This is a genomic window from Shewanella sp. SM23, from assembly GCF_025654295.1.
GTDB classification, from domain to species: Bacteria; Pseudomonadota; Gammaproteobacteria; order Enterobacterales; family Shewanellaceae; genus Shewanella; species Shewanella oncorhynchi.
This window is the reverse complement of record NZ_JAKKRM010000014.1, coordinates 57,672-112,962: the sequence shown is the minus strand read 5'-3', so window position 1 is coordinate 112,962 and position 55,291 is coordinate 57,672. Positions and strand designations below refer to the sequence as shown.

At 43.3% G+C, this 55,291-nt stretch carries 63 protein-coding genes and 4 tRNA genes (2 of these 67 only partly in view); 35 read left to right on the top strand and 32 right to left on the bottom strand.

Annotation, left to right across the window (positions count from 1 at the left end; translation table 11 throughout):
- The 3 genes in view from L5L98_RS16460 to L5L98_RS16450 are tightly spaced (at most 44 nt apart) and all read right to left on the bottom strand, a layout consistent with a single transcriptional unit that may run on beyond the window.
- On the bottom strand, positions 1 to 993 hold the 5' portion of the coding sequence (locus L5L98_RS16460; RefSeq protein WP_263142410.1) for a methyl-accepting chemotaxis protein. 627 nt of this gene lie to the left of the window's left edge; only the first 993 of its 1,620 coding nucleotides appear in the window; it begins with the start codon at positions 991 to 993; its stop codon lies beyond the left edge, outside the window.
- 44 nt (positions 994 to 1,037) lie between these two features.
- Positions 1,038 to 1,448 (bottom strand): phosphate ABC transporter substrate-binding protein, encoded by a 411-nt coding sequence (locus L5L98_RS16455; protein WP_105251847.1) that lies wholly within the window; start codon positions 1,446 to 1,448, stop codon positions 1,038 to 1,040.
- A gap of 9 nt (positions 1,449 to 1,457) precedes the next feature.
- The gene (locus tag L5L98_RS16450; RefSeq protein ID WP_168823015.1) at positions 1,458 to 2,534 is read right to left on the bottom strand and encodes a porin; all 1,077 of its coding nucleotides are present in this window, start codon (positions 2,532 to 2,534) and stop codon (positions 1,458 to 1,460) included.
- Positions 2,535 to 3,222: 688 nt separating this feature from the next.
- Here L5L98_RS16450 and L5L98_RS16445 point away from each other — a divergent pair.
- The 3 genes from L5L98_RS16445 to L5L98_RS16435 are packed head-to-tail and all read left to right on the top strand — an operon-like array spanning position 3,223 to position 4,980.
- Complete coding sequence (locus L5L98_RS16445) at positions 3,223 to 4,365, top strand: transglutaminase-like domain-containing protein (protein ID WP_263142407.1); 1,143 nt, start codon at positions 3,223 to 3,225, stop codon at positions 4,363 to 4,365.
- 16 nt (positions 4,366 to 4,381) lie between these two features.
- Positions 4,382 to 4,699, top strand: a complete 318-nt coding sequence (locus tag L5L98_RS16440; protein WP_309247085.1) for a hypothetical protein — start codon at positions 4,382 to 4,384, stop codon at positions 4,697 to 4,699.
- Positions 4,696 to 4,980: a heavy-metal-associated domain-containing protein gene (locus tag L5L98_RS16435; RefSeq protein ID WP_028761311.1), complete on the top strand. Its 285-nt coding sequence runs from the start codon at positions 4,696 to 4,698 to the stop codon at positions 4,978 to 4,980. The genes L5L98_RS16440 and L5L98_RS16435 overlap by 4 nt, the downstream gene beginning before the upstream one ends.
- Before the next feature lie 152 nt (positions 4,981 to 5,132).
- Here the strand turns inward: L5L98_RS16435 and L5L98_RS16430 are convergent, their stop codons facing one another.
- Complete coding sequence (locus L5L98_RS16430; protein ID WP_263142403.1) at positions 5,133 to 5,657, bottom strand: hypothetical protein; 525 nt, start codon at positions 5,655 to 5,657, stop codon at positions 5,133 to 5,135.
- Positions 5,658 to 5,931: 274 nt separating this feature from the next.
- Here L5L98_RS16430 and L5L98_RS16425 point away from each other — a divergent pair, with 274 nt between their 5' ends.
- From L5L98_RS16425 to L5L98_RS16370, 12 genes are all read left to right on the top strand, one after another.
- Complete coding sequence (locus L5L98_RS16425) at positions 5,932 to 6,885, top strand: YbgA family protein (RefSeq protein WP_107946875.1); 954 nt, start codon at positions 5,932 to 5,934, stop codon at positions 6,883 to 6,885.
- A 60-nt stretch (positions 6,886 to 6,945) separates the two neighbouring features.
- A complete protein-coding gene (locus L5L98_RS16420; protein WP_263142399.1) occupies positions 6,946 to 7,977 on the top strand; it encodes a MerR family transcriptional regulator in 1,032 nt (343 codons plus the stop codon).
- On the top strand, positions 7,964 to 9,466 hold the full coding sequence (phrB, locus tag L5L98_RS16415; RefSeq protein ID WP_263142398.1) for a deoxyribodipyrimidine photo-lyase: 1,503 nt from the start codon (positions 7,964 to 7,966) through the stop codon (positions 9,464 to 9,466). The genes L5L98_RS16420 and phrB overlap by 14 nt, the downstream gene beginning before the upstream one ends.
- Before the next feature lie 23 nt (positions 9,467 to 9,489).
- Positions 9,490 to 9,936, top strand: coding sequence for a nuclear transport factor 2 family protein (locus tag L5L98_RS16410; RefSeq protein WP_219251282.1), 447 nt, complete (start codon positions 9,490 to 9,492; stop codon positions 9,934 to 9,936).
- Positions 9,936 to 10,736, top strand: coding sequence for an SDR family NAD(P)-dependent oxidoreductase (locus L5L98_RS16405; RefSeq protein ID WP_263142397.1), 801 nt, complete (start codon positions 9,936 to 9,938; stop codon positions 10,734 to 10,736). The genes L5L98_RS16410 and L5L98_RS16405 overlap by 1 nt, the downstream gene beginning before the upstream one ends.
- Positions 10,733 to 11,983: an NAD(P)/FAD-dependent oxidoreductase gene (locus tag L5L98_RS16400; RefSeq protein ID WP_263142396.1), complete on the top strand. Its 1,251-nt coding sequence runs from the start codon at positions 10,733 to 10,735 to the stop codon at positions 11,981 to 11,983. The genes L5L98_RS16405 and L5L98_RS16400 overlap by 4 nt, the downstream gene beginning before the upstream one ends.
- Complete coding sequence (locus L5L98_RS16395; protein ID WP_263142395.1) at positions 11,980 to 12,789, top strand: DUF1365 domain-containing protein; 810 nt, start codon at positions 11,980 to 11,982, stop codon at positions 12,787 to 12,789. Before L5L98_RS16400 ends, L5L98_RS16395 begins: the two co-directional genes overlap by 4 nt.
- Position 12,790: 1 nt before the next feature.
- A complete protein-coding gene (locus L5L98_RS16390) occupies positions 12,791 to 14,065 on the top strand; it encodes an SAM-dependent methyltransferase (RefSeq protein WP_263142393.1) in 1,275 nt (424 codons plus the stop codon).
- A gap of 91 nt (positions 14,066 to 14,156) precedes the next feature.
- On the top strand, positions 14,157 to 14,738 hold the full coding sequence (locus L5L98_RS16385) for a DUF2878 domain-containing protein (RefSeq protein ID WP_219233928.1): 582 nt from the start codon (positions 14,157 to 14,159) through the stop codon (positions 14,736 to 14,738).
- Positions 14,739 to 14,832: 94 nt separating this feature from the next.
- Positions 14,833 to 15,447: a chalcone isomerase family protein gene (locus L5L98_RS16380; protein WP_263142392.1), complete on the top strand. Its 615-nt coding sequence runs from the start codon at positions 14,833 to 14,835 to the stop codon at positions 15,445 to 15,447.
- Positions 15,435 to 15,980 carry a DUF3833 domain-containing protein gene (locus L5L98_RS16375; protein ID WP_263142391.1) on the top strand — a complete coding sequence of 182 codons (546 nt, stop codon included), beginning with the start codon at positions 15,435 to 15,437 and terminating at the stop codon, positions 15,978 to 15,980. The genes L5L98_RS16380 and L5L98_RS16375 overlap by 13 nt, the downstream gene beginning before the upstream one ends.
- Positions 15,981 to 16,268: 288 nt before the next feature.
- On the top strand, positions 16,269 to 16,496 hold the full coding sequence (locus tag L5L98_RS16370) for a hypothetical protein (RefSeq protein ID WP_113939410.1): 228 nt from the start codon (positions 16,269 to 16,271) through the stop codon (positions 16,494 to 16,496).
- An 83-nt stretch (positions 16,497 to 16,579) separates the two neighbouring features.
- Here L5L98_RS16370 and L5L98_RS16365 read toward each other — a convergent pair whose 3' ends face one another.
- Positions 16,580 to 16,924, bottom strand: coding sequence for a DUF3634 family protein (locus L5L98_RS16365; RefSeq protein ID WP_105251862.1), 345 nt, complete (start codon positions 16,922 to 16,924; stop codon positions 16,580 to 16,582).
- Positions 16,925 to 17,077: 153 nt separating this feature from the next.
- On the opposite strand from L5L98_RS16365, the gene L5L98_RS16360 reads away from it, so the two are divergent.
- Complete coding sequence (locus tag L5L98_RS16360; protein WP_105251863.1) at positions 17,078 to 17,263, top strand: hypothetical protein; 186 nt, start codon at positions 17,078 to 17,080, stop codon at positions 17,261 to 17,263.
- A 424-nt stretch (positions 17,264 to 17,687) separates the two neighbouring features.
- Here L5L98_RS16360 and L5L98_RS16355 read toward each other — a convergent pair.
- The 4 genes from L5L98_RS16355 to L5L98_RS16340 all read right to left on the bottom strand — a co-directional run bounded on the left by L5L98_RS16355 (position 17,688) and on the right by L5L98_RS16340 (position 18,605).
- Positions 17,688 to 17,763: transfer RNA gene (locus L5L98_RS16355), tRNA-Thr, on the bottom strand.
- 44 nt (positions 17,764 to 17,807) lie between these two features.
- Positions 17,808 to 17,883, bottom strand: a tRNA-Phe gene (locus L5L98_RS16350).
- Between the two features lie 536 nt (positions 17,884 to 18,419).
- Positions 18,420 to 18,495: transfer RNA gene (locus tag L5L98_RS16345), tRNA-Thr, on the bottom strand.
- Positions 18,496 to 18,529: 34 nt separating this feature from the next.
- Positions 18,530 to 18,605, bottom strand: a tRNA-Phe gene (locus L5L98_RS16340).
- Positions 18,606 to 18,994: 389 nt separating this feature from the next.
- Between L5L98_RS16340 and L5L98_RS16335 the strand changes: the two genes are divergently transcribed.
- Entirely contained in the window at positions 18,995 to 19,546 is a 552-nt protein-coding gene (locus L5L98_RS16335) for a cytochrome b (RefSeq protein ID WP_263142388.1), read from the top strand.
- 4 nt (positions 19,547 to 19,550) lie between these two features.
- A complete protein-coding gene (locus L5L98_RS16330; protein ID WP_028761297.1) occupies positions 19,551 to 20,126 on the top strand; it encodes a YceI family protein in 576 nt (191 codons plus the stop codon).
- Positions 20,127 to 20,208: 82 nt separating this feature from the next.
- Here the strand turns inward: L5L98_RS16330 and L5L98_RS16325 are convergent, their stop codons facing one another.
- A complete protein-coding gene (locus L5L98_RS16325) occupies positions 20,209 to 20,487 on the bottom strand; it encodes an oxidative damage protection protein (protein WP_263142386.1) in 279 nt (92 codons plus the stop codon).
- Between the two features lie 2 nt (positions 20,488 to 20,489).
- On the bottom strand, positions 20,490 to 21,581 hold the full coding sequence (gene mutY, locus L5L98_RS16320; protein WP_263142384.1) for an A/G-specific adenine glycosylase: 1,092 nt from the start codon (positions 21,579 to 21,581) through the stop codon (positions 20,490 to 20,492).
- 200 nt (positions 21,582 to 21,781) lie between these two features.
- Here mutY and trmB point away from each other — a divergent pair, with 200 nt between their 5' ends.
- From trmB to L5L98_RS16295, 5 genes are all read left to right on the top strand, one after another.
- A complete protein-coding gene (gene trmB / locus L5L98_RS16315) occupies positions 21,782 to 22,498 on the top strand; it encodes a tRNA (guanosine(46)-N7)-methyltransferase TrmB (RefSeq protein WP_105251866.1) in 717 nt (238 codons plus the stop codon).
- A gap of 48 nt (positions 22,499 to 22,546) precedes the next feature.
- The gene (locus L5L98_RS16310; RefSeq protein ID WP_028761293.1) at positions 22,547 to 22,873 is read left to right on the top strand and encodes a YggL family protein; all 327 of its coding nucleotides are present in this window, start codon (positions 22,547 to 22,549) and stop codon (positions 22,871 to 22,873) included.
- The gene (glsB, locus tag L5L98_RS16305) at positions 22,873 to 23,787 is read left to right on the top strand and encodes a glutaminase B (protein ID WP_028761292.1); all 915 of its coding nucleotides are present in this window, start codon (positions 22,873 to 22,875) and stop codon (positions 23,785 to 23,787) included. The genes L5L98_RS16310 and glsB overlap by 1 nt, the downstream gene beginning before the upstream one ends.
- 183 nt (positions 23,788 to 23,970) lie before the next feature.
- Positions 23,971 to 24,792, top strand: a complete 822-nt coding sequence (locus L5L98_RS16300) for a YggN family protein (RefSeq protein ID WP_263142379.1) — start codon at positions 23,971 to 23,973, stop codon at positions 24,790 to 24,792.
- A 439-nt stretch (positions 24,793 to 25,231) separates the two neighbouring features.
- The gene (locus L5L98_RS16295) at positions 25,232 to 26,173 is read left to right on the top strand and encodes a LysR family transcriptional regulator (protein WP_006082526.1); all 942 of its coding nucleotides are present in this window, start codon (positions 25,232 to 25,234) and stop codon (positions 26,171 to 26,173) included.
- 672 nt (positions 26,174 to 26,845) lie between these two features.
- Here L5L98_RS16295 and L5L98_RS16290 read toward each other — a convergent pair.
- From L5L98_RS16290 to L5L98_RS16255, 8 genes are all read right to left on the bottom strand, one after another.
- Positions 26,846 to 28,696: a DUF885 domain-containing protein gene (locus tag L5L98_RS16290; protein ID WP_263142376.1), complete on the bottom strand. Its 1,851-nt coding sequence runs from the start codon at positions 28,694 to 28,696 to the stop codon at positions 26,846 to 26,848.
- A 152-nt stretch (positions 28,697 to 28,848) separates the two neighbouring features.
- The gene (hemW, locus tag L5L98_RS16285; protein ID WP_263142375.1) at positions 28,849 to 30,015 is read right to left on the bottom strand and encodes a radical SAM family heme chaperone HemW; all 1,167 of its coding nucleotides are present in this window, start codon (positions 30,013 to 30,015) and stop codon (positions 28,849 to 28,851) included.
- Positions 30,015 to 30,632 (bottom strand): RdgB/HAM1 family non-canonical purine NTP pyrophosphatase, encoded by a 618-nt coding sequence (gene rdgB / locus L5L98_RS16280; RefSeq protein WP_131523655.1) that lies wholly within the window; start codon positions 30,630 to 30,632, stop codon positions 30,015 to 30,017. The genes hemW and rdgB overlap by 1 nt, the downstream gene beginning before the upstream one ends.
- 122 nt (positions 30,633 to 30,754) lie before the next feature.
- On the bottom strand, positions 30,755 to 31,189 hold the full coding sequence (locus L5L98_RS16275; RefSeq protein ID WP_105251872.1) for a DUF4426 domain-containing protein: 435 nt from the start codon (positions 31,187 to 31,189) through the stop codon (positions 30,755 to 30,757).
- Positions 31,190 to 31,324: 135 nt separating this feature from the next.
- A complete protein-coding gene (gene yggU, locus L5L98_RS16270) occupies positions 31,325 to 31,630 on the bottom strand; it encodes a DUF167 family protein YggU (RefSeq protein WP_028761286.1) in 306 nt (101 codons plus the stop codon).
- Complete coding sequence (locus L5L98_RS16265; protein WP_105251874.1) at positions 31,630 to 32,178, bottom strand: YggT family protein; 549 nt, start codon at positions 32,176 to 32,178, stop codon at positions 31,630 to 31,632. The genes yggU and L5L98_RS16265 overlap by 1 nt, the downstream gene beginning before the upstream one ends.
- A 46-nt stretch (positions 32,179 to 32,224) precedes the next feature.
- A complete protein-coding gene (proC, locus tag L5L98_RS16260; RefSeq protein ID WP_173497619.1) occupies positions 32,225 to 33,043 on the bottom strand; it encodes a pyrroline-5-carboxylate reductase in 819 nt (272 codons plus the stop codon).
- A 216-nt stretch (positions 33,044 to 33,259) separates the two neighbouring features.
- Positions 33,260 to 33,958, bottom strand: coding sequence for a YggS family pyridoxal phosphate-dependent enzyme (locus L5L98_RS16255; protein ID WP_028761283.1), 699 nt, complete (start codon positions 33,956 to 33,958; stop codon positions 33,260 to 33,262).
- Positions 33,959 to 33,993: 35 nt separating this feature from the next.
- Here L5L98_RS16255 and L5L98_RS16250 point away from each other — a divergent pair, with 35 nt between their 5' ends.
- The 4 genes from L5L98_RS16250 to hemH all read left to right on the top strand — a co-directional run bounded on the left by L5L98_RS16250 (position 33,994) and on the right by hemH (position 37,925).
- On the top strand, positions 33,994 to 35,031 hold the full coding sequence (locus L5L98_RS16250) for a type IV pilus twitching motility protein PilT (RefSeq protein WP_006082517.1): 1,038 nt from the start codon (positions 33,994 to 33,996) through the stop codon (positions 35,029 to 35,031).
- A 9-nt stretch (positions 35,032 to 35,040) separates the two neighbouring features.
- The gene (locus L5L98_RS16245; RefSeq protein WP_028761282.1) at positions 35,041 to 36,153 is read left to right on the top strand and encodes a PilT/PilU family type 4a pilus ATPase; all 1,113 of its coding nucleotides are present in this window, start codon (positions 35,041 to 35,043) and stop codon (positions 36,151 to 36,153) included.
- A 186-nt stretch (positions 36,154 to 36,339) separates the two neighbouring features.
- Positions 36,340 to 36,879 (top strand): glutathione peroxidase, encoded by a 540-nt coding sequence (locus L5L98_RS16240; RefSeq protein ID WP_263142372.1) that lies wholly within the window; start codon positions 36,340 to 36,342, stop codon positions 36,877 to 36,879.
- A 32-nt stretch (positions 36,880 to 36,911) separates the two neighbouring features.
- Positions 36,912 to 37,925, top strand: a complete 1,014-nt coding sequence (gene hemH / locus L5L98_RS16235; RefSeq protein WP_263142371.1) for a ferrochelatase — start codon at positions 36,912 to 36,914, stop codon at positions 37,923 to 37,925.
- Positions 37,926 to 38,012: 87 nt separating this feature from the next.
- Here hemH and ruvX read toward each other — a convergent pair whose 3' ends face one another.
- The 4 genes from ruvX to L5L98_RS16215 all read right to left on the bottom strand — a co-directional run bounded on the left by ruvX (position 38,013) and on the right by L5L98_RS16215 (position 39,922).
- Positions 38,013 to 38,438: a Holliday junction resolvase RuvX gene (gene ruvX, locus L5L98_RS16230; protein WP_006082513.1), complete on the bottom strand. Its 426-nt coding sequence runs from the start codon at positions 38,436 to 38,438 to the stop codon at positions 38,013 to 38,015.
- Between the two features lie 29 nt (positions 38,439 to 38,467).
- Positions 38,468 to 39,031: a YqgE/AlgH family protein gene (locus L5L98_RS16225; RefSeq protein WP_263142369.1), complete on the bottom strand. Its 564-nt coding sequence runs from the start codon at positions 39,029 to 39,031 to the stop codon at positions 38,468 to 38,470.
- Between the two features lie 66 nt (positions 39,032 to 39,097).
- Complete coding sequence (gene yciH, locus L5L98_RS16220; RefSeq protein WP_263142367.1) at positions 39,098 to 39,427, bottom strand: stress response translation initiation inhibitor YciH; 330 nt, start codon at positions 39,425 to 39,427, stop codon at positions 39,098 to 39,100.
- 177 nt (positions 39,428 to 39,604) lie between these two features.
- Positions 39,605 to 39,922, bottom strand: a complete 318-nt coding sequence (locus L5L98_RS16215; RefSeq protein ID WP_263142365.1) for a hypothetical protein — start codon at positions 39,920 to 39,922, stop codon at positions 39,605 to 39,607.
- 180 nt (positions 39,923 to 40,102) lie between these two features.
- Here L5L98_RS16215 and L5L98_RS16210 point away from each other — a divergent pair, with 180 nt between their 5' ends.
- Both L5L98_RS16210 and L5L98_RS16205 read left to right on the top strand, forming a co-directional pair.
- Positions 40,103 to 40,663, top strand: coding sequence for a DUF4136 domain-containing protein (locus L5L98_RS16210; RefSeq protein WP_028761276.1), 561 nt, complete (start codon positions 40,103 to 40,105; stop codon positions 40,661 to 40,663).
- Positions 40,664 to 41,022: 359 nt separating this feature from the next.
- Positions 41,023 to 41,664, top strand: a complete 642-nt coding sequence (locus L5L98_RS16205; protein WP_028761275.1) for a trimeric intracellular cation channel family protein — start codon at positions 41,023 to 41,025, stop codon at positions 41,662 to 41,664.
- Positions 41,665 to 41,739: 75 nt separating this feature from the next.
- Here L5L98_RS16205 and tpx read toward each other — a convergent pair whose 3' ends face one another.
- The 3 genes from tpx to L5L98_RS16190 all read right to left on the bottom strand — a co-directional run bounded on the left by tpx (position 41,740) and on the right by L5L98_RS16190 (position 43,907).
- Positions 41,740 to 42,333: a thiol peroxidase gene (tpx, locus tag L5L98_RS16200; protein WP_105251878.1), complete on the bottom strand. Its 594-nt coding sequence runs from the start codon at positions 42,331 to 42,333 to the stop codon at positions 41,740 to 41,742.
- A 123-nt stretch (positions 42,334 to 42,456) separates the two neighbouring features.
- Positions 42,457 to 43,284, bottom strand: coding sequence for a mechanosensitive ion channel family protein (locus L5L98_RS16195; RefSeq protein ID WP_028761273.1), 828 nt, complete (start codon positions 43,282 to 43,284; stop codon positions 42,457 to 42,459).
- Between the two features lie 32 nt (positions 43,285 to 43,316).
- Positions 43,317 to 43,907: an OmpA family protein gene (locus L5L98_RS16190; protein ID WP_263142360.1), complete on the bottom strand. Its 591-nt coding sequence runs from the start codon at positions 43,905 to 43,907 to the stop codon at positions 43,317 to 43,319.
- Positions 43,908 to 44,250: 343 nt separating this feature from the next.
- Here L5L98_RS16190 and ltaE point away from each other — a divergent pair, with 343 nt between their 5' ends.
- Positions 44,251 to 45,264 carry a low-specificity L-threonine aldolase gene (ltaE, locus tag L5L98_RS16185; protein ID WP_263142358.1) on the top strand — a complete coding sequence of 338 codons (1,014 nt, stop codon included), beginning with the start codon at positions 44,251 to 44,253 and terminating at the stop codon, positions 45,262 to 45,264.
- Positions 45,265 to 45,458: 194 nt separating this feature from the next.
- Positions 45,459 to 46,934: an HDOD domain-containing protein gene (locus L5L98_RS16180; protein ID WP_113939427.1), complete on the top strand. Its 1,476-nt coding sequence runs from the start codon at positions 45,459 to 45,461 to the stop codon at positions 46,932 to 46,934.
- Between the two features lie 95 nt (positions 46,935 to 47,029).
- On the opposite strand, the gene L5L98_RS16175 is transcribed toward L5L98_RS16180, so the two are convergent.
- From L5L98_RS16175 to L5L98_RS16150, 6 genes are all read right to left on the bottom strand, one after another.
- Positions 47,030 to 47,578 (bottom strand): nuclear transport factor 2 family protein, encoded by a 549-nt coding sequence (locus tag L5L98_RS16175; RefSeq protein ID WP_219250972.1) that lies wholly within the window; start codon positions 47,576 to 47,578, stop codon positions 47,030 to 47,032.
- Positions 47,579 to 47,602: 24 nt separating this feature from the next.
- Complete coding sequence (locus L5L98_RS16170) at positions 47,603 to 48,427, bottom strand: zinc-dependent peptidase (RefSeq protein WP_263142356.1); 825 nt, start codon at positions 48,425 to 48,427, stop codon at positions 47,603 to 47,605.
- Between the two features lie 109 nt (positions 48,428 to 48,536).
- Positions 48,537 to 50,276, bottom strand: a complete 1,740-nt coding sequence (locus L5L98_RS16165) for a GGDEF domain-containing protein (protein ID WP_263142355.1) — start codon at positions 50,274 to 50,276, stop codon at positions 48,537 to 48,539.
- Complete coding sequence (locus tag L5L98_RS16160; protein ID WP_263142430.1) at positions 50,263 to 51,666, bottom strand: ABC transporter substrate-binding protein; 1,404 nt, start codon at positions 51,664 to 51,666, stop codon at positions 50,263 to 50,265. The genes L5L98_RS16165 and L5L98_RS16160 overlap by 14 nt, the downstream gene beginning before the upstream one ends.
- A 250-nt stretch (positions 51,667 to 51,916) precedes the next feature.
- The gene (locus tag L5L98_RS16155; protein WP_212601115.1) at positions 51,917 to 52,363 is read right to left on the bottom strand and encodes a CopG family transcriptional regulator; all 447 of its coding nucleotides are present in this window, start codon (positions 52,361 to 52,363) and stop codon (positions 51,917 to 51,919) included.
- Positions 52,323 to 53,129, bottom strand: a complete 807-nt coding sequence (locus L5L98_RS16150; protein WP_263142353.1) for an AAA family ATPase — start codon at positions 53,127 to 53,129, stop codon at positions 52,323 to 52,325. The genes L5L98_RS16155 and L5L98_RS16150 overlap by 41 nt, the downstream gene beginning before the upstream one ends.
- Before the next feature lie 525 nt (positions 53,130 to 53,654).
- Between L5L98_RS16150 and L5L98_RS16145 the strand changes: the two genes are divergently transcribed.
- The 4 genes from L5L98_RS16145 to L5L98_RS16130 form a co-directional block, all read left to right on the top strand.
- Entirely contained in the window at positions 53,655 to 54,125 is a 471-nt protein-coding gene (locus L5L98_RS16145; protein WP_105251887.1) for a GNAT family N-acetyltransferase, read from the top strand.
- A gap of 152 nt (positions 54,126 to 54,277) precedes the next feature.
- Complete coding sequence (locus L5L98_RS16140; RefSeq protein WP_006082494.1) at positions 54,278 to 54,487, top strand: DUF3820 family protein; 210 nt, start codon at positions 54,278 to 54,280, stop codon at positions 54,485 to 54,487.
- 126 nt (positions 54,488 to 54,613) lie between these two features.
- Entirely contained in the window at positions 54,614 to 54,916 is a 303-nt protein-coding gene (locus L5L98_RS16135) for a hypothetical protein (protein WP_006082493.1), read from the top strand.
- A 189-nt stretch (positions 54,917 to 55,105) separates the two neighbouring features.
- A protein-coding gene (locus L5L98_RS16130; RefSeq protein WP_263142351.1) for a GNAT family N-acetyltransferase crosses the window boundary here: on the top strand, positions 55,106 to 55,291 show its 5' end (the start). Its footprint extends 333 nt past the window's final position; only the first 186 of its 519 coding nucleotides appear in the window; its start codon is at positions 55,106 to 55,108; its stop codon lies off the right edge, out of view.

Sequence of the window (55,291 nt, the reverse complement as noted above, 5' to 3'; positions counted from 1 at the left end):
CGCTTCTTTCTCCGCGACCTGTGCTGCACTGGCGGCTTGGCGGGCATTTTGTGAGATTTCGATGACAGAGTGACGCATGTCTTCCATTGAGACTTGTACTGCGCTGGCATCATGGCTTTGCCGCTGGGTGGCATGCGTCGCATCTTCCATGCGCTGTTTCAGTGAGCGCGAGCTATCAAGCAAGGGATCGGTAACATTCACCACCCTTCGAATAGAATCTCCGAGCAAGCGAAGAAATCGATTGAAGTTACTTGATACTTGGCCGAGTTCATCACTACCAGATACTTTGAGCTGATGACTAAGATCGCCTTTTCCATCGGCCAGCTCACTCAGTGACTGGGCGACATTACGCGCAGATGAGCTGATAGCACGTGCAATGGCAATAGTGACAATCAACATCACGATCAGCAAAGCGATGCCGATGGAGAGGGTGAGCCACAAACTTTGCGCAGATCTGTCGCCAGCTTCTTTTATCGATTGTTTAAATTCGAGTACTTTGCTTTGTTTGTAATCTTGTATTTCATTAAGTACAGCTTCATAGGCTTGGGATTTTTCTTGGCTGATCTGGCCAATGTTTGCCATATCAATCGTACCCGCCAACATGCCTTTAGCCAGCTTAATCGTCATGTCGTTATAGCGGGTTAATTTAGCGGATAGATTACTGAGTTTATTGGCTTGCGAGGGATCGACACTATCTAATTGTTGTAGGTTTTTACGTAGAGATTCATACATAGTACCTGCATTCGTTAACAGGTCTTCGTCGGCAAAAGAAACCGATTGAGTGTAAAGTTCATCGAGTCGTTGGATAAAAAACACGTTTTGATTGGCGAGTTCAACTCTTTGGTAAACTTGCTGTTCCATATAATTAAGTGTGGTGCGATTTTTATTTATGGAGATGACACTAATGCTTAAGTTTAAAGCGAAAATGATGACAGCTAAAATAAATATCGCGATAACTTTTTTAAAAATAGAAATATCATTAAAGAAATTCATCCCTTGCCCCCAAGTTGTGCCGAGCTTGAGCTCGGCACTCCAATCTAAAACTCGGCAATAACTTTTACCGAATCATTGGCCTCACTACTATCAATATAGCCAATAATATTGGGGTTCGATGCAACTAATTTTATCATCTCCGCCCCACTAGTGACTTCCTTGGGTGGCGTTCCTTTGCCTGTAAATACTTTTTGTGACCAATATGACTTAAGTTGGCTGGATGACTTGCCCAGCACTTTAGTATCAAAGGTTTCCCTTAAGGGCATAGCACTGTCAAGATTGACCGGCACGGCTTGCGCTCCACCAGGAAAGGTCTTTGTTTTCCCTAGAAAAATATTTTCAATAACCTTTTGGTCGACAGTGTCTGCATTACTGGGATGAACGATGACAACCACACCCGCAAATAGTGGCATTGAGACTAAGCTGAGTAGGATTAAGCAAAGTAACTTATTCATTTCTCTCTCCTAAAATACTAAGTCAATGCCAAGACTGATGGATTTCGAATCCCCTGCGACTTTCATACCTGGGCCACCGTCATCTTTAACGTCATCATACTGAATTTTAAAGGCCGCCGAAGGATGGAAATCCCAACGTATACCTGCAGAACTTGTATGGTGAACTTCACCGCCTTCACCATCATTGAAGTCTGAATAGGAAATGTAAGGCATCACTGAATCGATACGATAGCCGAACGAGAGAAGATAAGTATCTAGATTACTCCCATCGAGATCTAAGCGGTTAAGCTCAGATAAAAAAAGGAAATTCTCATAATCTATATTAACGGATAGGCCATAAAACTTACCCGTACGTTGGTTGCTACCATTCCATTCCTGCTGAATACCACCAATATAACGTTCGTTAGTGTATTGCATATGCGTGAGGCGAATATCTAACCAATCTTTGTTGAATTGAACAACAATACCGCCTATATCCTTCCATACTTCTCGGGTATTTTCGAGGAAGAAAAAATCAGATAAAAGCTTATTAGGTTCGCTATCTTCGCTACCGTAATAGACTTGTCCAGACATAGTCCAGTCGCCAATTAAATAGTTATATAAGGCGCTGACACCTGTGTAGTTAAATATTTGCCATGTGTAATTATCTGCGGGTGGACGTATCCAAGGATAAGCATATCCAACATCAAAAAAGTCACTGTAATAGTAGAGCGGTAAGCGTTTTTTACCTCCTTGTACTGTCCAATGATCATTGATCTCATAGGACAGATAAGCCCATTCAAAACTTGCCGAAAAGTCATCAGCCCCGCGGGAAACAACCTGTGCAGTGGCAGATAAACCTTCGAGTAAATCCGCTGAGAATTGAATACCAAATAAGGTATCGGGTTTGAAACTAATATCTTCATCATAGGCGCCAACGAGTGGATAATCGGCGAGAAAGGTGGGGCCTAAATCAAACTCTGCAACGCCCGAACCTTCGAGAACTTGACCAGCAACAACTGAGGCAAAACCTGAAATGTTGACTTCTGCATAAGCGGTAGAACTGAGCAAAAGTGAGCAAAGACCTAATGAAAGCTTATGTTTCATAAAAAAGCCCTTTAAGTGAGTATATTCGTTTTTAAGCCTAGAACAGGCACAAACATACGCAAACTTTTATTAAACATTTTTGCAACATGGTGGTCTGGCTCCCATTTTGAAAGATAAGTTTGATATTTTATGAGTAAAAAGCGTTAGGTAATTCGAGCTAACTTAAGTCAAAACTGTAAGTTCAATATTCTAAATTTGGAATGATTACTCAGCCATACCATTAAACTGTTCAGGTGAGACTGTGATCTCCCTGAAAACTGTTTCGAAAATTTGCCAAAGAATATTACTGATTTTGCTAAATGAGAGACTCAAAGCTTGAGTGAAAAGTGGTGAGATAATTATCTTTATTAACAACATTAGTCAAAGCTAAATATGGTTGTTATTTAGCCTTTAGATTATAAAAATAACGTAATTGATACTTTTTTATTAAACTAAAATTTTTTTTACATAAAAATGCTCTAAGTCTATCATTGATTATGCTTGTTAAGTCAACGTCGATATTTATTCCATTTTCATGTGTATGCCAGCGCTGTAGCATATTTTACTGAGTCTTTTTCTCCGATGTCGTGGTTTTATACTGTATGGTTAGCGGCTTGATTGCTGCACAGTGCTGTAGCACCTATAATCTTGCTCTCTTATGTTGAGTTTCTCTTCTTCCTAAATATGATCCAATAAAAGGAATTTCATAATGCAAAGACGCAATTTTTTAAAAAGTGCGGCTATTTTGTCGACTGCGGGTTTTATCACGCCAGTACTAGCATCTTCCTCTAAATCGAGTGTCGTTGAACATGGCTCAAGCGATGGACGCCGCCGTTTTACCTTAATCAATACTTACCATCTTATTGCCCCAGAAGGGTCTGAGGGTGTGGTTAAGTTGTGGATCCCTTTGCCCGAAGACACGCAATTCCAATTGGTGAGTCAGCTGAATTTTACGGGTAGTTTTAAAGACGCCTATATCAGCTCAAACAACAGTTATGGCGCCAAAACCCTGTTTGCGACTTGGCCCGATGCCAAAGCGAACATGACAATAACGGTTGAGCTTGATATTGAAACGATAGATTGGGAACCCGTTAAAAGCGGCGCCTTAACCCATTACCGCACCCCAGAGCAGATACATTATCCTGCAGATGTTGAACGTTATTTGCTGCCGACTAAACACATGCCGATTAATGGTATTGTGAAGCAAACAGCAGATAAGATCGTTGGCAGCGAGACTGAACCACTGAAGCAAGCACGACTGATTTATCTTTGGGTTAGCGCTAATATGTTTCGCGATAATAGCGTGATTGGCTGTGGTACGGGTGATGTAGCAAGTATCCTCGAAAGTGGCAAGTTAGGCGGTAAGTGTACCGATATTAACTCAGTATTTGTGGCGCTAATGCGCGCAGTGGGGATCCCTGCCCGTGAGATGTTTGGGATTCGCTTAGGTCAGGCGATCAAGATGGGCGAATACTCTAAAAAGGCCTTTGGTAGTGCCGATGACAAAGGGGTTGCCGATGTCAGTGGTGGTCAACATTGTCGCGCTATGTTCTATTTAGCGGGTTATGGTTGGTTGCCAGCCGATCCCGCCGATGTGACAAAAATGCGTTTGACGGAGAAAAAAGAACACAGCGATCCCGCAGTTCAGGCCGTGAATGATTACCTCTTTGGTAATTGGGAAATGAACTGGGTTGGCTTTAACTATGGCCGCGACTTTGATTTATTCCCTGAAGCCGAGCAGACACCACTGAATAACTTTGGCTACCCTTATGCCGAAGTTGATGGCGATCCCGTGAACTATTATGAGCCTAAAGTGTTTGCCTATGACTACCAGTCAACCGAACAACGCTAAGGGCATCTTAGCGACTATGGCCGCCGCAGTGGTTGCTGCGGTTGCTTCAAGCCTATGCTGTATTGCACCGCTTATTTATCTGGTGTTCGGGGTGTCGGCCGCAAGTCTATCGGGGATTGAGCAACTTAGCTGGCTGCAAGTACCCATGTTGATACTGTCGTCTGGGCTGATTCTGATGGGATTTTGGCGGCTCTATTTTGCTAAAAAGCCACTGTGTACCGCGACGTTGAGTCGTACTCAGATGCTGTGGCTGTACTGGTTAACTGTACCTGTTGTGCTGGCATTTCAGTCATATCCTTTTGTATTACCTTGGTTATTAGAGGTGCTTGAATGAAGTTAGTGTTATTTCTCGCCTTAAGTCTGTGTTCAGCGTCGAGCTGGGCGGCAAACGTGCTGGTCACCTTAGATGTTAAGGGCATGACTTGTCCGCTGTGTGTCACTGTCGTGAATAAAGCGCTGCGTAAAACCGATGGGGTGATTAAGGCCAAGGCTTCGTTAAAAACAGAGCAAGCCTTAGTGACAGTGCCAGAGGATTTTAATCTAGATAGTTTGCTTAAGGCCGTCGACGAAACTGGGTATAAGGGCAGTATTAATAAGGTAGAAAAACAATCCTAAGCGTTGGTGTCTTTAGTAACGGATTGAGCGACATTATAAAATATCAGTCTAGTTTTAAATGATTAGACTGATATTTCACCGAGAAAATACACTCTGTATCCCACCTGTTACTTCCTTCACTGCCTATTTTTCCTTTGCGGGTCATTTCTTCGTTAGCTGTAATACACCTCGGGCTCGATACGACGTTGCCGCTCTTCATTTTTCTCCGATGATTCCTTAATCAGATCCAATTTTTGCGCTTGCAGTAATTCTAGTTGCTTGGCTTTTTGTTCTTCAGATAGATTTTCATCGGCGGCAACCTTCGCCATTTCTTCATCTATCTTATTAATTTTATCCCTATCGACTCCTGTACGGTTATCTAAAATAGCCTGCATGGCTTTGTCCAACCTGTTGATGCTTTTGTCTGGTTCAGGCGTGCCTGCAATGGCTTGCACATTACCCGTGTAGCCTTGTTTGGCGTTAGGGGCCAGATGGCTATAGGTATCGGCAGTCGTTACCGATGCTGCAGAGGAGAGCGTTACAGTATCTTGGCTTATTGATGAAGTTAGATTCGCCGCCGTCATTGAATTTGCACGAGTTCCTAGGCCATTTGTGCTCGGCTCGACTTGCTTGAGTGGCACATTGGCATAACTTTTCGCAAAGGTATTGGTATAACTATTGGGGTTAATTGTGCTCATATTCGACTCCTTTATATATGAATCTGTCCCTTGGCCACCTGCGGTTTAAAATGTTGAGCGGTTAACTAATGGGTGTTGCTGGACGTTTCAATATTATTTGATGACAACTTTGCAATTTGAATTAGCAAGTTATAGGCCAAGTTAGGTTTATTTGTGGTTGATTTATCAGGAGTCACTGTTAAACGATACTTTAAAAAAAATATTTATACAAAAACTTGATCCTTGTACAACTATGGTCCGTAATTAAAGGCATAGTGATACAAGGAGTCGACTTATGTACAAGTTTAACCCGCAGCGAATTCAGATTGGGATCAGCGCTTGTCTATTGGGGGAGAAGGTTCGTTTTGATGGCGGACATAAAAATTCGACCTATTGTAATCAAGAGATTAAGCAATTTTTCGATTATGTGCCCATTTGTCCTGAAATGGCGATTGGCTTAGGTGCACCCCGGAAAAGTATCCGACTAGTCCGTGATGGGGAAACCATCTTAGTTCAGAGTGGTGACGGTAGCTTAGATGTGACCGATAAGCTCAATGAATACAGCGAAAACAAGGTTGAAGAGCTCGATTTCCTCGGCGGATACTTACTTTGCGCTAAGTCGCCAACCTGCGGCATGGAGCGGGTAACAGAGTATAAAATTGGCACTAACAATGGTTCTAAGTCTGGCATTGGTGTATTTGCTCGCAAGTTGATGGAACGATATCCACTATTGCCCGTGGAAGAAGAAGGCCGCTTGCATGACATGGTGCTGCGGGAGAACTTTTTCACCCGCGTTTATGCCTATCACGATTGGCACCTGATGAAACATGAAGGGCTGACTAAGCATAAGTTAGTGAAGTTTCATTCCCGCTATAAATACCTGTTAATGGCACACAGCCCGACATGGTATCGCGAGCTTGGGCCGATAGTGGCCAATATTGAGGATCTTGAGCAAAGCGCGACCCGCTACTTTGAAGGTTTTATGACGGCGCTGAAAATTAATGCGACCCGTAAAAATCATACCAGTACGCTGCAGCATATTCAGGGGTACTTTAAAAAGCATTTGAGCAAAGAGCAAAAGACAGAACTGTCTGAAGCGATTATGAAATATCGCCAAGGTCTATTGCCGTTATTAGTACCTATCACGCTCATTAACCATTATTTACGCGAATTTCCAACACCTTATATTGAAGAGCAAGTGTACTTAAACCCTCATCCTGAGGCGTTAAAGCTGCGCTATGCCTATTAACGTTTATCTAATCGCATTCAGTTGATTTTAGCTTTTGATTTAGTGAGTTATTACTGAAATATGAAACAAACTATAGAGAACACGGCCCACACAGAACCCAATGGTGAGATATTACTCCCCATCGGTGAAGTGTCGGCCTTAACGGGCGTGAATGCCGTGACCTTAAGGGCATGGCAGCGCCGTTTTGGCTTAGTGATCCCTGCACGTACACCCAAGGGACACAGATTATATACGAGCGAAAATATCCAAGAAATCCATGAGATTAATGCATGGCTGGCTAAAGGTGTTGCGATTAGTAAGGTTAAACCTTTGCTGATGAGTGCTGCTAAATCTTCATTTACAGAAATAGTTCAAACTCAAGCCATTGATTTATGGTGCGAGCAAGTCACTGCGCTTAATACGGCATTATTCGACTTCAATCAGCACAAATTACAGCAGATTTTAGATGATGCATTTGGCTTATATCCTTTCCAATTGGTGAAAGAAAAGTTGCTACAACCTTGGCTTAATCAACTCGAGGACTTAGTGAATGAGCGGCTCGATGCCGAGTTGATTATTGCTTGGTTAAAGAGCGAGTTACTTAACCGAGTGGGTGGACGTCATGCCTTTAATGGACAGGCAGTGACGGCGAGAATCGCTGTGGTGAGTCTATCCCGTGGAGCACATACCTCGCTTAATTCCACCCGCACTAACATTTTGTTTTCTCTACTTCTATCGCTTGAGTTAGCGTCGCTGCGGGTATCGGTTATTGATCTTGGCGAGCAAGCCATGGGCAGTTTACCTTTGCTGCGAGGCAGGCTTAACGTCGATGCACTTTTGCTTATTCCCGACTCAAATCATTCGGGTTCTGAACAGACTGAAATGCTGACTGTATTGGAACAAATGACTTTCCCATGCTGGTTTATGGGGCCTTTTGCGCCAACGTTAAGCTTTTTATCTGCTTTTTTGGCGTCTTCGACGACGGACTTGATTGGGAAAATGCCATCTCGTTTAGCGGGGAAGGTGAATAGAAGTCGTAAGCACAGTGGAAAGATGAATACCGTGAATCAAAGCGAGCAGATAAATAGCGAGAAAAACAATGACATTAGCTAACGATTCAATGCAAATAGATTCAATTCCAATAAAAGTGCAGGGCAATAATGCACTGATGTGGTTTCGCCAAGATTTACGCCTTGCCGATAATCAGGCATTAACCGCTGCTTGCGATTGGGCGCGGGAGAATGGCGTGGCACTTAAGGCCATTTATATTGCTACGCCAACCCAGTGGCAGCGCCATGACGTTGCGCCAATTCAGTTGGATTTTATCGAACGTCATATCAATTTACTTGCCCAAGGACTGGCGAGTCTTGGTATTGGATTCGAGTTAATTCAGTTAGATACCTTTGCTGATGTGCCAGCGTTTATCACTCATTACTGCCAGCAACAGGGTATTGGCCGTGTGTTTGCTGGCAGTGAGCCTGAGATTAACGAGCAACAGCGCGACCAAGCCTGTATTCAATCGGGTATTCCTCTAGTGTTAACCGAAGAACACTGTTTGCTTAAGCCGGGCACTGTGCTGAATTTATCCGGCGACATGTACAAGGTTTTCACTCCTTTTAGCCGTAAGTGGCGAGAAATTGCCGCCCGCCATGCCATTTTGCCGCTTCCAGTTCCGGCGCCACTTGGACCTGTGTTGGCCGAGCCAAAGCCGCTTTTGTTTAACAATGTCACTAAAGTGTCGAGTGAACTTTGGGCTGCGGGAGAAGGGCAGGCGAAGCGTTTACTCTCAGCATTTATTCTGCAAAAAGTGCAGGATTATAAGCAAGATAGGGATTTCCCCGCCATTGATGGTACTAGTTCAATTTCACCCTATCTGGCCATTGGTGTCGTAAGTCCAAGACAATGCGTTGCCACGCTGTTGCATCAATTCCCTGAGGTGATTGTCGACGACACTAGCCCTGCTCGTACTTGGTTAAATGAGCTTACTTGGCGTGAGTTTTACCGTCATTTGCTGGTGGCATTTCCCGATTTATCTAAGAATCACAATTTCAATCGTCAAGCCGACCATGTGCAGTGGCGCAATAACCCGCAGGAGTTTGCTGCTTGGTGTGAAGGTCGTACTGGCTATCCGATTGTGGATGCCGCAATGCGCCAACTCAATCAAACGGGTTGGATGCACAATCGGCTGCGTATGGTGGTGGCGAGTTTCCTGACTAAACATCTGCTGATTGACTGGCGCTGGGGGGAGCGTTATTTCCGCCAAAAACTGATTGATGGTGACTTAGCCGCGAATAATGGCGGCTGGCAGTGGTCTGCGGGTTGTGGCTGCGATGCTCAGCCTTATTTCCGTATTTTTAATCCTATAAGCCAGAGTGAAAAATTTGATCCAGATGGCAGCTTTATCCGTAAGTATTTACCAGAGCTCGCATCTTGGGGAATTAAGCAATTACATCAACCCAGTACAGCGCATACACCGTCCTTGTTTGAACAGCCGTTATTCAACACTAAAACGGCTTATCCAAGTGCGATTGTCGAGCACAGTGCAGCAAGAGCAAGGGCATTAACAGTATTAGGCGTATTGAAAAAGGCCACGGCCCAATAAATAGGATCAGGAGCAATAACAAGATGATAAACCAAGCGACGACTGAGACTAATACGCTTGTTGATGATTTTATTCAGCTTTATCAAGCTTTAAATAAAGATAACTTGCATCTGTTAGGTCGGGTTTACGACGACAGTATTAGTTTTACCGATCCTATGCATCAAATCACAGGGCTAGCGTCGTTAACTCAGTACTTCGCGAAGTTATATAAGAATGTTAAGCATATTCAGTTTGAGATCAAAGAAGTACAGCAGGATGCGAATCAAGCCGCGCTGTTCTGGCAGATGGAATATAGCCACCCTAAGTTGAATAAAGGCGGACTTATCCGTGTTGATGGCATGAGCCAACTTAAATTCAACGACAAGATTTATTTTCACAGGGATTACTTCGACTTAGGGCAAATGTTGTATGAGCATTTGCCTTGCATGGGCGGCCTTATCCGCTTGCTCAAAGACAGGGCGGCAAAGTAATGGACGCTGTTAAGCCGATGAAAATAAATACAGTGCTGATTACAGGTGCAAGCTCAGGCATTGGGTTGCAACTGGCGCAGGATTATTTGTCCTTAGGTTGGCACGTCATTGCCTGTGGCCGCTCCCAAGAAAGGTTAGAGGCGTTAGCCTTGAATGAACTAGTCGGTGCTACGTTGTTAATTTTTGATATATCCCAGCGCGACCAAGTTCAACAAGCTGGCCAAAATGTAGCTGAGCTATTGGCGAAAACAGATTCTCAGCTCGATTTGGTCATTTTGAATGCGGGCAGTTGTGAATATATTGATGATGCTAAGGCTTTCGATGATGTGTTGTTCGAGCGCGTTATCCATACCAATCTAATTGCAATGGGATATTGCCTCGGGGCATTTTTACCTTTAATGCCTAGGGGGTCACGTATTGGCTTAATGAGTTCCAGCGCTATTTATTTACCTTTCCCTCGCGCTGAAGCTTACGGCGCCTCTAAAGCCGGCGTGCAGTATTTAGCCTCGAGTCTTGCGCTCGATCTTGCCAAGAACGACATAGGCGTGAGCTTGATTTGCCCTGGTTTTGTGGCGACACCACTGACCGCAAAAAATGATTTTTCTATGCCAATGCAAGTGAGTGTACAAACCGCTTCTAAGGCGATACGTAATGGGCTGAAAGGTGACAAGCGCGAGATCCATTTTCCGCGACGCTTTACTTATCTATTGAAGTTGATGTCGTTTTTACCTGCCTTTGTGTGGCAAAAAATGATTGCAAACGATACTCAAGCCAAGCCGCTAAAGGACAAGAGTTTATGAAGAATATCGCCATCGTCGGCACCGGCATTTCTGGATTAACCTGTGGCCATCTATTAAGTGAGTCGCACAGGGTTACAGTGTTTGAGGCCAATGACTATATCGGCGGCCACACGGCGACAGTCGATGTGGAGCATCAAGGGCAAACCTACGCTATAGACACAGGTTTCATCGTGTTTAATGACAGAACGTATCCACGATTTGAACGTTTATTGGCTCGCCTTAATGTCACCATATTACCGACTGAGATGAGTTTTAGCGTGCACAATGCTCTGACTGGGCTTGAATACAACGGCCACAATTTAGGCAGTTTGTTTGCCCAAAAGCGTAACCTCCTGAATCCACGCTTTTGGGCCTTTTTAAAAGAAATATTGCGCTTCAATAAAGGCTGTAAGGCACTCTATCAACAGGATATTTACCCTGAAGGCAACTTAGGTGATTATTTAGACAGTGAAAACTTTTCGCGCTTTTTTGCCGAGCACTATATTTTGCCCATGGGCGCGGCAATTTGGTCTTCGAGCATAGAAGATATGCGTGCGTTTTCGTTGAAGTTTTTTATTCGCTTCTTCCAACACCACGGTTTATTAAATGTCAGTGATAGGCCCCAGTGGTATGTGCTAAAAGGCGGCTCGCGTAGCTATATTCCTGATCTTATTGCGCCCTTTAAAGACAATATCCACCTTAACTCACCCGTGACAGGTATTGAGCGCCATGGCAATGGGGTGAAGTTACAAGTTCACGGTGAATGGTTGGAATTCGATGAGGTGATTTTAGCCTGTCATAGCGACCAAGCACTGCGTATGTTAAACGATCCTACGCCAACAGAACGCGCCATTTTAGGCGACCTCAGCTACCAGAATAACGATGTGGTGCTGCATATGGATACGCGTATTTTACCGAAGCGAAAAGCCGCTTGGGCGAGTTGGAACTATCGATTAGATGGTAACCTAAAACGTCCAGCGTCAGTGACTTACAACATGAACATACTGCAACAGTTGCCAGCCAATGCGCCGACATTTTGTGTCACCTTGAATCAGTCTGAGTTGATTGATGAGGCGAAAGTGATACGCCGCTTCAATTATGCCCACCCAGTGTTTAACGAAGCCAGTCTTAGGGCTCAGGGCCGCCGTGAGGAAATATCCGGGCAAAATCATACCCATTTTGCTGGCGCCTATTGGCACAATGGTTTCCATGAAGATGGCGTTCGCAGTGCACTTGATGTGTGTGCCCATTTTGGTGTCAGCCTATGACAGGTTTAAATGTGACAGAGCTCAATAGCGGTATTTATTACGGCACTGTATCCCACAGCCGTTTTACGCCGATTAAACATAGTTTTAGTTATGCCATGGTGCTGTTGGCGATTGATTTAGATGAAGTCGATAAGATCAGTGCCATGGGGCTAGTTTTTGCCAGCCAGCGCCACGCTTTACTGAGATTCAATCCTAAAGACTATTTAACTTCTTTTACGACTACATCCAATGACAGCGGTGAAGTGGCTGTTGTCGATCCGAGCGCAGCTGCACTCAAGAGTCGCGTATTGACTCAAGTGGCAGCGTTAGGCGCAGATAAACTGTGCGATCGAGTTTTGTTTGTGGGTCAGATCCGTCATTTTGGCGTGTATTTTAGCCCAGTAAATTTCTACTTTTGTTATCAAGATCAAACGCCTTTATACATGTTGGCCGAGGTGAGTAACACGCCTTGGGATCAGCGCCATTGCTATTTAGTCGATTTAGCCGCGCCCAAACCTTCTGACAAAGTGTTTCACGTGTCTCCCTTTATGACCCTCGATATGCGTTATATCTGGCATGTGTCTGCGCCGAGTGAAGACTTAAACATCGGTATTGAAAACAAGTCGATGCAAGAGAATGGCAAAAAACTGTTTAATGCCAATTTAGTGATGAAACGTCAACCGATCACGGCGGCCAATTTACGGACGCTTTTGTTTCGCTTCCCTTTTATGACTCTCAAGATCTTCTTCGGGATTTATTGGCAAGCGCTAAAACTCTTTTTTAAACGTGTGCCCTTTGTGCCGCATCCAGCTCAGATGGAGAAATAACATGGAAAATACGGCTTCGCAAACCTCAGTCACCACAGGGAAACTGCCCGACAGTATTGCGCGTAAAGTCTTGCTTAAGGCGCTGGAAAGTCTCCCATATGGCTGCTTGACCTTGGTTGAGGGCGACAAGAGTTATCGTTTTGGTGAGAGTCATACCGATTTACACGCCACGCTTGTGGTTAAACACCCGAGTTTTTATCGTCAAATCATGCTTTCAGGCTCCATTGGCGCGGGTGAAGGTTATATTCAAGGCCATTGGACGAGCCCAGATCTCACCAAAGTCGTACAACTGTTTGCCCGTAATTTAGCCTTACTCGATAAGATTGAAGCCAAATTCTCTTGGTTAACTGGCACGATAAACCGTGTGAAGCATGTGCTGAATCGCAATTCTCAAGAGGGCTCAAAGCGGAATATTCTCGCCCACTATGATTTGGGTAATGCTATGTATGAGCAATTCCTCGACCGTGAAATGTTGTATTCGAGCGCGCTTTATCCCCATGAGGAAGCCAGTTTGCAGGAAGCGCAGTTGTTTAAGCTGATGACTATTTGTGAGCGGCTTGATTTACAGCCAGGTCAAACCTTGCTTGAGATTGGTACAGGCTGGGGCGCGCTGGCTATTTATGCGGCTAAGCATTATGGCGTACACGTGACAACAACAACGATTTCAGATGCGCAATATGCCTATACCAAAGCCCGTGTCGAACGCGAAGGGCTAAGCGATAAAGTGACGCTGTTGACAGAGGACTATCGCAATCTCACTGGAGAATACGACAGGGTTGTTTCTATCGAGATGATTGAAGCGGTAGGGCATGAGTATTTGCCAGGCTTCTTTAAAAAGCTGGAATCATTATTAAAACCCAATGGGCGCATGCTGCTACAGGCGATAACGATTGCCGATCAACGTTACGACAGCTATCGCAAAAGTGTGGATTTTATTCAGCGTTATATTTTCCCCGGTGGCTGCTTACCCTCAGTGAGCCAAATGGTCGGTCACATTGCCAAACAGACGGACATGGTGGTCTGGTCGCTCAATGATATGGGGCTCGATTACGCTAAAACCTTAAAACATTGGCATGAGAATTTTGATCATGCGATAGGCGAAATCCAAGCTTTAGGTTATGGCGATGATTTTATTCGGATGTGGAAATTTTACCTAAGTTATTGTGAAGGTGGATTTTTAGAACGTACCACAAGCACTGTGCATTTAGTGGCTGTGCGTCCGGATTATCACATTGCTAGCCATCATCTCCCAAGCCATAGCACTAATGCGACGTAATTTGTTTTGATTAAGCAGTCACTTTAGTGGAAATAACCATTTTCGTTGGAATGAGCCGCTTTGTTTGCAGCAAGATAAAAGTGAGGCAAAGATGAAGTCCATGTTAGCTAACTCTCGGGTTCCTTTTAAACATCAGGGCTTTATTCTCTATAACGCCTTGAGTTTTCAGGCTGTGTGGTGGTCTAGCGTACTTTGGCTTAACACCTCACTGTTGTTAACTATCCCTTTGTTATTATTTCACTTTATCCTGCTATCTTCCTTAAGTAAGCCCGAGTATCGCAAAGTGGATTTGTTATTGATGCTAAAGGTTGCAGCCTTAGGAATAGGCGTAGATACCGTACTCTCTGTTTTAGGGGTGTTTGAGTTTGCTCTTTTCCCTTGGTGGCTTTGTTGCCTGTGGCTGCATTTTGCTTTGACTCTGAATCATAGTTTGGCCTTTATGCGACCTTTACCGCTGATATTTCAGGCGTTACTCGGGGGCATATTTGGTGGGTTAAGCTATTTGACTGGCGCACAATTTAATGCCGTGAGTTTGCCCTATGGCAATGTTATTTCTGCTGTGGTGTTATTTTTGGTTTGGCTAGTCTTACTGCCATTTTTAATCCAACTTGCTAATCCCTATGGATTTAATCGAAGCACTAAAGCGCGTTCTTTTACTGTGTTTGGGCGTTAATTATTGAGTTGTAAAAATTGATCGCGGTTAAGTCATTATGCCGTTTTTAGTTAAGTACCTGTTGTAAGACATCATGCAGTAAAAGGGGGATCCCATGTCGTCAGTTCGTAATCGTAGCCCAAATCTTGGTTTTTCATTTTTGAATTCAAGCTGCTTAAGTCTATTGGCCCTCAGTTTATTGGCCGCACCTTTAAAAGTGTTAGAGGCGAAAACGCCTGATTTTGAAAACATTACTATCGAACTGAATGATGCCGCCGATGTGACGCAGACTTTTCAGGAAGTGGGCCGCGGAGAAATGGATTGGCTGTGGTTTAGTTTGTATAAGGCGAGACTGATGACGGTAAATGGTCGTTATCAACAGGGGCAATATCCTCTGCTGTTAGATATTGAATATTATCGAGATATTGAGTCAGAGGATTTGCTCGAAGCGACAAAAGATCAATGGCAGCATCTAGCGTTTGCCGAAAATGATATCCAACGTTGGTTGGGTTTATTAAATGCGACTTGGCCCGATGTGAAGCAGGGCGACCATTTAAGTTTTAAGGTGATAGATGGACAAACGAGTCAGTTTTTCTTTAATCATCAACCACTCGACATTATCCATGATGCTAATTTTGCTGAGGCATTTTTAGCGATTTGGTTATCGAAAGCCACTAGTCGTCCTAGTTTGCGGGCGCAATTACTCGGAGAAAAACCATGCGATTGTTGAAACGGCTTGTCGGCCGAAAGTTATTTTTAGGTTTAATAATGATAGGGCTGTTGTCGAGTTGTTCATCGGTGGAAGTGACTGATTATAAAGATACTCATCCGACATTGGTTTTGGAGTCATTTTTTAATGGGCCATTAAAAGCCTCTGGGGTTGTACATGATTTTAGTGGCAAAGTAATCCGCAAATTCAATGTCATTATGGAAGCCAGTTGGCAGGGAAGTGAGGGAGTCATTAATGAATGGTTTGTGTATGATGATGGTGAAACTCAAACTCGTGTGTGGCGCATCAAGGCACTAGGGGAAGGGCGATACTCAGGAACTGCAGGTGACATTATCGGTACTGCCGATGGCCAATCTAGCGGCAGTGCGCTACGTTGGAAATACGATATGTTATTGCCTGTGGATGGTGAGGAATATCAAGTTCATTTCGACGATTGGATGTTCTTAGTGAATGATAATACCATTATAAATCAGAGCGATATTATTAAGTTTGGCATCACAGTTGCTAAAGTCACTTTAGTTATTCAAAAATAGTCTCAGCAATTTTTAGTTAAGTTGGCTTACCCCAGCTTGTCTTGGATTCACTCTGTTGATTAAGGCTTAAATGTTGATTAAGACTTAAATTGGCTTAAACAGTATAGCTTGGCTAATAACCCCCTTTTTTCTGCATTAAAGTGTTGAAGTCAAACCAAAGTTGCAGCTAGGCATTTTTGCTAGTGGCATAAGTGATATATGGGGGTAAGGTTATTGCAACCCATTGTTTAAATTTAATTAATCTGAACTTAAGTCTAAGTCTAAGTCTAAATAGATAGGGGGTAGTCGATGAAAAAACACGTTGTTTTATGGGGAGTATTTTTAAGTCTGTCGTTAACTGCTTGTTCATCTTTTGACTTTAAGTTTGAGGATCATTCTGAGAAACAAGTCGATCCTCATCAACCCGCAAGCGATCCTATGGTGCAAGATAATGAACGTCGTATTCGAGATGCGAGAAAAGACGGTCAGTTAGAATCCGATTTTCTAAAACCTAGGTATCCAGTTAAGTTTAAATAAGAAAATGCCTTAGGAACTCACTTCAACCTCAATACTTAACTATCAATAGCAAGTATTAAGGTTGCTAGGGGAGAGGCGAAGAACTAACCCGCTTGACGACTGTTATCTATCGATTTTTTGTCATAATATTCAAACGGAAACAGATTACGAATCCTTTGCTTTACATTGTCACTCACGTTGGCAGAAATATGTAAGCGTACATCTCCTGATTTTTCAGCCCTAACAGTACAAGTCAGTTTTTCGGTTTTAGCGATTTGGCGGCATTCCCGTTCGAATCGTTCGGGGATCTTGCCCTTATGCTGAGTCATACGGCCATCTTTAAAATGCATTTCAAAAATAGTCAGACCTTTCTTGCCACCAAATATCAGTTTGTAAACGAGAAATATACCAATAGCGACAAAAATGAGTTTGAAAATATCGGCTGTCATAACGCCTCCTATCTTATGTTTATAGAACCAAGATACTCCCGAGTTAGTTGTTTTAACAGTGCGCTAACGCGCAATTTTGAATTGGCAATAAAATGATTCCAGCCTAGACTTAACTGGCTAAGGAAAAGTAACCCCTCAGTTAAGGAAAACGCCATGTACTTATCAAATGCAGATCGTTGGTCATTATTGTGTAAGAAGCAAATTGATGTTATCGAAAAACTTGCTACACATTTCCCCGAGAGAAAAGCACATCTAAGTGAGCTCACTCAAGGGTGGCGCCATGTTCAACATCAAGTTCAAGCAGGTGATAGGCCTATGCCACTCGAGCTCATCAAATAAGCACGATTGAGTCATTTGGAACTAGATAGTTTGTATAAGAACGCAAAGCCACTCAATAATGAGTGGCTTTTTTATGTGGCGAATATAAAACTATCATTTATAGGGGTAAAGGATTAAGTGATTGTCTGTTGCATGAAGTCAATAAATTATCTTAACGCTCGATTTGAACGTTTATTGTGCCAGTATTGAGGGCGCTATCAGTTATGACTGAGGGAAGTTCGTTGTGTTTTGCTTTGAAACACTTCAAATTTCAGATACAACGAAGCCACTCATTGAGTGGCTTTTTTGTTTATATGGTGCCGGCACCAAGAGTCGAACTCGGGACCTGCTGGAATTATCGAGAGTAAGTCAGTTGCGTTTTGTACTGAACACTTCAAATTTCAGATACAAAAAAGCCACTCATTGAGTGGCTTCATTGTTTATATGGTGCCGGCACCAAGAGTCGAACTCGGGACCTACTGATTACAAGTCAGTTGCTCTACCAACTGAGCTATGCCGGCGTAAAGCACAGTAATAAACCCAATCGAATTCATTACCTTAAAAGTGGTGCCCGAACCCGGAATCGAACCAGGGACACGAGGATTTTCAATCCTCTGCTCTACCGACTGAGCTATTCGGGCAACTAAACTAAGCGTTAGTTAACTACTTTGAACTAAGTCGCGAAGACCTTGTTCGTTCGAAGTGCGCGTATAATATAGTGCTCGCTTTAGCTGTGCAAGCCCTTTTTAAGTGACTGATTAACTATTAAACAAAATGCGCTTATTTATTTGATTCTTTCGTTTTACTCTTATTTTACCGCTGAAAGTTTCAGCACTTTAACGCCAATAGGTGTTCCTTATGGCTGTTTATCCTAACTTCCTCATTCATTTATCTGCTATTGGGGAGAGAAAAATTAAGGTTTAAGCTCATCTATTGCAAGCAAGGAGCTGTGGAGCGCAGTGGGTATTGTTGAGCTTTGATTGATGGAAGCGGAGCAACTAAGAGTAAGCGAGTGGCTTCATTGTTTTATATAGTGCCGGCGGCACCAAGAGTCGAACTCGGGACCTACTGATATTATCAAGAGTAAGTCAGTTGCGATTGACCACAGACTTTATTAGTTATTATTCAAATTTCAGATACAAAAAAGCCACTCATTGAGTGGCTTCATTGTTTTATATGGTGCCGGCACCAAGAGTCGAACTCGGGACCTACTGATTACAAGTCAGTTGCTCTACCAACTGAGCTATGCCGGCTTAAATCTTTACTGCAATTTTTACTACAGAATAATGGTGCCCGAACCCGGAATCGAACCAGGGACACGAGGATTTTCAATCCTCTGCTCTACCGACTGAGCTATTCGGGCAACTAAACTAAGCGTTAGTTAACTACTTTGAACTCATTGGCTAAGCCGTATCGTTCGAAGTGCGGCTATATTAGCTAGGGTGTTTGACCTCTGCAAGTGCTTTTTCCTGATAAATCACTCGTTCGGCTGTTTAATGCACATCTTGGGTGTTTTTTATCTCTTATTTTGCGAATTCAGCCCAATTTCATTCGTTGGCTGTATTTTTCAAGTCAGAGGGATACTGATGTTTACTATAGCTTTGTGCTCACAGATCATGATTTTTGGCTTACTTTCTAAAATTTAGAAAGATATAAGCGATTTTTACTGATTTTAGTTTTTAAATTTAGATTTATGATAATGAATATTATTTCATGGATAGCATGAAGAAAACGCGAGTACGGAGTCGCAGTATGTTTCGAAATAGTCAGTTTGCTTATGGAATTACCGCCATTGTGACCCATTGGTTGAGTGCGTTCGTCGTGATTGGGTTATTTGCAGTCGGTGTGTGGATGGTGGAGTTAACCTACTACAGTACTTGGTACAAGACTGCGCCGCATCTACATAAAAGTATTGGGATTCTGTTATTGGCGGCGACAATATTTCGTTTGGTATGGCGCTTAGTTAATCCCAAGCCTGTACATGAGGCGAGCCATAAACCGTGGGAAAAGACGGCCGCACATTTGGCGCATTTTATTATCTATATCTTGCTCTTTGTCATCATGACTGCTGGCATTTTAATCTCAACCGCAGATGGCCGTGGTATCTGGGTGTTTGATTGGTTTGAACTACCAGGATTGGGACTTTTGTTTGAAAACCAAGCTGATATTGCGGGTGATATTCACCAATATGCGGCTTACAGTTTGATCGCGCTGGTCGTTATTCACGCCGTGGGCGCATTAAAACATCACTTTATCGATAAAGACACCACCCTACTTAGAATGATTAAATTTAAACGAGGATAATACAATGAAAAAGCAACTGTTAAGCGCACTGATTGGTGTATCTCTATTGGCTCCTGTGGCGGCTTCAGCTGCTGACTATGTGATTGATCATGAAGGCGCTCATGCTTCTATTACATTTAAAGTTAATCACTTAGGTTATAGCTATGTGGTGGGGCGTTTTAATGATTTTAGCGGCGATTTTAGCTACGATGCGGCTAAACCAACTGCGATGAAAGTGAATGTCACTGTGAATACATTAAGTGTCGATTCAAACCATGCTGAGCGTGACAAACATATTCGCGGTGAAGATTTCCTTAATACTGGCAAATTCGCTAAAGCGACCTTTGCATCTACTTCGGTGGAAGATAAAGGAAATGGCGATTTAGTGATTAACGGTAACTTAACTTTAAATGGTGTGACTAAACCCTTAGCGATCAAGGCCCATGCTGTGGGTGAAGGTCAGGATCCTTGGGGTGGCTACCGTGCCGGTTTTACGGGCACAACCACCTTTGCGATGAAAGATTTCGGTATCAAGATGGATTTAGGTCCAGCATCTAGCCATGTTGAGTTAGATCTAGTGGTTGAAGGCGTGCGTAAGTAACTCTTTATTCTGCCATTTAGATAAACAAAAAGCGCCGAAAGGCGCTTTTTTGTAAGCTTTATCGTTAAGTGAACGACAAAAATTAATCTTGGTCTTTTTCAGGTACAAAACCTTCAATTTCTACTTCTTTCCCTTCAAAGAGGAAAGAGGTCATTTGTTCTTCAAGAAACTTACGATCATCAACATTCATCATGTTGAGTTTCTTTTCGTTAATCAGCATGGTTTGCTTTTTTTGCCATAGGCTCCAAGCTTCTTTGCTGATGTTATCAAAAATGCGCTTACCTAAATCACCTGGATACAGTTGAAAGTCTAGGCCGTCGGCTTCTTTATTTAAATATACGCAATTGACTGTACGCGCCATGATTATTCCTTACTGACTGCGGATTGAACGAGTGATCCCAAATTGGCTAGCACGCGCTCGGTGGCGGCGGCGAGTCCCACTTTGGAAGGATGACTTATGTTATACCAGAGAGACTGGTTTTGTTCCATGACAGCGCCCACGCTCTGTTTATTGCCGTGAGTTTTATCTAAGTTAAGCATCATGGGCTGAATATCTAAATGAAAGTGGCTAAATGTGTGCCTAAAGCCAGTTAACCATTCGAGTTGCTGCGCATCAAACCCTTGCTCTTCAAGATGAGTTTCAAGGGCGGCTTGGGTAGCGAATTCAGGGAAACACCAGAGCCCGCCCCAAATTCCCGCTGGCGGACGTTTAGCTAGAAAGACTTGGTTGTCTTGCATCATCACTAACATCCACGCCGCTTTGGTTGGTATGGTTTTTTTAGGCTTTTTGCCAGGGAAATCGGTTTGTCTGCCAATCAGTTGAGCTTTGCAATCAATCGCTACAGGGCAAGCGGCACAGTTAGGTTTGCTACGAGTGCAAATACTGGCGCCGATATCCATCATGGCTTGATTATATTTCTGAATATCTTGCTGCGGTGTGAAGGCATCCGTCAGTTGCCAAAGTTGCTCTTCAACCGTCTTTTGCCCTGGCCAACCTGCGATTGCCCCATGTCTTGCTAATACACGTTTTACGTTGCCATCGAGAATGGGGTGATGTTGCCCAAGTGACAATGACAATACTGCGCCTGCCGTCGAGCGGCCGATGCCGGGTAGGGCGAGCACTTGTTCAAAATGTGTTGGAAATAATCCCTGATAATCATCGCGGATTATTTTGGCTGCTTTATGCAGATTACGCGCCCTAGCGTAATAGCCAAGACCGGTCCAATGATGTAATACCTCATCGTCTGGTGCGTTAGCAAGTGCTAACACATCGGGGAAACGCGCCATAAATTTAAGATAATAGGGAATAACAGTCGCAACCTGAGTTTGTTGCAGCATAATTTCAGAAACCCATACGCGATATGGGGTTTTATCTTGCTGCCAAGGGAGGGTTTTACGACCGTGATTGTCGTACCAAGAGATGATACGTGTAGCGAAGGAGGCTGTAGATTTCATCGGCGCAGTGTAGCGGCAGTTATCTTCTTAGACAAGCGTCAAAGATAAGTTGGCAAGGGATCTAAAGCTAAAAATCGCTGCTAAATTCGCACTCTTAAATAATCTTGGTATACTTTCGCCCCATTAGTGCTTGCACTGTATGTTGAACTTTGGATAATGCCCTTCTTTTATGATGGTGTTGTCCACTAGACGAGGCAAAAATGAGCGAAGTCACTACCGCTGAATTTAATGAAGAAGGCAAGTATCTGCGCAAGATCAGAAGCTTTGTCCTGAGAGAAGGTCGCCTAACCAAAGGCCAAGCACACGCTATTGAAAGCCAGTGGCCAACAATGGGTTTAGATTACAGCCCAGTGCCATTGGTACTAAGCGACGTTTTTGGTCGTGAAGCTGATACTGTGCTGGAAATTGGCTTTGGCATGGGCGCCTCTTTAGTACAAATGGCTAAAGATGCACCAGAGCAAAATTTCATTGGTATTGAAGTACATAAACCGGGTGTAGGCTCTTGCCTCAGTGATGCCGCCATTGCTGGTGTGACTAATTTACGTGTGTATCATCACGATGCCATGGAAGTATTAGAACATGCGATTGCTGACGGTTCATTAGCCCGAGTGCAATTGTTCTTCCCAGATCCTTGGCATAAAAAACGTCACCATAAACGCCGCATCGTACAAGCTGAATTTGCCGAACTGATTCGTCGCAAGCTAAAAATTGGCGGTGTGTTCCATATGGCCACTGACTGGGAAGAGTACAGCGAGCATATGTTAGAGGTGATGCAAGCCGCTCCGGGTTATCAAAACCAGTCGGCCGACGGCAGTGTGGTGCCGCGTCCTGATCATCGTCCATTGACAAAGTTTGAAGCCCGCGGCCATAGACTGGGTCACGGTGTATGGGATCTGATGTTTGAGCGTATCGCTTAATCACGAACTCAATTTTAGCTAATTTTAAACACAAAAGGGAAAATCACTATGGCAACTAATCGTAGCCGTCGTTTACGTAAGAAAATGCGCGTTGATGAATTCCAAGAGTTAGGTTTCGATATGGCTTGGACTTTTGATGCATCAGTATCTGAAGCCGATATCGATGCAACTGTAGATAAATTCATCGATGAAGTGATCGAAACCCGTAAATTAGGTTTCCATGGCGGCGGCCACATCGAATGGGAAGGCATTATAGCCACCCAAACGATTGGTAAATGTACCGAAGAAGATATTGCTGCAGTTAAGGCATTCTGGGCGACCCAAAAAGTATCTCAGGTTGAAGTTAGCGAACTGTACGACATTTGGTGGGGTTAATGCCCGAGTTGGCATTACTTGAGGAAGTGGTCGAGAAAGTTCGACCCTTGCTCGGCCAAGGAAAGGTTGCAAATTATATCCCCGCACTGGCCAGCGTTGATGCTGGCAAATTAGGTATTGCCGTCACGACTGTTGACGGTGAAACTTTAGGTGCGGGCGATTACCTTGAGCCGTTTTCGATTCAAAGTATCTCCAAAGTTTTCAGCTTAACCTTAGCGTTAACTTTATATGAAGAAGCCGAAATCTGGAGCCGTGTTGGCAAAGAACCTTCGGGCCATTCATTCAACTCTTTAGTACAAGTCGAGTTAGAACGTGGCAAGCCACGCAACCCATTTATCAATGCTGGCGCGTTAGTGATTGCTGACTTATTGCAGAGTCGTTTAGGTGCACCTAAACACAGAATGCTTGAGTTAGTCAGGCAACTAAGCCAAAACGATAAAGTGTGTTTCGATAAACAAGTAGCAGATTCAGAATATCAGCATAGTGCGCGCAATGCGGCTATCGCTTATTTGATGAAGTCCTTTGGTAATTTTCAAGGCGATGTTGATACTGTGCTGCGCACCTATTTTCATTATTGCGCCTTGAAGATGAATTGTGCTGACTTGTCTAAGGCCATGTTGTATTTGGCTAATCGCGGCAAAAGTATCACAGGGTCTGAGCTTATCTCTCAAGTGCAAACTCGACAACTTAACGCTCTGTTGGCAACCTCGGGCTTATACGATGGTGCGGGTGAGTTTGCTTATCGTGTTGGTATGCCAGGTAAAAGTGGCGTCGGCGGAGGTATTATTGCCGTGATCCCTGGAGAACTGTCGATTTGTGTATGGTCGCCAGAACTCGATAATAATGGCAACTCACTTGCGGGCACAGCCATGCTTGAGCATCTAAGTCAGCGTCTCGGTCGTTCTATTTTCTAGTCTTATCTCTCGTTTTTTATTAGCACTATCAGACTAAATGTTAGCGAATTTCGCTAATGGCCTTTTAGTGCTTAATTTCAAAATCCAACATAATCATATTGTTATAAAGTTGGCACGTCTCCTGCTATAAGCTATTCAGTAGTTTAGGTTTATCGAATTATTCAGATTAAAGGACGAACAAAAATGAAATTAAATAAGTTATTAACTGGATTTGCATTATCTGGCGTGATTTTAGGAACATCTAGCGTACAGCTGGCGCAAGCACAAACAGAGCCAAAAATAGATGAACGCTGTGAAGTCGCCTTAAATTATGATGTTATGGTTGAGCCTAAAAAATTAGTCATGAGCGAGAAGGGCACAGAAAAGTATCGCATCGAAGTTGACAAGTTATTTGTGGAAGGTAAGCAAGTTAACTTAACCGACAAGCAGAAAAAATTGGTTACTCAATATGCCGATGAAGTTTCGACTCAAGTGCCAGAAGTGATTGAACTGGTGAATGAGGCAGTATCTCTTGCTTCCAAAGCGGTTGGTATGGCCTTAACACCTTTAATGGGTGATGCCGCTGGTGCAAAATTTGATGAAATGATGGCTGGCGTTCAAAAACGGGTTGATTCAGTGGCTTATAAGAATGGTGATAGCTTCTATTTAGGGGCGACTGAAGACTCGATGCAAAGTACATTTAACGATGAATTCGAGCAGGAAATGGAACAAATTGTCCAGAATTCAATTGGCGCAATTATGATGAACTTAGGTGGCCAAATCATGTCTGGTGGCGGTGAGAATTTTGAAGCCAAGATGGATGCCTTCTCCAAAAAAATGGACAATTTAGGCCAAGATATTGAGCAACAAGTTGAGAGCCAATCTAAGGGATTAGAAGCTAAGGCTGACCGTTTGTGCGACCGATTTGAAAATCTGTTAGTGCTTGAAAATCAATTGCGCCAAGAAGTGCCTGAACTAGCACCTTATGTGTTGACACAAAACTCAACCAAGGAACCGCGTGAATAGTTCTTGTAAATATCTCTTGCGAATCGCCCTTAGTTTTAACTGCAATAACTTCTATCTCCTTGTGCATGAGTCAAACTTGAATGCTACGCCCCTAGTCAATTTATCGACTAGGGGCTTTTTTATTGGCTACGGTTTAATCGTGGCGACAACCCTTATGGCTAAGTTGATGTGGCTTATAGGCTAGGCTTGCAGCGATTTAGTTCGGAATGTTACAGTCTAGAGACGAATATTTGGTATACTCTTAAAATATAATTAAAAGCTGGCATATCAGTCAGATATAACCCCCTACTTTAGTGGACTTTTTCGGTCTAAATCTCTGCGTTATATCATTTTAATGCGAGATATCAATGCTATGGTTATTTTTAAGCGATGATTACGCTAACCATAGCTGCTCACCGAAAGTTAATATCATTGTCGTAAACAGCTTAAGGCGACTTCCATGTTAGAACTGTTAGAACCTATTGCGATTTTTACTCATGTGGCCAGAGCAGGTAGTTTTAGTGCCGCCGCAAGAAGGCTTGGGATCTCTAAGTCTAAGGTCAGTACACAAGTCGCCGATCTTGAACATAGACTTGGTGTTCAATTAATTCAACGTACCACCCGCAGCTTAAGTCTGACTGAAGCAGGGCATTTGCTGTATCTGCAAGGTGAAGAACTGCTGCGTGACGCTGAACAAGCGATAGCCAGCGTGCATAACTTAAATGATGCGACCCGCGGCGTGCTTAAGGTGGGAATTTCCCAATCCTTTGGGGTGATGCATATCATTCCTGCGTTGCCATCTTTTATGGCAAAACACCCTGAGCTTGAGCTACAAGTGAGCTTACTGGACCATAAAGTGGATGTCGTGAGCGAAGGCTTAGACTTACTGTTAACTATGTCTGAGCAATTACCGCTTGGCATGGTTGCTAGACCTCTGATGAAGTGCCAATTCCTGTTAGTTGCTTCGCCTGGCTATATTGCTCAACATGGCGAGCCAACTCGACCTGAGCAGTTAGTTGACCACAATTGTTTGGTCTATCAAGGCGAGTGGCATGAGCACAGCATGTGGCAATTTAAGAAGGGTGATGACTACTGTGAAATTGGCGTATCGGGTAATTTCAGGGTGGATAATGCGCCTGCATTAAAATCTGCTGCAATCAGTGGTCTTGGCGTTGTGTATCTTGCGAGTTATTTGATGGAAGATGAAATTGCCAAAGGGACATTAGTGCCTTTACTGAAGGATTGGCAATTGACCCACCATCTGCCATTGCAGGCGGTTTATCCCCGTCGTAAGCACTTAGCACCTAAGGTCAGTTCTTTTATCGAATTCATCAAAGATCACATAGGAACGCCACCGTATTGGGATGCTCCCTATGTCGAATTATTCAGTAAACGTCAGTAAAATAGGAAACATTGTTCTCAAAAGCAGTCTTATGTGGTTTTAAATTGAGCGCGCACTTTTATGGTCGTTTAAAATCAATACTTTAGATTGAGTTGATGAGTACATTTGTTGATGGTTTTTTAGGGGTTCCTAAAGCACTTTTTTATAACATCCTTGAACTCTGTTCTTAATTGAATACAATGGTGGCAGTTGATTCGGAATGACCTGAGTCCTATACGTTTATTGGAAATGACCCCTTTCAATTTTTGTATACAGGTCGGCGTTAATGCAGTTTTGGATCACAGCCAACAGAAGTTTGAGAACTAAAACAATGTTGGCTCTTTAAACCATCATCCTAGTTTTTGGTTTACCTCAGCCTTATCGCTGAGGTAATTTTTTTATTGATGGTTTGCAGCCTTGAGCACAAGTTTTGTCTCCCTGTACCCTAAAGTCGCAACTGTGTGTTAAATGATGTGAAGGCGAGTGCTAAAGCATATATTAATGCAACAAATATAGTGACCCACAGTGAGAAGGGTTCTGTTATCTAACGGGATAATGGTACCAATAAAAAAGCCACTTTCGAGTGGCTTTTTTATTGGCTGCAGCTTAAGACTTTCACTTATGTCGCTTTAGTCGTGAAGCAAGTTAACAGTGCTTCACGGCTCAGCATTAAGGCATTAAAACATTAGGGTATTAGGCCTTCTTCTTACTGGCTATCCAGAGATCGACTTGTTGCTCTAACACATCCAGTGGTAATGCGCCGTTAGCAAGTACTAGCGTATGGAAGTCGCGGATATCAAATTGACTGCCAAGCTGTTGCTCTGCTTTATGTCTTAGCTCTAGTAGTTTAATCATACCTACTTTATAAGCTGTCGCTTGCGATGGCATGACGATATGGCGTTCAACCATTTTCACCGCATCCGATTTAGCATTTGGCGTATTATCCACGTAATAGGTTATGCCTTGCTCGCGGGTCCACTTTTTAGCGTGGATACCAGTATCAACGACTAAGCGACAGGCACGCCATAGCTCCATTGCTAGGCGACCAAAGTCAGAATATGGATCGGCGTAGAGTCCCATTTCTTTCGGGAAAGATTCGCTATATAAACCCCAGCCCTCAATATACGCGGTATAGCCCCCAAACTTACGGAACTTAGGAATATTTTGCAGTTCTTGGGAAATGGCTATCTGCATATGGTGACCCGGAATACCTTCGTGGTAGGCCAGCGCCTCCATTTGGTATTTTGGCATGGCTTTCATGTCATATAGGTTTGCATAGTAGCTACCTGGACGCGAACCATCCGGTGCCGGTTGTTCATAGAAGGCTTTACCCGCGGATTTTTCCCTAAAGGCTTCAACCTGCTTCACTACCATGGCGGCCTTAGGTTTTACTTTGAACACTTCATCCAAGCGCGACTTCATATTGTCGATGAACTTAGTCGCCTCAGCTAAATAGGCGGCTTTGCCTTCGGCGGTATTGGGGTAGTAGAACTGGGGATCATCACGCATAAAGCTAAAGAATTGCTGCAAATCGCCTTTAAAATTGACCTTCTTCATGATGGCACGCATTTCATTGTGAATACGTTCCACCTCAGAAAGGCCTAAGTCATGGATTTGATCGGCGCTCATGTTTGTAGTGGTCGTTCGTGCCAAGGCATTATTGTAATAGGCGGCTCCGTTAGGGAGTTTCCACGCACCATCGCGGTCATCAGCTTTGGCTGCTAAGGTTTTTACGTAACTGATGAGTTTGTTATAGGCGGGCTCGACTTGAGTAACGAGTGCTTGCTCAGCCTGTTGAAGCAGTGCTTGCTTCTCTGTCTCTTGAATCGCTAATGCGTTAACTTTACGGCGAAAATCTGCGAGTAGTGCGCTGTCGTCGCCCTTATCAAAAGGCGCACCTTTGATGATGTTTTGGCTGTCTGAAATCACATAAGCGAATATAAACTTAGGCGCGATAATGCCTTTATCTGCGCGAACGGCTAATACTGTCTGCAATTGACTTAAGCGTTTGGGCACGCTATTCAAGCGACTGATATAGGCCTTAGCATCGCTGACATCTGTGATTTGATGTTGGTTAATCAAGAAGGAGGCGATCATAGAGTGGCCGCCATACATCTGATTCACAGGGTAATTATGATAGCGCCATTGGTCATCTTCGATGTCATTTTGCAGATTTTGCTTCAGTAACATGAGGCTAAGATGAGTTTGTGGATCGAGCTTGGCCGCATCAATTTGATTGACCTGCGCTAGTTGTTTTTTTGTGCGAGCTATGGCTTTATCATCGGCGGTATCACCCAGTTCATCCCATTTATCATAGTCTTGCTTGATCCCCATATAGGTCTGCGAAATGGGACTCGCCATAATGTTTTCCATGAAGATGGTTTCGAACAGAGCATTGGCTTTTTCTGACTCGGTTTGTGCTACAGCATTCACAGGTTCGCTTGCACTGTGTAAGGCTGGCGCAGTTGATGCTGCATACGCGGGAATGGTCAGCAGAGCTGAAAGGGTCAGTGCGACTAAGCTGATTTTAGTTTTTATTGGCATGATCAGGCTTCCTAGATTGATTTGCATCAATACTAAAGAAGCTGAACAAGAATGTATGGATATTAGTGTTAGAAAATGTGTTAGCAGTAATAGTGTTAAACCGTACTATTAGTTACTAACACATTATTTATAGAGATATTTTAACGGCTAACTCAGCAGAATTGTGTCAGTAAATCATTAACAAACATATGACCTTTACTGGTTAATTGCCAATGTTCAGCGGATTCTGTGAGTAAACCGCGTTGTTTAGCTTTTTCCATTCCTTCGGTCAATGTGTCTCTGTGTTGTCCTGTGCGCAGTTCAAATTCTTGCTTAGGAATAGGTGTCATCAGACGCAGGCGATTCATTAAATATTCGAGCGCGCGGTCTTCCTCTGCAACTTCAATCGATTCGAAGGTGTAGTTGCTGGCACTCAGATATCCCTTGGGATGTTTAATTTTTACCGTGCGTATGATGCGGTTTTCTTTTGGCAGCGTCACTTTGCCGTGTGCGCCACAGCCTATGCCTAGATAATCACCAAACTGCCAGTAGTTGAGATTGTGCCTACATTGGTAACCAGGTTTTGCGTAGGCAGATATTTCGTATTGCTCATACCCTAATGCGGCCAGCTTTTGTTGACCTTGCTCATAGATATGCCAGAGCGCTTCGTCATCGGGCAGCTGCGGCGGTTTTGAGTGGAATAGGGTGTTGGGCTCAATTGTTAACTGATACCAAGATAGGTGTGGCGGGTTAAGCGCCGCTGCCGTGTCGATATCAGCCATAGCTTCAGCAAAACTTTGGTTCGGTAATCCATGCATTAAATCGAGGTTGAAACTTAAGTATCCCGCTTGGCTGGCTTTTTGAGCGGCGACTTGTGCCTCGTTTTGATCGTGAATACGTCCGAGTAAGTTGAGTTTATCCTTAGAAAAGCTCTGCACCCCGATAGATAAACGAGTGACGCCCGCAGCACGATAGGCACTAAAGTCATCGTGCTCTAAAGTACCAGGATTGGCTTCCATAGTGATTTCGATATTGTCACTAAAGGGGATTAGCGCATTGGCACCATCGAGTATGCGTTTGATTTGCAAAGCATCGAATAAGGATGGCGTGCCGCCACCGATAAAGATGGTATGGATCTGCCGCCCTTGGACGAGATGTAAATCTTGGCGTAAGTCTTCCAATAGCGCATCAACATAAGCCTCTTGTGGCAGTTCGCCATTTTGGCCATGGGAATTAAAGTCACAATAGGGACACTTTTGTACGCACCAGGGAATATGGATATACAGACTGAGTGGTGGCAGTTCGAGCTTTATCGCAGTAGTCACGGCAGTTGACGACATTATTGTGCATTCCCGCCTGTTAATACGCCTTGGGCTTGCATGGCGGCGATGAGTTGCACTAGAGCTTTACCACGATGACTTAAGGCATTTTTCTCGTTGCTGCTCAGCTCTGCCGCGCTACATTGATAATTTTCAGGGATAAAAATCGGATCGTAACCATGGCCATTGGCGCCACGTTGGCTAAAGTCGATTTGGCCTTCCCATGAGGCTTGGCAAATAATCGGGGTAGGGTCTTTCGCATGGCGCATATATACCAGTACGCATTGGAATCTTGCCCCGCGAGGTGCTGGCTGGTCTTTTAACGTCTCAAGTAGTTTCAATACGTTGTCTTGATCTTTGGCATTTTCGCCTGCGTAACGTGCTGAATAAATGCCTGGAGCGCCTTGGAGTAAATCCACTTCTAAACCCGAATCATCGGCAATGGCCGCAAGTCCGGTGATTTCGGCGGCATGCCTTGCTTTGATAATGGCATTCTCTACAAAAGTGGTACCCGTTTCTGCTACTTCGCTGACATTAAACTGGCTCTGCGGCAGTACAGTGACACCGTAGCTTGCGAGCATTTGATCGAATTCGGCGAGTTTGCCTTTATTACCGCTGGCGAGGACGATTTGTTGCATGGAATACCTATCATAAATGGGACGACGTGCGTTGGCACTATGATACCCAAGCTCAATAGTAAAGGACAGGGAAAGGGGTTGGCGCAACAGGAAAGCAACGCCAACAAAGGTATAAAATAGGTTTATTCAACGTAGAATTTTTGCTTGAACTGTAAGTTCGTGTTCAGTTGATTGCCATATTTAATTGCGATATTGAAGTTGATTTCCTGATCATCGCGGTAGGGCACTTCGGCAATGTAATAAATCGCATCACCTTCGCGGATCTCTTTAAACGTTAGATTGATTCGCGCATCTAACAAATTATTAGCAACTCCAGTAATTTCAACGGGTACTGCGGGCTTATTCGCTTCGCTAATATCTAATACGGCAATATTGATGATGCCAGTGTAGTTACTGCGCTTAATGCCATAGGATTTGGCTATGCTAGGCGTTAAAAATGTACTGCCAAGTGCCATGTAATGAATATCAAAATTGCCGACAGTTTCTTTTTGCTCGGCATTTGCAACACCGCAAAGGCTGGCCGTGAGGGCTAATACAGCGAGAAGATTACGGAACATGATGGGATACCTCATATTAGGGAATGTTGGATTATAGGGCCGCTGTGACTATTTTTTTCAATAAATTAATAGCATTCAAAGGATTAATTCGTTTTCAGTTGTACGATTCTTTAACTGATTGATCTTTCAACTGAATTACTTTTCACTATCTTGCCCCATCAGTTCAGTAATGACACTTGGGATGATCTTAGGGTCAATAATGCGGATTTGTTTATGTCGGCCAAGTTCACCTTTTATTATGTGAATGTCGCTCTTTGGCACTTTAAAAGCTTTTGCTAAGTACTTGCTTAAATGGGCATTCGCTTTGCCATCAATAGGCGGCGCAGTGATGGCTACTTTTAGCTCATCACCGTGCAATCCTACAATTTGATCTCGGCTAGCCTTAGGCTGAATGTAGAGATTAAGCAGCAAGTCACCTTGCTGCAAAGTCACTGCACTCATTAGATCACAGCCCAATAAGGGATATATTGAGCAAGTAACATATTGAGGAAATTCATACCAATAATGACCAGCATTACGGATAAATCTAAACCACCAATTGGCGGTATGATACGACGTATTGGTGCTAATACGGGTTCAGTTAACTGACCCATGATCATTACAATTGGATTATAGCCTTGGTTAAACCAGCTTAAGATTGCGCGTATTAATAGCATCCAAAATAGCAGTACCCCTGCTTTTTTGACCACAGATACAACGGCAAACAGCAAAAATAACAGTATGTCTATGCCACCGCCCGCAATGAGGCTAATTAGTAGCAGCTTGGCTATCACAACCAATAATGCGAGGACGAAAGATGCGGTATCAAATCGCCCTAAGGAAGGCAAAATACGGCGCATTGGTGCGATGAGCGGGTGAGTTGCTTTAACAATAAATTGGCTAAAAGGATTGTAAAAATCAGCCCTTGCCAGTTGTAACCAAATCCGCAAAATCACTACCATCAAATAGAGATCGAATAGAGTGGTGATTAAAAAGGTAAATGCATTCATCGAGATTTCTACCTATTAAAGTTCGATATAAAAACGTGTTAGTGGATCAAAATGTTTTAGCCATTTCTTCTGCACGATTAATACAGTTTTCCATGGCTTTTTTTACTAAGCCGCGCATATCCGCAGCTTCAAATGTCGCCAGCGCTTGTGCGGTGGTGCCGCCCTTTGAAGTAACATTCTCCCTTAAATTACCTAAGGTCAGTTGTGGGTTTTGCTTTGCCATCATAGCAGCGCCAAGCGCAGCTTGCTGCACTAAACTTCTGGCTTTTGTTTCATCCATTCCCATTTCTTTGCCTGCATCTATCATAGACTCCATTAGCAAAAAGAAATAAGCCGGTGAACTGCCCGATAGTGCAATCACTTGATCTAAATCTGACTCTTCATTTACCCACACTATTTCGCCGCCGCTTGACATCAAACGATCGCAAATGGCTTTCTGCTCGGTAGTAATGCTTTGAGGCGCATAGAGGCCAGTCATACCAACACTAATTTGCATCGGCGTATTTGGCATGGCGCGGATAAGCTTGATGTCTTGTGCCAGATAGTCGGTATATCGCTTTGCTTTAATGCCCGCAGCGATAGTGATGACTAACTTATTCGACAGCTCGACTGTCTGTAATGCTTCACAAACTTGTTGCATCAATTGTGGTTTTACTGAAAGTACTATTACATCGGCAGCTTGCGCCGCTGCCAAATTATCCTGAGAAACCAAAATCCCAAAATCGTCTTTTAGTGCATCAAGTTTACCTTGGCTGGGATTAGTCGCTTGGATGAGTTGAGCTGGATAGCCGCTATTGATTAAGCCACTGATGATGCTGCGCGTCATATTGCCGGCACCGATAAAGCAGATTTTCTGTTGATCCATTTGATTCTCTTCAGTGTGTTAACCGTTAACTTGTAACATCTTCACCTTAAATTAAGATGATAAAACGGTTAGTCATTTGAATGACTGAGCCTGATTATCGACTCTCGCTAATTGCTCTTAAATCGTTAATGTTCGGTGTTCTTAAATACAGTATTTGGGCATAAAGTGCTAAAAACAAGGTTAAACTGACCTCTAACTAAATGCCGAACGTGGATTTTACGCAGCGTAATTGCGCTCACCAAAAATGGCACTGCCAATACGCACCATAGTTGAACCGCAGCTAATCGCTGTATCTAGGTCATTACTCATCCCCATTGAAAGCGTATCTACAGCGGGATAATGCGTTTTAAGTTCTTGAAATAGATTGTTTAACATGGAAAACTCTTTAAGCTGTAACTCTGTATCTGCGGTAGCCGTTGGAATTGCCATTAGGCCCCTCAGTGCTAAGTTAGGTAGCTGAGCTATCAGTTCGGCCAGTGGCAGCATTTGAGCCGCATCTATGCCAGATTTTGTGTCTTCAGCACTGATATTAATTTGAATACAGACGTTTAATGGCGCCAATTCGGCCGGACGTTGCTCATTGAGACGTAGGGCAATTTTGTCGCGTGAAACGGTATGCATCCAATCGAAATGCTGGGCGACTATGCTGGTTTTATTGGATTGGAGTGGGCCGATAAAATGCCATTCTATGTCTGGGAAATCCCCCTTGAGCGCAGTAATTTTTTCAGCGCCTTCTTGGACATAGTTTTCGCCAAAGCAACGCTGACCCGCTTGGTAGGCTGCTATAATGTCTTCAATAGGTTTAGTCTTGCTGACGGCAAGTAAGCGAATACTGCTGGGGTGGCGGGCACATTTTTGCGCTGCTTGTGTGATCCTGCGCTGGGCGATTGCGAGTCTGTCTGCTATTGTTGTCATGATGTAATTATCTAGTTGCAAGGATATCCCAAACGATGGAAATCACTGAGTTATTGGCATTTAGTGTAAAACACAAAGCCTCGGATCTACACCTTTCTGCAGGGATATCTCCCATGATCCGTGTTGACGGTGAAGTGAGAAAAATTAACCTGCCCGCGCTCGATCATCAAGGTGTACACAGCTTAGTGTACGACATAATGAATGATAAGCAGCGCAAGGACTACGAAGAACATTTAGAAATCGATTTCTCGTTCGAAGTCCCTAATCTTGCACGCTTTCGTGTTAACGCATTCAATCAATCCCGTGGTGCAGCGGCTGTGTTTCGTACCATTCCAAGTGACATTTTGTCACTTGAGCAATTAGGTGCGCCGGAAATTTTTAAAAAAATTGCCAGTTTCCCTCGCGGATTAGTCCTAGTGACTGGACCTACTGGGTCGGGTAAGAGTACCACACTTGCCGCTATGGTGGATTACGTGAATGAAAATCGACATGATCATATCTTAACCATTGAAGATCCTATCGAATTTGTTCACCAAAATAAGCAATGTTTGATTAACCAACGTGAAGTTCACCGCCATACCCACAGCTTTAATGCGGCGCTTAGAAGCGCACTGCGTGAAGACCCAGACGTAATTTTAGTCGGTGAGATGCGTGACCTTGAGACCATTCGTTTGGCGATGACCGCCGCTGAAACAGGCCACTTAGTGTTTGGTACCTTGCATACTACTTCTGCCGCGAAAACGATTGACCGTGTGGTCGACGTATTCCCTGCTGGTGAAAAAGACATGGTGCGCACTATGTTGTCTGAATCGCTGCAAGCGGTTATTTCGCAAACCCTGATTAAAAAGGTGGGAGGAGGCCGTGTCGCCGCCCATGAAATCATGATGGGCACGCCCGCTATCCGCAACTTAATTCGTGAAGACAAAGTGGCGCAGATGTATTCGGCAATTCAAACAGGTATGGCCCATGGAATGCAGACCTTAGAGCAATGTTTACAGAACTTAGTCAATCGCGGTCTTATCACTCGTGAAGATGCAATGGCGAAAAGTTCGAATAAACAAGCGACATTTTAAGGATTTATGATGGATGTTCGTCCGTTTTTAAAAGTGATAGTGGAACGCAAAGCCTCCGACTTGTTCATCACAGCGGGTTTTCCGCCGAGTGCCAAGATTGACGGTGAATTGCGTCCCTTGGCAGAAAGTGCGTTTACACCAGCACAATCACTGGATTTTGTTGAGTCGTTAATGACAGAGGCGCAGAAGCAAGAGTTTCATTCCACTCGTGAGTGTAACTTCGCTTTTGCGGCAAAGGATTTAGGTCGTTTTCGGGTGAGCGCTTTTTGGCAGCGTGAATCGCCTGGCTGTGTGATGCGCCGTATCGAGACTAAAATCCCGGATGTCGATGATTTAAAATTGCCGCCAATTCTAAAAGATCTGGTGATGAGTAAACGTGGCCTCATCATTATGGTAGGCGGAACGGGAACGGGTAAGTCAACGTCTTTGGCGGCCTTGGTGGGTTATCGCAATGGTCATGCTCGTGGGCATATTTTGACTATTGAAGATCCGGTTGAATTCGTTCATGACCACAGAAAAAGCATAATCACTCAGCGAGAAGTGGGTATAGATACTGAGTCTTTTGATGCGGCGCTAAAAAGCTCCCTTCGCCAAGCTCCCGATGTGATCTTGATTGGTGAAATTCGTACCCAAGAGACGATGGAGTTTGCGCTGTCATTTGCAGAAACGGGTCACCTTTGTATGGCAACCTTGCATGCCAACAACGCCAACCAAGCGTTAGACCGGATTATGCATCTCGTGCCTGAGAGTAAGCATCAACAGTTATTGTTCGATTTATCATTGAATTTACGCGGTATTGTGGCGCAGCAATTGATACCGAAAGTCGATGGCACAGGGCGTCGCGCCGCGATTGAAGTATTGATTAACACCCCAAGGGTGGCGAGTTTAATTGCGAAGAACGAGCTGCATTTGCTCAAAGAAACCATGGCAAAATCCAACGAGCAGGGCATGCAGACGTTCGATCAGGCCTTGCTGAAACTTTATGTCGATGGCGAGATTAGTTACGCCGATGCGCTGCACCATGCTGATTCACCAAACGATTTACGTTTGATGATTAAATTGCAGAATAAAGAATCCACGGGCTCAGGTTTTATGGAAGGTGTCACCTTAGACATGGACTAGCGTGATAGTCCGGTTCTGGGTTAGGCAGCTCTTTATGGGCTGCTTTTTGTTTGTGTATTAGATTTTCGTTCAGCTCAATCGGTTCTACTTTATCGCTATGTTGCCATTATCCATAGCTTTTATTTTTTAATTCAATATGATCTTTACCTAGTGCGTTTACGTAATGTACTGGTAAAGGAGAAAGCAATGAAAAAATTACCTATGATATTCGCTATGACAGCGAGCTTGACGAGTGTTGGCGCTATGGCGGCCACTTGTCCCGAGTATCTGAACCTTGAAGTACGAAAATTACATTCTGAAGAGACGGTTAATCTGTGTGAATTGACTCAGGGAAAACCAGTGTTGATTGTTAACACGGCCAGTAACTGTGGTTACACCCCGCAGTTTAAAGCGCTCGAAACATTGCATGAAAACTACAAAGATAAAGGCTTAGTGGTCATTGGTTTCCCATCGGATGATTTTTTCCAAGAAGAAAATGATGAGAAAGATACGGCTAAGGTGTGTTACATCAATTACGGTGTCACCTTTACTATGCTGTCAACATCGCCAGTACGTGGTAGTGACGCTAATAGTGTCTTCAAATACTTAGCTGAAAAAACTGGTGCGCCTAAGTGGAATTTTTATAAGTATGTCGTCAGCGGTGATGGTGCGGTTGTGCAACAGTTCAATTCTAAAGTGAAGCCAGATAGTGAAGAGCTTAAGCACGCGATAGAATCTGTACTTTAATCTTACGAATATTTATTAATTAAGAGGCTGTTTTGGCTAAATTTTCAGGCTTATCCAAAGAAGTTGGACACGGGCAGCGCGGCAAAGTAGGCGTGTTGTTGTTGAATTTAGGTACTCCAGATGAACCCACAGCATCTGCTGTTAGACGTTATCTTGCAGAGTTTTTAGCAGATCCCCGAGTCGTCGAGATCCCTAAGTTAGTGTGGATGTTGATTTTACACGGGATTATTTTGCGGGTACGGCCAGCAAAATCGGCAGCATTATACCAAAAGGTATGGACTGCGGCAGGTTCACCGTTAATGGACATTAGTTTGCGTCAAACGGCAAAGTTAGCGGATAAGCTTAAAGCCGATAACTATGATGTCTCTGTCCATTTAGCCATGCGTTACGGTAATCCGTCGGTTGCTAGCACCTTGCAGAATATGCATCAAAATGGCATAGATAAAATCGTGGTGTTACCTCTGTATCCCCAATATGCGGCGCCAACCACAGGTTCTGCATTTGATGCGATTGCGGCTGAGTTGTCCAAGTGGCGCTATATTCCAGCACTGCATTTTATTAATACTTATCATGACAATGCTGACTTTATTAATGCTTTAGCCAATTCGATCTCGGCTGATTTTGAAGCCCATGGTAAACCGCAAAAATTGGTGTTGTCATACCATGGTATGCCTGAACGTAATTTGCATTTAGGCGATCCGTATTACTGCTTCTGCATGAAAACGACTCGACTGGTTACCGAGAAGCTTGGGTTAGGTAAAGATGAGTTTGTGATGACATTTCAATCGCGTTTCGGTAAAGCCAAATGGCTACAACCTTATACCGATGCGACTTTGAAAGCGTTGCCGCAACAAGGCGTGCGTGATATTGCTATCGTCTGCCCAGCTTTTAGCGCCGATTGTTTAGAAACGCTGGAAGAAATTGTTGGGGAAAATGGTCATCTCTTTGCCGAGGCGGGTGGTGAGAAGTTCCGCTACATTGCTGCACTAAACGATGATGATGCACACATTACTATGATGGCCAACTTAGTGAAGCCACATTTTTGATCCGATAATTTATCGGGTTAAACATCAAACTAAAAGGATAAGGCAACTTATCCTTTTATTTTTGTTGTGGTTTTATTTATTGTGGCATTACTTGCTGAAGTTATTTTCGAAGTAGCTTTCGATAATAAGGACGGCAGACACCGCATCGACTTGACCTTTGGTCAGTGCCTTAAACCCGCCTAATTCGAATAATCTTGCCTTAGCATCAGTGGTAGTTAATCGCTCATCTTGAGTGGCTATTTTGACTTTGAACTTAGCATTGATGCGATTAGCAAATTTACGCGCTCTGTGGGTCATATCTTGCTCTGTACCATCCATGTTTAAGGGCAGGCCAACGACGACTAAGTCAGGTTGCCACTCCTTGATTAAGTCGCCTATCTGATCCCAATTTGGGATCCCATCGACGGCTTTAATTGACAACAATGGCGTGGCGCTAGCGGTGATTTCTTGGCCTATAGCGACACCAATGCTCTTAGTGCCAAAATCAAAGCCTAATACGGTTTTCGAATTCATAGTGTGCTGACTTATATTAATAAATAGACTTAAGCGTGACCCGCTTGAGCTGAAACTTGCCAAGCATCAAATCCGAGAGCACGGCTGGCCTGTGGCCAACGGTCTTCGTGTTTAATGTCAAACAAGAGCGCATTCGTTGCTGGAATTGTGAGCCAAGAATTATCGGCAAGCTCTTGTTCGAGCTGATCTTTACTCCACCCTGCATAACCTAAGGTGACGAGGAACTTCTCGGGCGATCTGTTGCTTCCAATCGCGGTTAACACATCACGGGAAGTGGTTAGCATTAAACCACAACCCAGATCTGTGCTATTGGCCCAATAGGGCTGAGAGGTATGCAGCACAAAGCCGCGATCTTGGGAGACGGGGCCGCCCATCATGACATTGGTATTGAGCACTAAATCCGCGGAGACTTGCTCTGCCGGCAAATCCATTTGTTCTAATAGCGAATTAACTTCGATACCGAGCGGTTTATTGATCACCAGCCCCATGGCGCCTTTGGCATCATGTTCACAGATATAAATGACTGAGCGTTCAAAAAACGTACCGTGTAGTGAGGGCATAGCAATTAAGAAATGGTTCTGCAAACTCTCCATTAAACTACTCCGTTTGATGTGGCTAAGTTGATCTAGCTTGCTGCTATATTGCTAAGTCGGGCGAGATTAACCGCCAGCTAATTTAACTTTGTAGTTTTGTTTCTCAAGTAATAGCTTTAATTGCTCGCGGTTGTCCGTTTGGACTTCAATAGTGAAATCTTTAACCGTACCACCACAACCACATTGTTTCTTAAGGGTTTGTGCCATTGCTTTTAACGCTGCTTCATCGAGACCTAACCCAGAGATAATCGAAACGCCTTTACCTTTGCGGCCTTTACTGTCTCTATGGATCCTGACTATGCCATCGGATTCCGGAATCGCTTTAGTGACGGGCTCTGCATTTATACGGCCTTTGTCGGTGCTGTACACTAAGGATACATTAGGATCTGCTTTCATTGGTTTCATTCATTGATATTAGAAGATGACTTATACCGGCTCAGTTTATCAAATTTGCAGAGGTTCTGGGAGGTAAAAAAAGACCACTTGAGGATTCTCCTTAAGTGGCCAATACAAAATGCTAACTCTTTGCAGGGAAGTAAGCATATTTTTGAAAAGTAAGCTTAAAGCTCAGGATCAATTCATTCGCATGAATACCATGGCTATCAGCGCCACAGCGGTGAGTAATGCACTGGGCATAATAAATTTATGTAACTTAGGTAACGCAATTAAGCAGGCTGTTGTAACAAAACTAAATGTGGCGACTGTGGCATAGTTAGTGCCATTAGCAATGGTATCAATAACCAACCAGCCAAGCACTAGGAGGGGTAATATCAGTAAACTGGTAGGCAAGTGACGTTTTATTTTGGCGTTATTCGCTTCGAGAGAAATTTTTTCTGGTGCAAGGAAAAAAATGGCAGATGCAACCATAAACGCGCTAATAAACCAGTACATTTCAATACCTCCCTTAAATCTCAATTGATAATCATTATCATCTTTGGCTTTGCTGAAGTCAAGCTGAATGAGATGCTGCTTTTTAATCAATTGAGTTGTAGATTAGGCTATTGCTCTGTAAGCTAAATTCATATCTCTGATACTTGTCTTTGTTCGGGTCGAACATCTGAGGAAATTAAGATGAAAAATATTTTTGTTGCATTAGCTGTGTTGGCACTCAGTGCCTGTAGTTCGATGAAGTCCGGTTGGGATTTTGATCCTAGCGCCAATTTTACTCAATATAAAACCTATGCTTGGGTTGCTCAGAAAACGGATTCTGCCGGATATCATTTAGATGGCTTGATGGACCAACGGGTCAGAGAAGCGGTGAATAGCCAGTTAGCGAGTAAGGGGATGACATTAGTTGATGCAAAAGATGCTGATGTACTTGTTAATTATCTGACCAAAGTTGATAAGAAGATTAATGTTGATACCTTCAATAGTAATTTTGGCTACAACCCATACTATGGTCCAGGATGGGGTTGGGGCGGCAATATGCAGACCCAAACCACAGTAAGAGAATATGAAGTCGGTACCCTGATTATTGATTTGGTTGATAATAAAACCACTAAACTGATCTGGCGTGGTTCTGTTGCCGATACCATTCGTGACAAAAATACCCCAGAAGAAAGAGTACAGATCATCAATCAAGCTGTGGGCAGTGTAATGGCAAATTATCCACCTAAGCCTGACACTAAGTAGTTCTGATTCAGTTTGAATGAACATTAAGCGGCCTAAGGGCCGCTTTTTTGTGGTTGATTTTTATGCATTTGTCTACGGTATTAGATGATCTGCAGTTATTTATCATCTGATTGGATTTACGTTATTAATACTTATTAAAAATTCTATTTTCATAGATGACAATGTGAAAGTAACATTTTTATAACTGACTATTTTGTATAATATTTATCCTATAAATTAATAATGTAATAGGAGTCTGCATCAGATTATTAATAAGATGATGAATTAATTTTTCTAATGATGAATTCAAAATAAAATCATTATAGAACTGAGAGGTTATCAGGCAGAATCAATTCTTTGAGTTGTTGGAAGTAGCAAAGATGCATGAGACGCAGATTATTGGATTACTTTGGCTGATTGGGATTATTGCCGAGGCGATGACGGGCGCTCTGGCGGCTGGCCGCAAGCAGATGGATTTGTTTGGTGTGGTGATCATTGGATGCGCAACGGCAATTGGTGGCGGCACACTAAGGGATATGATGCTCGGAAATTACCCCTTAATTTGGGTTGAGCATGTGCATTACCTTATTGCGATTGCATTCGCTTCTTTGCTCACTGTCGCTATCGCCCCTGTGATGCGTTATCTGTCTAAGTTATTTTTGGCTATTGATGCCTTAGGTTTAGCCGTATTCTCCATCGTGGGCGCACAAAAGACGTTAATGCTGGGATTTAGCCCAACAATAGCCGTAGTTATGGGATTGGTCACTGGTGTCTTTGGTGGCGTTATCCGCGATATTCTGTGTAACCAAGTGCCTTTGATTTTTAAGAAAGAACTCTATGCGGTGATTTCACTACTGACGGCAGGCTTGTATATCGTCTTAAAAGCCTATCAGTTAACGGAATGGATTAATCTGGTTATTTGTTTAAGCGTTGGTTTTAGCTTACGGATGTTGGCGCTGCGATATCATTGGTCTATGCCGACCTTTGACTACCAATCCAGTGGCGATCAACATACACATTAAATCGTAAAACCAAATTGTAGAAATAGAACCGTTAAACAAAAGGGCAGCTAAGGCTGCCCTGTTTTTAGCTGTGAATTACTGCTGGGCTTGAAGGGTTTTCAGCGCTTCAAGTGCGGCATCATAGTTAGGATGCTCTGTGATGTTTGGTACTAACTCTTGATATTGGAGCTTACCTTCTGCATCTATGATGAAAATGGCTCTAGCCAGCAAGCCGTAATCTTGAATTAACAAACCATACTTTTCACCAAAATCACGCCACACGCTATCTGATAGCACTTTGATTTTATCTACGTTTTCCACTTTACAGAAACGCTTCTGTGCGAAGGGTAAATCGGTACTGATCGTTAGCATGATGACGTCATCGGAAAAATGGCCAACTTCGCTGTTGAAGCGCTTCGTCTGCAGTGCGCAAACACCTGTATCTAGGCTTGGCACGGCACTTATCAGTACCGTTTTACCCTTAAAATCACTTAGCATCACTGGCGTGAAATGCTCATCAACGACTTTAAACCCCGGTGCCATTTGCGACAATTTTGGTCTTTTCCCTTCTAAGGTAACTGTTTTTTCACCCATTAAAACCTGTGTTTTCTCACTGGCGAGTGTATTGGGACTCATCAGAACTAGGCTATAAATACAGCTTGCGGCTAAAAATGAAACATATTTTTGCATTGGATTTCCTCACACATGAATATCTGTGCCTTCGCTAATATCTGTCCGTTAAGGTACGCTAAAATGATGTGAAGAACCATAAAAAAAGGTCGGTAATTACCGACCTTTTTTATCCACTAATTGTTATTTGCTTAGCGGTAATTCTTTGACATGGATATCCATTTGTGGGAATGGAATACCTATATCTGCAGCGTCTAATGCATTTTTTATTTGCTCAAGCAGTTGGAAACGTGCAGTCCAATAATCAGATGTTTTTACCCAAGGACGAACCACGAAATTGATTGAAGAGCTAGCCAATTCAGAAAGTCCAACTGTATATGCTGGATCTTTTAACACATACTGGTTGTTATCTAAAATATCGGTCAATACTTTTTTAGTGAGTGCAATATCGGCGGAATAAGATACACCAATCACTAAATCGATACGACGACTATCCATTGCTGAGTAGTTAGTGATAGTGCCATTCATGATAGATGAGTTTGGCGCTACGATAACTTTATTATCAGGAGTGCGAAGCTTGGTTGAGAATATGGTTATTTCATCAACAGTGCCGGCGATACCTGCAGCTTCAATATAGTCACCTACGCGGCAAGGGCGGAATAACACCATTAACACACCCGATGCAAAATTAGACAGAGAACCTTGTAGCGCTAAGCCTATTGCTAAACCTGCAGCACCGATAACGGCTACCAGTGATGCGGTTTGTACACCAATTTGGCCTAACGTAGCAATAACCGCGAAAACAAATACCACTGCCCAAGCGAGGTTTGCGACAAATGAAACGACTGTCGGATCAACTTTACGGCTGTTAAGTAATTTACGAACAAGCTTCTGTGCTACGCCCGCAAAGTATTTACCAACAAAGAAGATGATAATGGCGAATAATGTTTTTAAGCCATAAGTCACGATCAGATCTGGTGCTTGCTTTAATAAACCTTCGAGGTTTTCCATTGAATAACTCCCTAAATATACGCTAACAAAAACTATTTATTATTGACGATAAATTCTACTCGTCGATTTAAACTGCGCCCTTCGCTAGAACGGTTGTCCGCTACAGGTTCAGATATACCTTTACCTATTACGGTAAAGCGATTTGGATTAAAACCATAATCTTCAACCAAAATACGTTTTACATTTTGAGCCCGTTGAAGTGATAGTTGATAATTAAACTCTGGTGTACCAACGATATCTGTGTGGCCTACTAAGGTTAATTCAGCATCATTTTTTTCTAAGAATGCTTTTACTAAGGCTAAAGTTTTCCATTGAGAAAAGTCAACCTCGGCAATGGCAAATTCAAAATACACCATAGCTGCAGAAATATTATGACAATCTGTGTTTAACTCAGCATTTGAATGACTCATATCGCAAACTGGTGATGCAGTCATTTCCACAGCGGCTTCTTCCACACAACCATTAGCCATAACAGGTGTATTTGGCTCTGTGTTAGGACAGGCATCTTTGATATCTGGCACTCCATCTCGGTCAGTGTCAGACCAAGCAAATACCTGTGATGTTAGGCTTAAACTTAATAGCAAAAGCGCTAGCTGAATCCATCGAGATTGGGAGTTTTTCACTACAAATCACCTATTGAACGATAAGTATTAGTCAAAATTACTAAAGCGATCGCATTGTTGTAGCATGACCATCTTAGTGTGGCATTCTAACGAGTAAGACTCTTTTCGCCAAGCTAAACGCGTACAAGCGTCCATACATCGACAGATAGATATCGGCAAGATCTTGAGTATATTTATGTTTTTATTAGTAGATGTCAGTATGTCGATACTTGCTTGAAGCATGAGCGAGGTTCTACATCGGTAAATTTGTCGACAAGTATGACGATAAACTATACAAAATAAGCCTTTAGCGCTAGAGTCTTGAGCCCATTATGCGCCAACCAAACTTTAAGTTGAGGACAAGATGATAGATTTACGCAGTGATACTGTTACCCAGCCAACAGCAGCCATGCGGTTAGCCATGTCCAGAGCCGAAGTGGGTGATGATGTTTACGGTGACGACCCTACGGTAAATAGTTTGCAGGATATGGCTGCGGAGATGTTTGGCTTTGAAAGTGCATTATTTACCTGTTCGGGTACTCAAGCAAATTTATTGGCTTTGATGGCCCATTGTGATCGTGGTGATGAGTACCTGTGCGGTCAGCAGGCTCACAATTATAAGTTCGAGGGCGGCGGCGCTGCAGTCCTAGGCAGCATTCAACCTCAACCTTTAATGAATCAATTAGATGGCACTATTGCATTAGCTGACATTGAAGCCGCAATTAAGCCTGATGATATCCATTTTGCTCGTACTCGTTTGCTTAGTTTAGAGAATACGATTGGCGGTAAGGTTCTCCCGCAAAGCTATTTGGCAGATGCGCAGGCATTGGCCTTTCATCGCGGATTAAAAATCCATCTCGACGGTGCGCGAGTTGCCAATGCTGCGGTGGCGCAGAATATCGCGATAAGTGATATCACGGCGCACTTTGATTCAGTGTCGATTTGTTTATCCAAAGGATTATGTGCGCCAGTCGGCTCATTACTTTTAGGTGATGAACGCTTGATTAAGAAAGCCATTCGTTGGCGTAAAATGCTTGGTGGTGGCATGCGTCAAGCTGGGATACTTGCCGCTGCGGGTAAGCTTGCTTTAACTGAGCAAGTACAACGGCTTAGTGAAGATCATGACAATGCGGCGTACTTAGCTCGGCAGTTGGCAGAATTCAGTGAGTTTGACGTCAATTTAGCCGCAGTACAAACAAATATGTTATTTGTTACATTAGCACTCCATATTGATGCGAACTTATTGGCTAAACACTGTCGATCGGAAGGCATCCTGATAAGCCCAGGGCGTACGCTTCGGCTTGTGACTCATAAAGATATCAGCCGTCAGGATATAGATAAAGTGTTGCGTGTTGTTAAGCAGTACCTCAAAGCTTAAGTGTGGATTGATTTCCGGTTTTACTGAAATGCCCGAGCTTTGTCTTGGGCATTTTTATCGGCAGATATTGCTTAATGTTGAATTATTAAGCAATTAATGAATGATTTGCTAAAACAAGCTTTAGACAACAGGCGAAATGTTTGCGTTTATCTATACTAAAAACAACAAGATTATATCGCTAAGGTAACTTTAGGTTGAAACCTAATAACAATACTAATAAAGGGGTCGATTATTGGACAAATCGGATCAGTGAATTAGAAATGCCAGCACTGTGTTCGACTGTTAAATCGCTAGAAAAGCTCGCCAAGGATGACGTTTCCTCTCTCGCATTACTCGGGCGTAGCGTGATGCACGATAACGCCTTAACCTCTCGTATTCTTCGAGTTGCTAATAGCGCTATTTACCATAAAGGTAGTAGCCAAATCTCTACTGTCAGCCGAGCGGCTATAGTGCTTGGTTTCGATGCGGTGCGAAATATCTGTATCACAGCCAAGTTACTCTCAAGCTTGTTAGAGAGTAAAAATTTGGCACCTAACGTATATCAAAGATTAATAAAGTTGATGGCTAAAGCATTTCAAGCCGCCATGATTGCACGGATGATGTTGAGCCATTATGACGAAGAAATGCAGGAGGAAGCTTTTATAGCCTCTTTACTGTATCACATAGGTGAGAGCGCTTTTTGGAGTATTGGTGGTGAGTTCACCGAAGAGTTAGATCTAAAACTGCGTGAATGTGCAACGCCAGCAGAGGAACGAAGTATAACCCGCGAAGCCCTCGGCACTTCTTTTTCACTATTAACTCAAAGTATTGCCCGCAATTGGGGATTGGGAGAACTGTTGGTCCATGCAGTTAATAATCCTGAAGACCAAAGACCTGAAATTCGGTCTATTTTTATTGCGGATAAGCTCTGCGATATTTTATCTCAACCTAATCTTGATAAGCAGGAATTAGGGAAACGTATCACGCAAGCGGCGAGTTTTACTGGACTAGAAGAAAATGAGTTTATGGTGCGGATGCAACGCTGCGCGAATGCGACCCATAAGTTAGCTGAAGTATATGGTGCTAAGGTGTTGCTAGACTATCTACCAGATCCTAAGCGTATGGTCACAGTTAAACCTGTTCCACTTCCCATTCCGTTAGATATGCCTGTCTATCAAGTTAACTTGAATATTCAGTTAGCTAAGCTACGAGAATTAACAGGCTTCGCCATTAATAAAGCCGATTTTAACCAAATCATGCAAACGGTTCTCGAAGGTATACTTGAGGGCGTTGGCGTTGACCGGTGCGGCGTGCTGTTATTGTCACCAAGCCGTAAACAACTTCAACCTAGGGTGATATTAGGTCGTGATGCAGATGCCATTAAGCAAGAGTTTATTATCGATTTGAGCGATAGGCGGGGATTATTTTACCAAGCGATGGAGCATAAGTTACCGCTTTGGGTAGATGATCCTAGCTCTAAGAAATGGCAAGAGCAGTGTAAAGAATTACAAGCGCAACATGTGTCACGTCAAGGCTTTTTATTAGCACCATTATTAGTCGATAGTAAAGTGATCGGGTTTTATTATGCGGATAGGGGCCCTTCGGAAAGGGCATTTGAAGACGTGGATTTTCAAAGTTTCATCCACTTCTCCCAATTGGCGAATGTGTGTTTTACTGTGTCTTTGAGATAGTGGTATAACTTAAGTGATTACTTTTAGTGATTTAATTTCAAACTGTATTCTTTCGGAATTGCACTCTTTCAAACCGTATTTTGGGGAGTGCTGCGCTATTGTTTGTTTACGGCTTTAATCTCGGCAGTTATTTGCTTGGCTACCTCATTAGGAATGGGAAAGCTTAAATGGTATTGCGCTATTTCCCAGTTGCCATTGGTTTTGATTAAAGTGCCTGTTCCTCGACTGACGCCATAGGCTGGACTATTTAATAACTCGTCAAACAATATGACATTGCCGTGTTGGATTAAATGACGCTCAGTTAAATCATAGCGCCAACCTTTTGTGGGGCGGGAGTAACGTTCAAATTCCGCCATTCCCCAGCGCTCACTCGCATCCGTGCCAATAAAAATGCCGTCTTTTCGGTACAGGGCAAAGTATTTATCCCAATTGGCATCGCTTGAATATTGGTTGAGTAAATCTAATACGTGAGCCGCCGCTTGTTGATCAGGATTCGAAGTCGTTTGAGTGCTTTGTGTTAGCGAGTCCTGTGCCTGTACGCTTACATTAAGGCCGCCAAGCATTAACGCGCTGAGCAGTAACCCCAAGGTAGCGCGATTAATATTGGAACCTTTAACTGAGAATGCATGAGTGTCTTTGAGCATTTTGCGTGCCTCTACATTTATGGGTTAATGCCAGTTTATCGGATCGAGTTGATAAAAGCGGCTCAGTTCTCTATACAAGTCTGGGTGTTGTTGGTAAAAATCCTCTGGTTTCTCAAAAAAGACTTCGGTGATGACGGCAAAAAACTCAGCGGGATTAGTCGCACCATAATAATTAAATAATGAGGGGGTGCCAAAATTTGCACTGTGTTGTAACTGGGTAAATTCCCTACTTAGCACTTCAGACCAAGTGCTGTAGTCGGCAAAATGCTGCAGAATGGGTGCGCCATTGGCTTGGCCATCTTCTTGATCGAGCTGATGGGCAAACTCATGGATTACGACATTATTACCATCATGGGGATCGGCGGCGCCGTCTAAAGTATTTCTCCATGAGAGCACAACTTTACCGTATTCCCATGATTCCCCTGCCAGCACATTGCGTTGTTCCCACACGATACCGCTAGTGTCTTTATGTTGATTATTGACGATAAAGGCATCGGGATAGACCAAAATCTGTTTCAGTTTGGGGTAAAAGTCGGTTTTACGATTGAGTAGCAGTAGACAGGCTTGGGCCGCGATTGTGACTCTTACTTCATCCGTGATCTCAAAATTATCGCAGCCGATAAAGACTTTCTCATCGATGAAAATTTGGATATGTCGTTTGAGTTGCAGTTGTAGATCTGCGGGTAGAGCATGGAAGTAAGGCAGTCTTTTTTTGAGAATGCTGCGCCATTCTTTTGGAAAAGGTTTCATCGTGACTCGTCGACGATGTAAGGTCCTGCGCCAACGACTCGACAGTAGCCAGGTAATTGCGCCAACTCCTAGGATAAGCGTGATAACAATAGCGAGCATACTTCCCTGACTTTATCCTGATTAACTTAGTATTAGCTAATGGGGGTGAAGTTAGCTTAACTCAATCCTCTGGTGAAAAAAGAAACTGAACAGTCGCCGCATTTTATGGTTAGGAATAGCGAACTGGTTGGTTTAGTCGTGTCTCTGTACGATTGCGACCTGTTAGTTTGGCGTGATAGAGAGCCTCATCAGCTTGATTAATTAAGCTATTCGTATCCATAGGTTGTGATCGCTCCCAGCAAGTAATACCAGCGCTGATGGTCAGTATGCCGTCATGGGGGGAGTCTTCATGTGGTATTTTTAAATTGATGATTTTATTGCGTAATATTTCAGCAAAATGATATGCCTCCTCGAGATTGCTCGATGGCAGTACTATCATGAACTCCTCTCCGCCATAGCGGGCAAGCATGTAAGTGGGTTGTTTCAAGATCGATTTGGCGGCATTCACGATTTTCTTAAGACATTGATCGCCTGCGACATGACCATACCTATCGTTAAATTGTTTAAAATTATCAATATCAAACAGAATTATACCTAGGGGCATGTTGTGGTCCCTTGCATACTCTAATTCTTTTTGGAGTTGTAAATCTAAATAGCGGCGATTATAGCAGCCAGTTAATCCGTCGGTTTCGGCCATGCCTTTAACCTGAGCTGCGTAGCTTTTTAATGTCTCTAAGGAGCTCACCATTTGCTGGAGCTCTAAGTTATCAGTGACAGGCATTCTGGCGTCGAGTTTTTCATTGGCAATGGCATTCATTGCATCTCGAGTCGCCATGACAGGCTTGATGATTCCCTTAGTGATAAAGTGCCAACTGGTGAGCCAGATGAAGAAGCAATATAAGATGCCACTGCAGAAAATTAATACGATAAATGCGGTGCTATCGTTTTTAAGTTCGCGGCCTGTTTGCTGAATTTCATTTTCAACTTGGTTAACGAGATCCTGCGTATAGGTCGCAACGATTTGTGCGGCATCAGCTTGGTATTCTAAATGCGCATTGGCGATATGAGTGCTTCTAATTGCTTTGCGAGAAAGTTCAAAGAGGTTGTCTTCACCGACCATGGTCTGTTTTATTTGTGATAACAAATTAAAATATAAGTTTTTATCGCCACCGATACTATCAAGCATAGCCTCCATGCTTAACAGCAGTCGCATAGCATCTCTTTGGGTTTGGTTTAGTTCAACTAGATTGTCGATGATATTCACTTGAGTTAACTGGGTAAATAAGTGTTCTCCTAGATGACTAAATAAAGATAGCTGCTGATTGGTATTGATATTTAAAGCAATCTGGTCAACGTTTCTCAGCTTAAGCTGACGTTCAGAGTCCGTATTAATATGCTGAAATTGGGTTTGCATTTCATCGCTAAATCCCGACGCCATTGACGTTAAGTTGGCTTGAATATTGGCTGCCTGTGAATTGGCTTGTAAGGCAGTATCGGTTAACGTGTTGAGTAATGGCAGTTGTTGTAAGTAATACAGTTGAGTATCTAAGGCGTGATTTAATTCTTGCTTATTGACAGTAGAAGTTTCTATTGAGGCCAGTAGACGTGAGTCATTGATGAGTAATTCCCATTGTGCGGAAAGTTCGCCTAACAGGCTAGTTCTTTGTTTTTCATCATAATAATTATTCAAGCGTGCAGTAATGATTTGTAGTTTTTCACTGTTTTTTGCCAGTTGCAGCGCAGTGGTGACTTTTACCACATCTACCCCGACTAAGTGTTCAATTTCTGATTTGAGTTGCTGTGACAGTAGTATGGCGACAACACCATTTAATAGCGCCATGCCCACTATGATATAGAAGGCTGAGGTTATTTTTTGTTTCAAACTTTTCAGTGGTTTAGTGCTTGGCATTATTTTCTTTGTCAATAGCAGGTACCTCTCCATAGGTATTTTGGAGGTGTTTTATCTCTGCACTTAATTTAATGAAAATATCTTCACTGTTAGCGGGTCTGCGGCTTGCGCTAAAACAGGCGTGGCTGAGTTCAGGGTAAATTTGTCCCATGGCAGTACTGGTGAAATGCCCAAAGGATAAGACCTTAGTAGACCAAAACATATTGGCTATGTGGCTTGCCTCAAATGCGCCTGCTATGCCTTTTAAAGATTCATCTTCAAATTCTGGGGCTGTTACTACATCCATACGACAGGGATTACCACCCCCCATAGCATAGGCATGTTGTGCCTCATAGGTGCCCATATATTTGAGCAGCCAATAGGCAGCTTGAGGGTTTTTGCTGTCGTAGCTAACGGCAAAGGCATAAGCGCCATTGTAGGGATAACCGCCAGGCACTTGGCTTACGGCTAGACGCGCGCCGAGAATGTTCTGTTCAACTTTAAAGGATTTATACCACAGATTATTGTAGGCAAAAGGCCACATAGCCGCTTGACCTGTTGCAATAGCATTTGCTGCTTCATTGAAAGCAAACTGCTCGTTAGCGGGAACGGCATAGGGCATTAATTCGCGATATTGCTTGGCCGCTTCAATGGCTTCATGGTTGATGGTGGGCACTTCAAAATGGGAGATCTGTTTCTGGCTGTTATAGACGGGCTGCATCCAAGTGCCACCTAAGCTCCAAATCATGCTAGAGAATTCATCGTTAATATGGGGTTTATCACCCGACATTAGCGCTAGACCGTAAAAGTCATGAGTCAGTATTTTATCCGCTAATATAGTGCCTGCTTTACGAGTGAAGAACTGAGCTTGATCTCGTAACTCTGTTAAGGTTTTTGCTGGTGCGAGTGGATAGCCAAACTGACGCAGAAACTGAGCTTTTTCAGTTTTATTATCAAAGAGATCTGCTCGATAATGATTTCCCATAACATAATTGTTATAGGGAATAGCATGGATTTCACCTTGATAGGACAAGATGTTAAGTAGCGATGGGTAATAGGGTTCTAGGTATTTCTCCATGGCCTTTTCGCCATCGGGATCGTAAAGTTTAGCGAGTTCAATTAAGGGCACTGTATAACCATTGGCAGCCCATTCTTTAGCCCAGCCCGCTTCCATTGTAAGTAAATCGTATTTGCCTGAACCTTGAAGTAAATTCTGGGTCTGTAAGTTAAACATATCCTCTAATTCAGTACTGACCACCTGCACTTTTACGCCGGTTTTAGCGGTGAATTTAGGTAACATTTCTTGGGTTAAATAGTCGGTCCAAAATCCTTTTTCAGCGACCAAAGTGATGGGGGTTTTGTTTGTTAGCGGCGGGATTTGTGCCAATGAAAATTCTGCGTAACAGGGCATCATTATCGCTGCGGTTAAACAAAGAAAAATAAATCTGATCTGGTTTAACAAAAATAACACCTTAATGTTACGCGTTGACTCTGAGTTAATATCATTAATTCAGCATTATGTATATTTAAGGATAGGTGGGATCAGAACTTATGCCGCGATTTTATGATGGTTTTTATTGTGTTTTTTTACTTGTTGAGCAAAAAGCCGGTAACTCGATCTTAGCTAAGTTACCGGAAAAGGGTGGGAGTAGTGCGAATCGTTAACGGTTTTGGCGTTGTTGTTCTCGTAATTGCCTCAAGGCAATAGGTAGGTCGAAGTGTTGTTCAATCAAGAGTCGGAGCAGCTTTGATTTGGATATACTGCTTTCTTCTGCCAGTGTAGCAAGATGGGTTATAGCCGCTTCACTGAGGGAAAATGTTGCTTTGCGATAGTGTGTTTTAGTTTCTACTTTTGCCGGGAATAATACGTTTGTTTCTAGGCTTTGTTTGTGCAAGCTCAACACATTGGAATGGCTCCGCGCCATGTCAGTTATATCTGTGGTTTTTGTGACAGTTGCATCTGCTTTATGATCTAGATTACTTTTTATCTTATTCAGACTTTGTCCCATTGCGTACAAGTTTGCCGCTTCAATAAACTCATCTAACGAAAGCGAGTGCTGTAAGCTGCTAGATGACATAGCGTTTTTCTTGAGATCGCTGAGTCCCATTTTGCCCCCTTCGTTGAGTAGTCGTGTGAGTGGATTGAGTTTGATGGGGCAAATGATGATGCATTTGACTCACCCCCTGAGCGTGTATCGCGGGATGTAGGAGATTGGCTAAGCTGGCAGCACAATCGACTTGGAATAGTTCGCAGGCGATAGTGCGAATTTCTTCGGCTGCTTTTCCTGCGGGCTCGATTTCAATTACCGATAATCCTGATTCTTCACTGTCATCATAAACATTACGACAGTAAGTTATCGCGTCAAGGACATGGATATCATAGGTTTTACAGACTTCTTTGGCCTCTAAAATTCGGTTAGCTTGATTGGGTAGACTTGGACATTGGGTGATCACAAAAGATGCCTGTAACTTGGGATTAATCATCTTACACGTCGCGACGATATCGTCCATGTGACACACAGTTTTTAAATCGCGGCGCTTAGGTCTTAAGGGCATTAAAATGTAAGAGGCGACTGACATGGTTGCTCGTAGCGCTAGGTTATCTTGACCACCGCAGTCGACGAGAACGACATCATAGTGTTGCTCAAGACTGAGTAAGTCATTACGGATCTTACCGTAAAGTTGCACGCAATTGATGCTGGCCAGTTGCGGATTGTTGTTTCTTGCATGGATCCAGTCAGAGGTGGTGCGCTGGGGATCGCAGTCCACCATAATGACCGAGGCGTTACATTCTGTGGTTAGAAATACAGCTATATTTTGGGCCAAGCAACTTTTACCGCTGCCGCCTTTTTCTCCACCGATTAAGACTATCATGACGCATTCCTTAATTCTTTTGATGACCCTTGTGCAGCGAGTTGATGTGTTTGGAGCTATCCGCATTGATGTCCGAAATCGAATGTAAACCTAATGTTAATCTCGGTCAATTGGCTGATTTTTGACGTTTTTTAATTAAATTGTCGTAGGCGTTTTTCTGTCAGTATCTGGTCATATGTCGTTAATTTGACAAAAAAGATGAGACGAGGGATTTATAAAAATGTTTTTTATCTTATTGGTTTTACATTGTTTTATCTGTTATCCGTCAGCTAAAAGGGTTGTTTGTGGTGATCGGTAACTGTGCATAGGACTTAGGGTGTAGTTTTTTATTTCTTCCTTGGTACAAATGTTAATTTTATATTTCTAAATGTTATTAACTGATCTGAGTAAATTATCAGCTTCTCAGTCGAAAGTGGTCTTGTTTGGTGAGGCACTTGTCATCAAACTGCCAAATGCTGGCTTTATCATCTCTATAGACTGACGTCTAAATCGCTTGAAATTTCAACCATGGAGAAGGGATGCCAAATGGATATCAAAACTATTATGCCTATTAAGTTTGAACTCGTTGAAACTGCACCGTTATTTCATGAACTACTTAATCTGCGGGCCACAGTTGGCCTCCCTTCTATTGGCGTTGAACTTGCGGATGTACAGGCATTGTTCTGGGTCTCTATTCGATTAAGTGACAAGACTGAATTGGAGCATGCCGGCGCTGGGGCCGCTAAGTCTAATCTATTGGCAACGGCGTGTGTTTATGGCAACAAGCCCGGGCATTTGATGATTGAAGATTTTATCGTCTTACCCGAATACCAATCTTATGGGCTAGCAAAGATAATACTTGAGCGGGTGATGGCCTTTGTTGATGACCATGCGAGTGCGGGAACTTGTGTCAGTATGACCGCCCATGGTGAGCATGAGCGCTTATGTAGTGAATATGGTTTTCAGTATGCTCCCTGCGCTAATTTAGGGCCTAATTTGTTAAAAATTATCGCTTAATATTCATGTGAGAATGCCTTTTAGGTGTTAGCTAGCGCGTATTTTTGCCCTTGGGTATATAGTTACTTTTGCGTAGTTAACGGCGACATTAATTGGCTTATGTTGTAGCATCCGTGGGATTATCGGGATGAACCTGCACGAGATAACAATTTATGGATCAGCAACTACTCATCGACGCTGTAAATCAAAAAATGCCCTTTGGTAAGTACGCTGGACGTAAGTTACTCGAATTACCCGAACCTTATTTGGTGTGGTTCCATAAGCAAGGTTTCCCCCAGGGAAAACTCGGTGAGCAATTAGCCCTAATGTACGAAATCAAGCTTAATGGTTTAGAAGGCATGCTAAAACCGCTGTTGAAATGAAGTTCCCGTCTTTTAAGAAAAATACTGCTTTTGCGATAAGTGTTGTATTTCGTGATAGAGATTAGCGATTTATTGTTTTTAGCGTGCTTTAATGCAGCATATTAGCAAAACAAAAGGAACGCAGGCATGATGGCAAAATGGGTAAAATTAGCGGCAGTAGCGACTTTAGCGTTAGGCATGTCAAGTGCTTGGGCTCAGGGTGTCACCCACGAAGGTACTGTTGTTGATACGATGAACGGTGGTGGTTACACCTACGTACAGATTAAAGAAGCTGATACCACTTTTTGGGCCGCGGGTCCTCAAACTGAAGTGAGCAAAGGCGATAAAGTGGCTGTGGTTGAGCAAATGTGGATGAACGAATTCACCAGCAAAACCTTGAACCGCACCTTTGATAAACTGTTATTTGTTGGCCAAATCGATAAGAAATAGTCAGCAGTATCGAGTGCGCTAACCTGTGCGCCTCTTTAATTCAACGGCTTCGATACTTTCGAGGCCGTTTTTGTTTTTAGCGTTCAATGCCGCTAAATCTGAGTTTGTGACTATCTCGATGGGGACAAAGGCGGCAAAATAGCGGCTATTTTTCTAGCCGTTATTACTCAGCAGGGGATCACTCAAGTTATGGCGTTTGAACAGTTCGAGATCCAGCCTTATCAGTCATGTTATTCACGTGAAGTGAGTGAGTTATTTCACCTTTGCGTGCACAGCATTACCCATGTTCGTTATGCGCAGGCGCAGCTTATGGCTTGGTCTGCGGCGCCAAGATCGGCTAAACATTGGGATTTACGGTTAAGCCGCTCGAAGGCG

Bases quoted from the DNA above. Each gene is read 5' to 3' on its own strand.
- yciH (WP_263142367.1), bottom strand. From the start codon at position 39,427: ATGAAAGCAGATCCTAATGTATCCTTAGTGTACAGCACCGACAAAGGC.
- mutY (WP_263142384.1), bottom strand. From the start codon at position 21,581: ATGAAATCTACAGCCTCCTTCGCTACACGTATCATCTCTTGGTACGAC.
- L5L98_RS16420 (WP_263142399.1), top strand. From the start codon at position 6,946: ATGAAACAAACTATAGAGAACACGGCCCACACAGAACCCAATGGTGAG.
- L5L98_RS16145 (WP_105251887.1), top strand. From the start codon at position 53,655: ATGGATATCAAAACTATTATGCCTATTAAGTTTGAACTCGTTGAAACT.
- L5L98_RS16390 (WP_263142393.1), top strand. From the start codon at position 12,791: ATGGAAAATACGGCTTCGCAAACCTCAGTCACCACAGGGAAACTGCCC.
- L5L98_RS16365 (WP_105251862.1), bottom strand. From the start codon at position 16,924: ATGACAGCCGATATTTTCAAACTCATTTTTGTCGCTATTGGTATATTT.
- L5L98_RS16140 (WP_006082494.1), top strand. From the start codon at position 54,278: ATGGATCAGCAACTACTCATCGACGCTGTAAATCAAAAAATGCCCTTT.
- L5L98_RS16240 (WP_263142372.1), top strand. From the start codon at position 36,340: ATGAAAAAATTACCTATGATATTCGCTATGACAGCGAGCTTGACGAGT.
- L5L98_RS16360 (WP_105251863.1), top strand. From the start codon at position 17,078: ATGTACTTATCAAATGCAGATCGTTGGTCATTATTGTGTAAGAAGCAA.
- L5L98_RS16430 (WP_263142403.1), bottom strand. From the start codon at position 5,657: ATGAGCACAATTAACCCCAATAGTTATACCAATACCTTTGCGAAAAGT.
- L5L98_RS16405 (WP_263142397.1), top strand. From the start codon at position 9,936: ATGGACGCTGTTAAGCCGATGAAAATAAATACAGTGCTGATTACAGGT.
- L5L98_RS16325 (WP_263142386.1), bottom strand. From the start codon at position 20,487: ATGGCGCGTACAGTCAATTGCGTATATTTAAATAAAGAAGCCGACGGC.
- L5L98_RS16165 (WP_263142355.1), bottom strand. From the start codon at position 50,276: ATGCCAAGCACTAAACCACTGAAAAGTTTGAAACAAAAAATAACCTCA.
- L5L98_RS16380 (WP_263142392.1), top strand. From the start codon at position 14,833: ATGTCGTCAGTTCGTAATCGTAGCCCAAATCTTGGTTTTTCATTTTTG.
- L5L98_RS16160 (WP_263142430.1), bottom strand. From the start codon at position 51,666: ATGCCCTGTTACGCAGAATTTTCATTGGCACAAATCCCGCCGCTAACA.
- L5L98_RS16425 (WP_107946875.1), top strand. From the start codon at position 5,932: ATGTACAAGTTTAACCCGCAGCGAATTCAGATTGGGATCAGCGCTTGT.
- L5L98_RS16290 (WP_263142376.1), bottom strand. From the start codon at position 28,696: ATGCCAATAAAAACTAAAATCAGCTTAGTCGCACTGACCCTTTCAGCT.
- L5L98_RS16410 (WP_219251282.1), top strand. From the start codon at position 9,490: ATGATAAACCAAGCGACGACTGAGACTAATACGCTTGTTGATGATTTT.
- ruvX (WP_006082513.1), bottom strand. From the start codon at position 38,438: ATGAATTCGAAAACCGTATTAGGCTTTGATTTTGGCACTAAGAGCATT.
- ltaE (WP_263142358.1), top strand. From the start codon at position 44,251: ATGATAGATTTACGCAGTGATACTGTTACCCAGCCAACAGCAGCCATG.
- hemW (WP_263142375.1), bottom strand. From the start codon at position 30,015: ATGTCGTCAACTGCCGTGACTACTGCGATAAAGCTCGAACTGCCACCA.
- L5L98_RS16450 (WP_168823015.1), bottom strand. From the start codon at position 2,534: ATGAAACATAAGCTTTCATTAGGTCTTTGCTCACTTTTGCTCAGTTCT.
- L5L98_RS16310 (WP_028761293.1), top strand. From the start codon at position 22,547: ATGGCAACTAATCGTAGCCGTCGTTTACGTAAGAAAATGCGCGTTGAT.
- L5L98_RS16195 (WP_028761273.1), bottom strand. From the start codon at position 43,284: ATGGAAAACCTCGAAGGTTTATTAAAGCAAGCACCAGATCTGATCGTG.
- L5L98_RS16265 (WP_105251874.1), bottom strand. From the start codon at position 32,178: ATGAATGCATTTACCTTTTTAATCACCACTCTATTCGATCTCTATTTG.
- L5L98_RS16250 (WP_006082517.1), top strand. From the start codon at position 33,994: ATGGAAATCACTGAGTTATTGGCATTTAGTGTAAAACACAAAGCCTCG.
- L5L98_RS16215 (WP_263142365.1), bottom strand. From the start codon at position 39,922: ATGTACTGGTTTATTAGCGCGTTTATGGTTGCATCTGCCATTTTTTTC.
- L5L98_RS16445 (WP_263142407.1), top strand. From the start codon at position 3,223: ATGCAAAGACGCAATTTTTTAAAAAGTGCGGCTATTTTGTCGACTGCG.
- L5L98_RS16385 (WP_219233928.1), top strand. From the start codon at position 14,157: ATGAAGTCCATGTTAGCTAACTCTCGGGTTCCTTTTAAACATCAGGGC.
- L5L98_RS16210 (WP_028761276.1), top strand. From the start codon at position 40,103: ATGAAAAATATTTTTGTTGCATTAGCTGTGTTGGCACTCAGTGCCTGT.
- L5L98_RS16330 (WP_028761297.1), top strand. From the start codon at position 19,551: ATGAAAAAGCAACTGTTAAGCGCACTGATTGGTGTATCTCTATTGGCT.
- L5L98_RS16295 (WP_006082526.1), top strand. From the start codon at position 25,232: ATGTTAGAACTGTTAGAACCTATTGCGATTTTTACTCATGTGGCCAGA.
- rdgB (WP_131523655.1), bottom strand. From the start codon at position 30,632: ATGCAACAAATCGTCCTCGCCAGCGGTAATAAAGGCAAACTCGCCGAA.
- L5L98_RS16300 (WP_263142379.1), top strand. From the start codon at position 23,971: ATGAAATTAAATAAGTTATTAACTGGATTTGCATTATCTGGCGTGATT.
- trmB (WP_105251866.1), top strand. From the start codon at position 21,782: ATGAGCGAAGTCACTACCGCTGAATTTAATGAAGAAGGCAAGTATCTG.
- L5L98_RS16335 (WP_263142388.1), top strand. From the start codon at position 18,995: ATGTTTCGAAATAGTCAGTTTGCTTATGGAATTACCGCCATTGTGACC.
- L5L98_RS16435 (WP_028761311.1), top strand. From the start codon at position 4,696: ATGAAGTTAGTGTTATTTCTCGCCTTAAGTCTGTGTTCAGCGTCGAGC.
- L5L98_RS16440 (WP_309247085.1), top strand. From the start codon at position 4,382: ATGGCCGCCGCAGTGGTTGCTGCGGTTGCTTCAAGCCTATGCTGTATT.
- L5L98_RS16155 (WP_212601115.1), bottom strand. From the start codon at position 52,363: ATGGGACTCAGCGATCTCAAGAAAAACGCTATGTCATCTAGCAGCTTA.
- proC (WP_173497619.1), bottom strand. From the start codon at position 33,043: ATGGATCAACAGAAAATCTGCTTTATCGGTGCCGGCAATATGACGCGC.
- tpx (WP_105251878.1), bottom strand. From the start codon at position 42,333: ATGCAAAAATATGTTTCATTTTTAGCCGCAAGCTGTATTTATAGCCTA.
- L5L98_RS16175 (WP_219250972.1), bottom strand. From the start codon at position 47,578: ATGCTCAAAGACACTCATGCATTCTCAGTTAAAGGTTCCAATATTAAT.
- L5L98_RS16455 (WP_105251847.1), bottom strand. From the start codon at position 1,448: ATGAATAAGTTACTTTGCTTAATCCTACTCAGCTTAGTCTCAATGCCA.
- L5L98_RS16255 (WP_028761283.1), bottom strand. From the start codon at position 33,958: ATGACAACAATAGCAGACAGACTCGCAATCGCCCAGCGCAGGATCACA.
- glsB (WP_028761292.1), top strand. From the start codon at position 22,873: ATGCCCGAGTTGGCATTACTTGAGGAAGTGGTCGAGAAAGTTCGACCC.
- L5L98_RS16275 (WP_105251872.1), bottom strand. From the start codon at position 31,189: ATGTTCCGTAATCTTCTCGCTGTATTAGCCCTCACGGCCAGCCTTTGC.
- L5L98_RS16170 (WP_263142356.1), bottom strand. From the start codon at position 48,427: ATGCTCGCTATTGTTATCACGCTTATCCTAGGAGTTGGCGCAATTACC.
- phrB (WP_263142398.1), top strand. From the start codon at position 7,964: ATGACATTAGCTAACGATTCAATGCAAATAGATTCAATTCCAATAAAA.
- L5L98_RS16400 (WP_263142396.1), top strand. From the start codon at position 10,733: ATGAAGAATATCGCCATCGTCGGCACCGGCATTTCTGGATTAACCTGT.
- L5L98_RS16135 (WP_006082493.1), top strand. From the start codon at position 54,614: ATGATGGCAAAATGGGTAAAATTAGCGGCAGTAGCGACTTTAGCGTTA.
- yggU (WP_028761286.1), bottom strand. From the start codon at position 31,630: ATGAGTGCAGTGACTTTGCAGCAAGGTGACTTGCTGCTTAATCTCTAC.
- L5L98_RS16245 (WP_028761282.1), top strand. From the start codon at position 35,041: ATGGATGTTCGTCCGTTTTTAAAAGTGATAGTGGAACGCAAAGCCTCC.
- L5L98_RS16225 (WP_263142369.1), bottom strand. From the start codon at position 39,031: ATGGAGAGTTTGCAGAACCATTTCTTAATTGCTATGCCCTCACTACAC.
- L5L98_RS16395 (WP_263142395.1), top strand. From the start codon at position 11,980: ATGACAGGTTTAAATGTGACAGAGCTCAATAGCGGTATTTATTACGGC.
- L5L98_RS16150 (WP_263142353.1), bottom strand. From the start codon at position 53,129: ATGATAGTCTTAATCGGTGGAGAAAAAGGCGGCAGCGGTAAAAGTTGC.
- L5L98_RS16370 (WP_113939410.1), top strand. From the start codon at position 16,269: ATGAAAAAACACGTTGTTTTATGGGGAGTATTTTTAAGTCTGTCGTTA.
- L5L98_RS16205 (WP_028761275.1), top strand. From the start codon at position 41,023: ATGCATGAGACGCAGATTATTGGATTACTTTGGCTGATTGGGATTATT.
- L5L98_RS16375 (WP_263142391.1), top strand. From the start codon at position 15,435: ATGCGATTGTTGAAACGGCTTGTCGGCCGAAAGTTATTTTTAGGTTTA.